The organism is Leyella lascolaii (genome assembly GCF_900079775.1).
GTDB lineage: Bacteria > Bacteroidota > Bacteroidia > Bacteroidales > Bacteroidaceae > Prevotella > Prevotella lascolaii.
Window position 1 is genome coordinate 230687 of sequence record NZ_LT556034.1, and the last position, 57671, is coordinate 288357.

The following is a 57671-nucleotide window of genomic DNA, read 5'->3' on the forward strand; positions in this document are numbered from 1 at the left end:
GCGACGTTTCCGTAACCGGCACTGAAACCTGTCGTATAAGAATAAGGTATGGACATAAGCATGTCTGAGGTAACCTTATCGTAATACTGCAGGTCGAAGTCTACGCGGTCGAACAGACGGCCGGACAGTCCGATGTTGAATGTCTTTACCTTCTCCCATGTGAGATCGGCGTTGGAAGCATTGGCTATGACCGTTCCTGAAGCATCGACATACATAGAGCCAGATGCTCCTACAAGACCGAGTGCGAGATAAGGATCTATACCCGAGTTACCTGTAGAACCGTAGCTCACGCGGAACTGAAGGTCCTTGAGCCAGTCTTTGGTGACATCCATAAAGCTTTCATTTGAAACATTCCACATCAATGCTGCGGCACCGAACGTACCCCAACGGTGGTCTTTTGCGAAAAGTGACGAGCCGTCGCGACGGATACTCAGGTCAAGGAAATACTTGTCTGCGTATGAGTAGTTGAGCATTCCGAACCATGAATTACGCACTTCTTCTGTGATGGAATGCGATGGGACAAGCGGACTATGTTCAGATGTTGAGCTGAGAAGCATAAGACGGTTGTCCACAAGACCCGTACGCATAACACCGAAAGACTCAGTCTTGTTTGTCATCGACTCCTGACCGAGAAGAACTGTGACGTCATGGTCGTCAAGGAAGTTGAACTTATACTCTGCTGTATTTGTAACTGTCCAACGGTAGAAGTTGGAGAACTGCTCCGAAGCCTGACCTGTAGGCATCTTATCGCCAAAACCGTCGTCAACAAGGTTATAGCATTTATAAGATACACGCAGGTCGTTCCAGTCAAGTCCGACAGAAGAACGGAGGTTCAGTCCTTTTATCGGGCTGATATTAACGTACGCATTCTCGTTTATGCGGACCCGACGCTGTATCTCAGGCTGTTTGCTTGCGAGATAGTCAGGATCAAAAGATCCGCGACCGCCAAGATTCAATGAATACCACTTAAGTTTCTCACCGTATCCGTTGAACGCACTGTTGGCATAGTCTATCGTTCCGTCGGGATTATAGGCAAGACCGAGTATCTCATGTGTGGTCTGTGTAGGGAAATAAGCATGGGCTGCCCACGGTTTGTTATAAACACTTGTTGTCTCACCATTGATGACAAGAGTAGTATGTGTCTTGTTATAAGCAAGGTTGGAGTTTGTTCCCACCTTCAGCCACGGAGTGATGTTGAACTCGAGGTTGGCACGCAAGGTCTCGCGGCGCATGTTGGAGTCGTCATACAGACCGTCCGCATCGTAATGTGAGAATGAAACAAGATAAGCTGTGTTCTGAGAACCACCGCGCACGCTTGCGTCAATCTGGGATATCGGAGAAGTATTTCCGAGGAAGCGGTCTACCCAGTCTGTACCGATGTTGTATTTCTGATAATAGTTCTTCATAGCCTGAAAAGACTCGTTTGTCAGGTTTGAAGGATTTATCATCTCCTGGAATTTAAACCACTGGTTGGCATCCATCACCTCAGTTCCGTCGTGAGCAACCTCAGAAACAGAATACTGTGCGGACACAAGCACCGTAGGAGCCTCGCCGAACTTGCCTTTCTTCGATGTGACGATAACGACACCGTTGGCGGCGCGCGAACCGTAGATGGCTGTTGAAGAGGCGTCCTTCAATACCGTTATGTTCTCTATGTCGTTCGGGTTGAGCGAAACGAATGTATTTGCTGAAATCTCACTTCCGTCCAATATGTAAAGCGGTTCTGTAGATGCATTTATTGATGTGACACCGCGGATGGTCATTGAGGAGACTGCGGAAGGCTCACCTGAAGACGTGAACACCTGCAGACCGGCAACCTGTCCCTGCAATGCGTCGCTGACACTGGCGGACGGACGAAGCGAAAGGGCGTCACCTGATACCGATGACACCGAGCCAGCAATGGTTCCAAGCTTACGCGCCGAACCGTAACCTGTCACTACGACACCCTCAAGCGTATGGCTGTCTGATTCGAGCACGATGCGCATGTTGTTGGCTGCCTTTACAGTCTTTGGCACCATGCCCAGATATGTAATCTCGAGTTCTGTGCCCACCGGCACGTTGATTGTAAATTCTCCGTCGACATTTGTCACTGCGCCTGCATTCAGGCCCTTTGCCTTGACGGATGCCCCAACAACAGGCTGTCCATCCTCTGCCGATGTGACCGTACCTGTTAGGCGCGACTGTGCCAGAGCCATTCCTATGCTCAGGAACAGGCAGGCAAAAAACATTGTCAGTCTTTGTTTCATAAAAATCTCTCTCCTGATTTGATTTAAATAATTAAAAAATGTTTATTCTTTTGTTTCGTGATGTACCTGTGTGTAGCGTAGTGTTATCCCTCCGCTTCGTCTTTGTAGGGCGTCCGTTGTTCTTTTTCATCGTCAATCATAGTCAACCACAGTCAACTTTCTCCACGACCTTTCCGACCTAAAATCGGAGAGTAACAAGCGAGTAACAAATACGGTACAAAAATGAGCTGAAAAAGCCCTATAAACGATAACCATCGCTTATAAGGCTAAAAAGAAAGGCGCTCAAAATGAACGCCTTAATAATCATTGATGATATATGCTAATCGCTGGTAATCACTACCTACTTACCGATGCATTATGAATAAGTATGTCTGCTCCCGTGAAGATGTCCACGTTCTTTCTTCTCACGCTTTTTGTGAGCTGCAAGAGCGTTTCCCGCCATGTGCGTGAGCATATTCACATGTGTTCATTTCTCTATGTCTGCCGACGGTGGAGCCGCTTTCTTGTCGGCACCCCATGCTTTGTTAGGATGGCGACCCATGACAAGAACCAGCTTTCCGCCGTTCTTTATGTCGTCGTGGGTGAACCATGGCTGGTCCAAAGGCTTGCCGTTGAGGGTCGCGCTCTGTATGTATTTGTTCTCGTCAGAACAGTTTTCTGCGTCTATCTCGAATATCCTGCCGTTCGGAAGGGTCACTTTCACATTGCTGAACAGCGGACTTCCGATGTTGTATGACGGAAATCCGGGAGTCACGGGATAGAATCCTATGGATGAGAACACCACGAACGAAGTCAGTCCTCCGCCGTCCTCATCGCCCGGAATGCCCATCACATCGTTGCGGAACCATGTCTTCAGCACCTGTCTCACGCGCTTCTGGGTTTTCCAGGGCTGCCCTGCGTAGTTATATAAATAAGGTATGTGCAGTGAAGGCTCGTTCGCCATGGTGAACTGCCCGATGTTTCCGGTCTGGTCGGGCAGCTGTGTGTAGAACTCGCGTTTGCCTCTTCCCATCGGCTCGGCGAACGTCTGGTCGAGGTTTCTCGCAAAGTTCTCGCGTCCTCCCATGAGGTTTATAAGGTCCGCCATGTTGTGTTGCACGTCCCAACGGTATGTCCATCCGTTGTTCTCATCGTATGCGTCGCGTGCTCCTATTCCTCCTGAAAAGCGGTAATCGAATGGTTCTATGAAGTTGCCATCCTTGTCTTTGGGATGGAAGAAAGCCGTCTTGCTGTTGAATATCGTGCGGTAGTTGCGTCCGAGCCGTGCGTAATGGGAAGCCTTGGCGGTGTCGCCCATGAACGCTGCGATGCGCGACAGACACCACATGTCGTATGCCGTGCCGAGCGTAACAGCCACCGGCTGTCTCTTCTCGAATCCCGATACGTTCGGGTCGGTCTCTTTTTCACCTTCGCGCAGTGCGGGTATGTATCCGTTCTTCTTGTAGAAATCGTCTATCCATCCGGCTTTGTTGCCCGACCACGGAGCCAGAGTCTTCTCCTCGATTCCCTTCCGGCAGTATTCGAAGGCGCGCTCCGCGTCCACCTTGACACCTTTATAAAGAGCGTCGGCTACCATTGCCACGCCGTGGTTTGAGTTCATGCGCCTTGAGTCACCGGTTATTTCGGGGAATGTGGGCATCCATTCCGTCCCCATCTGTTCAGCCATACGCAGGTATGACTCGATGATATGGCTCTGCTTCTCGGGCTCGATGAGAGTGCGCAATGGATGAGCCGCGCGGTAAGTGTCCCATATCCAGTCGTCGGTGTAGAACGGTGTGCCACCGTCATCATGCACCTGTCCGTCGTAGGCACTGAAGTATCTGCCGTCCTCGCTAAGGCATACCGGACGCTCGAACGTGCGGTAATAAGATGTGTAGAGCACCGTCTTCTGGTCTTCCGTGCCCCCTGTGACCCTTATTTTAGACAGAGCCTCATTCCACACCTTGCGTCCTCTTGCCGCCACCTTGTCCACATCGTAGCCGTCCTGTTCGCGCATCAGGTTCTTGCGAGCCTGTTCCTCGCTTATGAAAGACACTCCGTAGCGCAGTCTCACCTTCTGTGTGCCGTCCTTGTATCTCAGCACCGCGCATGCGTTGTTGCCCTGTGCCATTGACGTTCTGCCGTCAAAGCCGTCGGCTGCGAGTATTCCCGTTGACGCCGGAGCGGTTTCGGTCTCCACATAAACATACACCCTTGTCCTGTCGTTGAGCTGCTGGTAACCGCTCACATAGTTCTTTCCTATTCTCATCATTCCGTTTGCGGAGTTGATGATGACATACACCGGCTTGTCCTTCCTGTAGAACTGAAGCTCATACACGGCACTCTGTCTGTCCACGGCATAGCGTGCCCTCATGGTGTTGTCGTCGAGTTCGATGTCGAACGAGTATGGGGTTATGCGCTCATGGTCGTAGTTCACCGGAACCACCGGGCTCAGTTCGCTCCTCTGACTCGGGCTTATGCTGAATGCCGAACGTTCGCGGTGGTTGGTCACAATCATAGGAAGCCCGTTCACATATTCCGACGTATAGTCAGCCCTTGCGGGGTAAACTCTAAGCATGCTGTTGGGAAGCTGCACCGTAGCGAAGGTAGGTACGAGCAGGTGACTGATGTTTCCGATGTACGGATTGACATAGTCCACCGGTTCCTTTGTCTGTGCTCCGGCAGTTCCGCACAGCGTAATGCACATGGCGGCAGCCACAAGTGCGATGATTCTTTTCCTCATGTAATAATTACGGTTTTTTAATATAATGGTAAAGTAAAAGGACTGTTTCTGTCTCAGATTTGTATTGTTGAATGAAAATCCCCGCACAGACACGTGTCTGCACAGGGATTTTTATGTCATAAGCCCGTTCAGTCTATGTCGCTGTTGTGGTCAAGACTGTCGTTGAACGGTTTCGGTTCGTGTCTGTCGTTGCCGTCTGCCGGCTTGTGCTCGAAGCGGCGCTGTGCTCTGCGCTCGCCGTTCTCGCGTCCCGGTCTTGGGCGACGCTCTCCGCGCTCCGGTCTCTGTCTGCGCTCATGCTCGGCATAACCTTCCGGTTTCGGAATGAGTACGCGGTGAGAGAGCTTGTATTTTCCGGTCTTCGGGTCAATCTCCATGAGCTTCACCTTAATCTTGTCGCCTTCCTTTATACCGGCGTCCTCGACTGTCTCAAGGCGTTTCCAGTCTATCTCAGATATGTGGAGCAGACCGTCCTTGCCCGGCATTATCTCTACGAAACATCCGTAAGGCATGATTGAGCGTACCGTTCCCTCGTAGGTCTCGCCCACTTCGGGTATTGCCACGATGGCTTTTATCTTGCTCATTGCGGCTTCTATGCAGTCCTTGTTTGCCGCGCTCACCTGCACCTTGCCCACACCGTCGATCTCGTCGATGGTTATTATGGCGCCGGTGTCTTCCTGTATCTGCTGTATGATCTTGCCGCCCGGACCTATCACCGCACCGATGAACTCCTTGGGAATCTCAATCTGTACGATGCGCGGAACCTGCGGTTTGAGTTCAGGTCTCGGCTCGGCTATTGTCTCGGTGAGCTTGCCGAGGATGTACTCCCGTCCGGCTTTTGCCTGCATGAGAGCCTTCTCCAGAATCTCGAAGCTCAGTCCGTCGCACTTGATGTCCATCTGTGTGGCAGTCAGACCGTCCTTTGTTCCTGTTGTCTTGAAGTCCATGTCGCCGAGGTGGTCCTCATCGCCGAGGATGTCGCTCAGCACGGCATACTTGTCCTCTCCGGGGTTCTTGATGAGTCCCATGGCAATTCCGCTCACCGGTTTCTTCATCGGAACGCCTGCGTCCATCAGCGCGAGTGTGCCCGCGCAGACTGTCGCCATGGATGACGAACCGTTGCTCTCGAGAATCTGCGATACGAGACGCACGGTGTAGGGGAAGTCCTCCGGTATCTGCCCTTTGAGCCCGCGCCATGCCAGATGTCCGTGTCCTATCTCGCGGCGACCCACACCCCGCTGTGCCTTAGCCTCTCCTGTGCAGAACGGCGGGAAGTTGTAGTGCAGCAGGAAACGCTGGTATCCGCGGTCGAGCACGTCATCAACGAGTTTCTCGTCGAGCTTCGTTCCCAGTGTACAGGTGGTGAGGCTCTGTGTCTCTCCACGTGTGAAGATGGAGCTTCCGTGCGGCATCGGCAGCGGTGACACCTCACACCAGATGGGGCGTATCTCGTCTGTCTTGCGTCCGTCGAGGCGTTTGCCCTCGTCGAGAATGCAGCGGCGCATAGAGTCGCGCATCACATCGTCGTAGTAGCGGCTTATCATTCCGTGCTTCTCTTCGAGCTCCTCGGGTGTCAGGTCAGCGTGTGCGGCGTCATATTCTGTAGTGAAGTCCTCTATGATCTGTGCGAAAGCCTCCTCGCGTTTCTTCTTGTCGTGGTCGCCAGCCTCGGCAATAGCGTAGCACTTGTCGTATGTCTTGCGGCGCACATCCTCGCGCAGTTCGTCGTCGTTCACCTCATGGCAGTACTCGCGCTTCACGTCGGTGCCGAGTTCTTTCGACAGTTCTGTCTGCAGCTCGCACATCGGTTTGATGGCGTCCATGGCAGCCTTGAGCGCTCCGATCATGTCCTGTTCGGACACTTCTTTCATCTCGCCTTCCACCATCATGATGTTTTCTGCGGAGGCACCCACCATGATGTCCATGTCGGCACTCTTCATCTGCTCGTATGTAGGGTTTATTACATACTGTCCGTCTACGCGAGCCACGCGCACTTCAGAGATGGGGCATTCAAACGGAATATCTGAACAAGCCAGAGCGGCTGATGCTGCAAATCCTGCCAGAGCGTCGGGCTGGTCAACGCCGTCGGCGCTGAGGAGCATGACGTTCACATAAACCTCTGCGTGGTAGTTGGAGGGGAAGAGGGGCCGTAACACACGGTCGACAAGGCGGGACGTGAGTATCTCGTTGTCGCCGGCTTTTCCCTCGCGCTTTGTGAATCCGCCCGGGAATCGTCCGGCAGCGGCATACTGCTCTCTGTAGTCTACCTGGAGAGGCATGAAGTCTGTTCCGGGAACTGCATCCTTTGCGGCACAAACAGTGGCGAGGAGCACTGTGTTGCCCATGCGGAGCACACATGATCCGTCGGCTTGCTTTGCCACTTTCCCGGTCTCAATGCTGATGGTTCTTCCATCAGGCAGTGATACTGTTTTCGTAATTACGTTCATCTAATATTACATCTAATAAAATAAAATCGGACAAAGATAACCAAATAATGTGGAATGTGCTACAAATCAGCCTTTTTATTATTATTTTTTATGAAAAGAAAACCGCGTGTTACGATGGTCTGTATGTCATGTCTGCTTGCCTCGGCATGATGCCGTGGCGGTGTCTCTGTTTTAATGCCGTTTAGTGGAATGCGCGATGTGATGTTTTACTGTTTGTCGGATGGAGTTTTATAAATATTACATTTTGAAATTAATTTCAAACAAATTGTTTCATTATGAATGCTTGTTAACGGTTTTTATATATCTTTGTGACCGTTACGTAGGGCTGATGCGGACAGATTGTATCAGCTGTACGGACGTTGTTTCTTTAAAAAATTAAAGCGTATGAGAAAACTTTTACTTTCGTCGTTTGTGCTTTTCAGTGTCATGCTGAACGCACAGACAAGTTTCAAGAGCGGTCTGCTCACCTATACTGTAACGGGTGAGGGGACAGTTGAAGTGTCGGGTGCCGACAGCAAGGACGCCTCCGGTGAGCCCGTGACCGACTATGTTATACCCGAAAAGGTTGAGAACGGAGGAGTGTCGTACAGTGTCACAGCCATAGGCGAGGAAGCCTTCCATTGGAGCGACCTCAAGTCGGTGACTCTTCCTCAGACCATCGAATCAATCAAGCGTTCGGCTTTCAATACGGCGCGGAACCTCACTTCCATAACGCTTCCTGCCGGACTGAAGCATATAGGAGAATATGCTTTCGACTATGCCGGACTCACATCCATAAAGATTCCCGACTCGGTTGAGGATATAGGGGGCAACGCTTTCTTCGCCTGCGGTTCGCTTGCCACGGTGGAGCTGGGCAGCGGTCTGAAGTCAATAGGTGAGGCGGCGTTCTACAAGTGCGCGTTCTCTGAGATAGAGTTGCCTGAAGGTGTGACGAGCATTCCCACCGCCCTGTTCTACAACTGTGCCAATCTGAAGTCGGTGAAGCTGCCTTCCGGTCTGAATACCATCGGCAAGCGTGCGTTCCGCGAGTGCACCTCCCTCGCCTCGATAGACCTTCCTTCAAGCGTGAGCTACATAGGTGAGGACGCGTTCCTCATGTGCACCGCGCTCACGAGCCTGCAACTTCCGGCGTCGCTCGAGGAAGTGGGAGTGAACTTTATAGCCAACACCGGCATCACCACTCTCACCGTGGAGAGCGGCAACGAGAACTTCGTGGCAGACGGAGGAGTGATATACAGCACCAACAGGAAAGTGCTCTACGCCGCACCGACAAAAGGACTCTACGAGCTTACTCTTCCGAAATCGTGCATCGGCATATACGGCGGCGCGTTCTCCGGCAGTGAGATAAAGAAGGTGACCCTTCCCGAAGGATTCCTCGCGGTGGACAACTACGCTTTCTGCGAGTCGGCTCTCGAGAGCATAAACCTGCCGTCGTCGATGGTGATGATAGGCGAGCAGGCTTTCGCAGCCACGCAGCTCACGGAGGTGACACTGCCCGAACGCACGGAGACACTATACAGCGCGGCTTTCGCGGGATGTGAGAAGCTGACCACAGTAACAATCCCCTCTGGACTCAGATACATCAGCAACCGCGTGTTCTTGGGCTGCACCGCGCTGAAGACAATCAACTGTCTGGGTGCCACCCCGCCCGAACTTGAAGAGATATACGAACCGTATGAGGACCAGTTCTACGGCGTAAGCGGAGCCACACTCTACGTGCCGAAGGGCTGTGCGGCATCCTACCGCGACGCAGGATACGGCACGTCGCTCACAATAGAGGAGACAGACAAGGGCGTGTTCACGCACGTGTCTACCACTCCCGCTGCCGGAGCCAAGGTGGAGCCGGGCTGGATGCCGATGTCGGTTGAGGTGGAGTTTGCCGAGCCTGTCACCGTTGTCAACGTCTCGCCTTACGCAAGTCTGTTCGACGGTCAGCTTGCGGGAGGCAGGGAGATACTGCCCGACGACGGATGGAAAGCCACTGTGAGCGACAAGAGCAAGAACACGCTCGTGGTCTGGGGCTCCGACTACGACGGATTCACAAACGCCTTCAAGGCTGAGAAAGGACACGGCTACACTGCCGTAATACCTGCCGGAGTGGTGAAGAACGCTGCTGGCGAGCTCAACGGACAGATAGTCATCAGGTTTGTCTGCGACGAGTCGACGGGCATAGTAAGCACGGACGCTCCGGCAGACGTGAAGGTCACGGCACGCTACGACCTCAACGGGCGCAAGCTTGACAAGGCAGTCAGGGGCATCAACATCGAGAGACTGTCTGACGGCACTGTGCGCAAGGTTGTCGTGAAATGACATGCCTGACGGCTGGAGGCGTGCCTGCGCGACGGCACGATAAGGCATATGAATGAAAGGAGACAGACGTATGGGAACATATCTTCCTGACGTCTGTCTCTCTTTTTTGTCCGGAGAGTTCATTGCGGACGCGCTTGCAATGAACCGTCATCCGTTCCTTTCTGTCTGGAAAAACGCCACGCGACGCGCCGGCAGTGCGACGTCCGCCGCCGCACACAGCCGTCTTTCCGTGCATTATAAGTCATTTTCTGCAAATAAATACATCCGTGTTGTGCTGCGGACGAAAATAATCGCTAACTTTGTGTGCTATATACAGACTCATAAAAAACACGACTTATGATTATGAAAAACATCCTACGCAGGTCAGCGGCTTATCTCATGGCGACGCTCATACTGCTCGCACAACTCATACCTGTGCCTGCATTTGCCTTGCGCGGTGCCGGTTCTGACGGCGCAAACCTTTCTGACAGCCGGTGGCGTGGACGCCGCGTGGCATTCCTTGGAGACTCCATCACCGACCCGCATCACGTGGGCACCACCCGCTGCTACTGGGAGTTTCTTGCCGACATGCTCGGTATAGTGCCGCTGGTGTATGGCGTCAACGGCCATCAGATGAGCGACCTGTACGGTCAGGCACAACGTCTGCTCGCCGAGCAGGGCGACAGTGTGGACGCCATAGTGGTGTTCGCCGGAACAAACGACTATAACGGCGGCGTGCCACTTGGCGAATGGTATGATACGGGCGAGCGCGAGACCGTTGTGGGCGGAGGCGTGAAGACAGTGCGTAAATACCGCACGCCCGTGATGAGCGGAGCCACGTTCAGAGGCAGGATAAACATGCTGATGGACTTTCTGAAGACCCATTATCCCGACAAACAGATAATGATGCTCACTCCGATACACCGCGCCTACGCATGTTTCGGACCGGACAACGTCCAGCCTGACGAGCGGTTTGCCAACAGCGTCGGCGCTTTCTTCGACGAATATGTGGATGCCGTGAGGGAGGCGGCTGGTGTGTGGGCAGTGCCCGTGATAGACCTCAACAGCCTGAGCGGACTCTATCCGCTCAACGACTCGTTCGTCCACTGTTTCAGCAACGGCAAGACCGACCGCCTGCACCCCAACGCCGAAGGGCACAGACGCATGGCTCTGACCATCGCCTGCCAGATGATGGCGTTGCCTGCGACGTTCGACTGACCGGCGGCGGAGCGGCAGGCATGTCACCGGACGCCTTGTCCTTGCTGCCCGTGCAGCCGTGACAGCATTCCCGTTTTGACGGTTTTTCCGGCGTAAAGACACATCTATGCCAGATATGATTTATAATATCGTTTTATATTTTATATCTGATTATGATTGAATATTCTTAATCATACTACGGCTGAATGTTAAAACAATGCCGTGAATGCGCGTGTTTCTCCGCACCGAATGCTTTTCCGCACGTTATACCGCGTGTTTTTCAGCTTTTCCGCAATGTGCTGACCGCCAGACGGTTGGGCGGAAAGAACGCGTCCTCATGATATTTTTCTTTTTACGGAACGGGCTTTTCCATGATGCGGAAAAGCCCGTTCCGCAGTGTTACAAAGCCTCTTCCGGACGATGGAACGGTCTTTTACGTGAGACGGAACGGGCTTTCCGGCACACCGGATACCTCCGGAAGGCATGACGGCAAAGTGCTTTCGGTGCGTCTGAATGCGTTTTCCTGCCCCGTCATCATGTTTCCGCAGCATCGCGGCATGGCTTTTACTGGCATGTGTTTTAACTTAAAACTGTTAATTGCGGGGACGCTTACACAGTTGAGTGGGAGTGGGGCGGATGGCGCATAAACGCGCCGGGATTTTCTTGCATGGCTCTCTGGGCGGTGTGGGACATGAATCCGTAAAACTGGTATATATGTCCGTCAAAGAGGTATTGTGCCGTATTTGTATCGTAAGTATCTTTGCATCGAACAACAAAACATACTTGCGATATGAACATAAAAACCGTAATGACAGCGGCTGTTATGGCTGCCGCTTTGACAACCGATGCCCAGACGGCATATAAAAACGATACTGATATGGACAGACTTGAATTGACAAAAGAGTGGGACAAGACATTCCCGAAGAGTGAGAAAGTGAGTCATGAGAAAGTGACGTTCCGCAACCGTTACGGCATAACGCTTGCGGCAGACCTCTACAAGCCCGTCGGCGCGGACGGCAAGTTGCCTGCTCTGGCGGTGTGCGGTCCGTTCGGAGCCGTGAAGGAGCAGGCTTCAGGTCTTTATGCTCAGGAACTGGCAAAGCGCGGGTTCCTCACCATAGCCTTCGACCCGTCGTTTACGGGTGAGAGCGGAGGCAGTCCGCGCTATGTGGCGTCGCCCGACATCAATACCGAAGACTTCTGCGCGGCGGTCGACTTGCTGTCCGTCCGCGATGATGTGGATGCCTCGCGCATAGGCATTCTCGGCATATGCGGGTGGGGCGGACTCGCTCTCAACGCGGCTGCTGTGGACACCCGCATAAAGGCGGCGGTGGCTTCGACGATGTATGACATGAGTCGCGTGACGGCAAACGGATATTTTGATGAGACTGACAGTGCCGGAGCGCGCAACGCCATGCGCCGCATGCTCAGCTCGCAGCGCACTGAGGACTACCGCAACGGGACGTACGCGCGCGCCGGAGGAGTGGTGGATCCGCTGCCTGAGGACGCTCCGCAGTTTGTGAAGGACTATCATGCCTACTATAAGACGGAGCGTGGCTATCACAGACGGTCGCTCAACTCCAACGACGGATGGAACACCACGTCGGCTCTCTCTTTCCTCAACATGCCGCTGATGACATACATCGGAGAGATAGAGAATGCGGTGATGATAGTACACGGAGAAAAAGCCCACTCGCGCTATTTCGGTGAGGACGCTTTCAGACGTCTGAAGGGCGACAACAAGAAACTGCTGATTGTGCCGGGAGCGAGCCACACCGACCTGTATGACAACATGGAGAAGATACCTTTCGGCAGCATAATGGAGTTCTACCGCACGTATCTTCGCTGACCCGGATGTGCGCGGTCACGCCCGTGAGGTAATCCTGCGGCACGGGCAGAAGTACAAGACGAAACGTATCAGAGAGGCGGATATACAGAACCGGGACATCATTCGCGCGTCGTGGCTGCGTAATGATGTCCCGGTTTTCAATATGTGTCTTGTCTGTCCCGGCATTGCCGCCGTTATTCCGAACAAGTCATCAGACTTCCATTCTTGTTTCATGCTGTTGTCAGGCGGACTGTATCCTGCTTTATCGAAGATGTGACGGACTGCACCGGGAAAAAACCTGATGCAAGATGACTGCGGCAGTGCGTAAGAAGGACGAAGGGCTGACAATGAACCTTAAACGTATAATCGGTGTTCTGATGACCGATTCAGTGTTATAGCTTATGTGCACTTATTTGCCTTCGTTCTTAGGCTTCAGTATCGCCGCATACTCCTCAGGCGACCTCAGCAGGCGTATAGCCTCCTTCATCTGCTTGTCGTAGCGCAGGGCGTTCTCTATGGCACCTCGCTGGAAGTAGTATGCCGTCACGATGTCGGACGACAGAATCTGTTTTATCATCCTCTTGTTATAGTCGAAGTCGAGATCCTTTGCGATGTTGTGACTCAGTTTTTTCTCCAAAGCCTCAAACTCGGGTTTGGCGTCCTCGTAGTAGCCTTCGAACTTGGCGAGCTTAACGAGTTCCTCGAGACATTTCTCACTCACGCGGTCGTAAGTGAAGCTGCTTGCGATGACGCGCTGCTTGAACTGCTCGTAGTCGGAGTCGCTTATCTCGAACTCCGCCGCCGGGGCTATCGTGGGGTGAGCCTTGATGTAGTCCACCACATAGTTGAACATGAGGTCTGTGGTGTCCACGCGCTGCAGGTAGTAGGCTATGTTCGGCAGCGAGTCAGGCTCTATCTTGATGTCCGGCTCTATGCCTCCGCCGTCGTGCACGATGCGTCCGTTGCGTGTGCGGAACTCACGTGTGAGCGAGTCGGGCACGTGTTCGGTGTATCCGCCCTGCGAGTGCTTGTAGTTGATAGCCTGTATGCAGCGTCCGCTGGGAGTGAAGTATTTGGCTGTGGTGAGCTTTAGGTTGCCGTTGTAAGGCAGCTGCACGTTGGGCACCTGTACGAGTCCCTTGCCGTAGGTGCGTGTTCCCATTATCACTGCCCGGTCGAGGTCTTGCAACGCTCCGCTTGTTATCTCGCTGGCACTTGCCGTTATGCCGTTCACCAGGACTACTATCGGCATCACCGTGTCGATTGGTTCGACGGTGGTCTTATAGTCTCGGTTGGAACGCTGCATCTTGCCTTTCATGGACAGCAGGTCGGTGTTTTTGGGGATGAAGATGTTGAGTATGGACAGAGCCTCCTGCACCGAGCCGCCTCCGTTGTTGCGCAGGTCGAGCACGAGTCCTTTCGCTCCTTGCTTCTTCAGGTCGATGAACGCGCGGCGGAAATCCTTCGCGCAGTTCTCGCCAATGTACGAGTCGAGGTCTATGTAGCCTATGTCGCCGTCCTGCATGCCGTAGTATGGCAGGTCGGGCATCTGTATAGCCTTGCGCTGTATCTTGAAAGTCATGTCCTTGCCTGTGGTCGGACGGTGTATCTTAAGCTCGAGAGTGGTGCCCGCCGTGCCGCGCAGGTGCTCGCTTACATAGGCGTTTGTCTTGTCGGTCATGTCCTCCCCGTCGATGCTCAGTATGATGTCGCCCTTCTTCAGACCCACCTCCGCCGCCGGCATATTCTCATAAGGCTCGTTTATGACAACCCTTTTCAGAGTGAAGTTGTAGCTTATTATCGAGCCGATGCCCGCATATTTTCCTGTCAGCATCTGCTTGAACTCCGCCGATTTGTCCTCGGGGTAATATTCGGTGTAGGGGTCGAGGCTGCGCAGCATCGCCTTTATGCCGTTGCCTATCACCTCGTCGGCGTCGAGCGTATCCACATACATGAGGTCGAGATTCTTGTATATGGCATTGAACACATCGAGGTTTTTCGCCACCTTGAAGTTGTGGTCATCGTTTTTCTGCGCGAGAGCCGTGACGGCGCCAAGCAGCATCACGCAGAACAGTATGTTTTTTCTCATAATCGGCTTATATATAAATATAATGTGGTAATTGTACGTAAAGAGTGTGTGAAGGTAATGCATGCGGGCGGAAAGAGAGCTTGCTTTCAGTTTCCTGGGCGCGGCTTACCTTATGCAAAGGTAATGCAAGGCGAGTGCAACAGCAAGTCGGTAAGACTGGATTTTACCGTACTTGATACTGCCGAGCCGAAGCTTACCTTATGCAAAGGTAATGCCAACGAATGGAAAGAGAGCTTGCTTTCAGTTTCCTGAGTGCAGCTTACCTTATGCAAAGGTAATGCAAGTTATGTGCCGGACAAAATAAAATGTATTTATTTTTCATAATACGGCATGGCGCAACGCCGGTTTTTCAATGCGCGGTGGCGTGTCATGCATGTAAACACGCCCTTGCACGCATCTCCGAAACGCCCCTGTGGAATGTCGGATAAGCCCTTCCGCTGCCGTAAAACACAGTTTAATACATGCCGACACACCCATAATGACGTTTTTTTGAGATAAATTTGAAATTTTTCGCGAAAATGTTTGGCGGAATGAAAAAAACGCTGTACTTTTGCATCGCAATTAAGGCAAATGCTTCAATAGCTCAGTTGGTTAGAGCACCTGACTGTTAATCAGGGGGTCGTTGGTTCAAGCCCATCTTGAAGCGCACTAAAGGAACTGCATCAGGCAGTTCCTTTTTTGTTTCCGGATGTTTTTGTTTTACGGAGGAAAGGTATGAGGAACGCTATGCCGCTGTGGTGTTTTTGCGTCACTGTAGTGTGCCGTGCGCGTTGATACTGGAATGCGATGGCGTGATGGGACAGGCTTGCTCGCATGACAGGAATTGTCTGTTTGGCGTGCGGAATGGTGCGTTTGGCAGAGTGGGCGAAGTGTTGTGTGGAATGAAAAATGCACAGTACGGAAGTAAAAAATATTGACAGCACTTTTTTGTGAAATAGGTTTTTCGGAATGTCCGAGGCAGTGCGGATAGTTGGGGAAACAGGTTCGGATGTGTCATTTTCTTGCTTTCCGTTGGCGGGAAAGGCGGTTTTGTGTTACGGAAAAGACTCTTTTTGGTTGCGGATAAGGCTGTTTTATGGTGTTGAAAAGGCTGTTTTGTGGTGCGAAAAAGGCTCTTTCGGGTTGCGGAAAAGGCTTTTCGGGGCAGACGAAGGGTGGATGGTGTGTGGCTGTGTGGTGTATATGGCTGGCTGTCAGAGGGTTGTCTTAAATGCGGAAAAATCGCGTATTTGTGGAAGAAGTTACTCTGTTCCGGTTTTAAAGCATTCTCGTGGAGTTGTCGTTGGATGTTTTTTCTCATTTTTGCGTAATGATTCCGTTTTCCGTTCCCTACGGAGATGTATTTTTGTTTGGGTGTAGTGGCGGGGCAGTGCGTAGGGAATTAATAAGCAGAGTGTAAGGAATTAAAGAGTGGTGTGTAGGGAATTAAGGGAATGTGTGCAAGGAAATAAGGAGTGGTATATATGGAAATAAGGGATGGTGTGTAAGCGGTCAGGAAAAGATGTACGGGAAGCTGAGGAATGGCTTGTAGGGAGCGATGGAATGGTATGTAAGGAATTAATTTGCAATGCATTTGCAGAAAAGATGCAAAATATTTGTGCGCGTGCGGAATAATTCGTAAATTTGCAGCATTCAGAGGAATGAGGGGCTCCGACACAGGGCTCCTCATTTTATTTAACCAATTATATATGATAGACAAAAACGTCGTAAAAGGTATTGTAGAACAGTGGCTGGAGGACAAGGACTATTTTCTTGTGGATGTCGAAGTCAGCCCGGATGATAAGATCGTGGTGGAGATAGACCACGCCGACGGTGTGTGGATAGAGGACTGTGTGGAGCTGAGCCGCTTCATCGAAGAGCGTCTGAGCCGCGATGAGGAAGACTACGAGCTTGAGGTAGGTTCGGCTGGTCTGGGTCAGCCTTTCAAGGTGCCGCAGCAGTATGAGTGCTTTGTCGGCAAGGAGGTTGAGGTGCTCGACGGAGACGGCCGTAAGGTCAAGGGGCTGCTCAAAAGCGTGGACGGCAATACGTTCGTGGTGAGTGTGGCTGAGAAAATGAAGGTTGAGGGCAAGAAACGCCCGCAGACTGTCGAGGTGGACCACACTTACGAGATGGATAAAGTGAAATATACAAAATACTTAATAAACTTCAAATAAAGCTATGGCAGCAATGAAAAAAGAACCGGTCGTGAGCATGTTCGACTCTTTCAAAGAATTTAAGGAGACGAAAAACATTGACCGTACCACGTTGGTGAGCGTGCTTGAGGAGAGCTTCCGCAACGTTCTTGCCAAGATATTCGGCAGTGACGAGAACTTCGACGTCATTGTCAATCCGGACAAGGGCGACTTCGAGATATACCGCAACCGTGTCGTTGTGGCAGACGATGAGGTGGAGGACGACAACAAACAGATTTCGCTGACAGAGGCAAGAAAGATTGAGCCCGACTATGAAGTGGGAGAAGACGTGTCCGAACGTGTCGATTTCGAGAAGTTCGGACGCCGTGCCATCCTCAATCTGAGGCAGACTCTGGCTTCGAAGATACTTGAGCTGGAACACGACTCATTATATAATAAGTATAAAGACCGCGTCGGACAGATCATTGCCGGTGAGGTGTATCAGGTGTGGAAGCGCGAGGTGCTCGTGGTGGACGACGAGAACAACGAGCTCATCCTGCCGAAGATGGAGCAGATACCGAACGACACCTATCACAAGGGCGAGACCATCAGGGCAGTCATACACCGTGTGGACAACGAGAACAACAACCCGAAGATTATCCTTTCTCGCACAAGCCCGGTGTTCCTCCAGCGTCTGCTCGAGGCTGAGGTGCCCGAGATAGCCGACGGACTCATTTCCATCCGTAAGATAGCCCGCATGCCGGGCGAGAGAGCCAAGGTGGCTGTGGAGAGCTACGACGAGCGCATCGACCCCGTGGGAGCGTGCGTGGGAGTGAAGGGAAGCCGCGTGCACGGCATAGTGCGTGAGCTGTGCAACGAGAACATAGACGTCATCAACTACACCGCGAACACCAAGCTCTTCATACAGCGCGCGCTCAGTCCCGCCAGAATATCGAGCATCAACGTGGACGAGGAGAACCACAAGGCGGAGGTGTTCCTCAAGCCCGAGGAGGTGAGCCTTGCCATCGGACGCGGCGGACTCAACATAAAGCTCGCGTCGATGCTTACCGAATACACCATCGATGTGTTCAGGGAGATTGACGACAATGAGGCTGACGAGGACATATATCTTGAAGAATTCTCCGATGAGATAGACCAGTGGGTTATCGACGCCATACGTTCCATCGGACTGGACACGGCGAAGGCTGTGCTCAACGCGCCCCGCGAGATGCTTGTCGAGAAGGCGGATCTGGAGGAAGAGACCGTCGACAACGTGCTCAGGATTCTCAAGGCGGAATTCGAGGGATAATGACACAGAGCGTAGCCCGCACTTGTTGCCGGCTGCGCCTTACTGTTGTGAATCAGCTTGTTGATTTTAAGTATATTAGAAGAAAGAACACAGAAAAGCGCCGTCCGCACCGGACTGACAGGAAAAGTGCGGCGTGCGCGTCATGAAAATAATAAATATGAGCATCAGGTTAAATAAAGCATTACGTGAATTGAACATAGGACTCCAGACGGCAGTGGAGTTCCTTGAGAAAAGAAGTGAACTGGGCGAAGTGAAACCGGAGCCGAGCTTCAAACTCAACGATGAGCAGTATCAGGCTCTCATGCGTGAGTTCCAGCAGGACAAGGAGGTGAGGACGCAGGCTGAAAAACTTCAGTTGAAGAAACCGAAGGAGAAGAAGCGTGCGCAGGGACCGAAGGATCACCGTGCCGACAAACTTCTTTCCACCGCCTCGCAGCAGCAGTACAAGCCATTGGGCAAGATAGATCTCGACAGCATCAACAAACCAGCTGCCGCGAGAAAAGTTTCTGTGCCTGATGCGGAAAAGGAAAAGGAACACAAGACTGATGCCGGCAGTCAGGTGAAATCCGTTGATAAAAACCTATCTGAACCAACCCAGACAATTAATGCTCCAGCTGAGGCTGCCCCGCAGGCTGCCGCAGACACGCGCGTTGATGACACTGAAAAAAATAATACCGACAACGTGATTGAAGTAAAGAAGACAGAAAAGAACAACGTGAAGAATGAGCCGGGAGTCGGGAAGACTGAGCCGGAGAAGAAGGAGGCTTCCGCAAGACACAACACCGCGGAGGGCACTAAAGCCTCCACAAACATATTCACGACCAAGAGTGAGAAGAAAATCCTGAATGCCACAAAGGTGAATGTGCTCGGGCGTATCGACCTCGACGCGCTCAACCAGAGCACCCGCCCGAAGAAGAAAACAAAGGAGGAGAAACGCAAGGAACGCGAGGAGAAGGTGATGCAGCAGCGTGGCGAGAAGAAGAAACGCGAGCGCATCAACAAGGTGAGAGTCGACATCAACGCCGCATCACAGCAGGAAGCGCAGCGCGCGGCGGACAACAAGTCGGGCTCCGGTAAGAAAAAGAAGAACAAGAACCGTAACCACAAGCCCATCGAGGTGAACGAGGAGGACGTCGCACGTCAGGTTAAGGAGACGCTCGCAAGGCTCACCAACAAGCAGAACCAGAACAAGAAGGGCGCCAAATACCGCAAGGAGAAGCGCGAGGCTGTGCAGGAGAAGCTCAATGAGGAGCGTCTTGAGGAGCGCAAGGAGAGCAAGGTGCTCAAGCTGACGGAATATGTCACCGTGAGCGAACTTGCCAACATGATGAACATCTCCGTCAACCAGGTCATCGGAACCCTTATGAGCGTGGGCATCATGGTGTCCATCAACCAGCGTCTGGACGCCGAGACCATCAACCTCGTAGCCGAGGAATTCGGCTTCAAGACCGAATATGTGAGCGCTGAGGTGCAGGAAGCCATCACCGAGACCGAGGACGACGAGAACGACCTTCTGCCGCGCGCGCCCATCGTTACGGTAATGGGTCATGTGGACCACGGCAAGACCTCGCTGCTCGACTACATACGCAAGACAAACGTCATAGCCGGAGAGGCGGGCGGAATAACGCAGCACATCGGTGCCTACAACGTGAGACTGGAGGACGGCAGACGCATAACGTTCCTCGATACTCCGGGACATGAGGCGTTCACAGCTATGCGTGCGCGCGGTACTCAGGTCACTGATATAGCCATCATCATCATCGCTGCGGACGACAGTGTGATGCCTACCACCAAGGAGGCGATAGCACATGCGCAGGCAGCGAACGTGCCGATGGTGTTCGCCATAAACAAGATTGACAAGCCGGGAGCCAATCCCGACAAGATAAGGGAGGACCTCGCCAACATGAATCTGCTTGTAGAGGAGTGGGGAGGAAAGTACCAGTGTCAGGAGATAAGCGCAAAGAAGGGCATTGGAGTAAAGGAACTGCTCGAGAAAGTGCTGCTTGAGGCGGAGATGCTCGACCTTAAGGCGAACCCCGCGCGCAAGGCTACCGGCTCAATCATCGAGTCGTCTCTCGACAAGGGACGCGGCTACGTGTCTACCGTGCTCGTGTCAAACGGTACGCTGAAGGTGGGCGACAATGTCATCGCGGGAACCAACTACGGACGCATCAGGGCAATGTTCAACGAGCGCAACAGCCGCATAGAGAGTGCCGGACCGGCTGAGCCGGCAATCATCCTCGGTCTTAACGGCGCGCCGACAGCAGGCGACACGTTCCATGTTCTGGACACAGAGCAGGAGGCACGCGACATTGCCAACAAGCGTCTGCAGCTCCAGCGCGAGCAGGGACTGCGCACACAGAAGCGTCTTACGCTCTCCGACATAAGCCACCGCATAGCCCTCGGCTCGTTCAAGGAGCTCAACATCATCGTCAAGGGCGACACCGACGGAAGTATAGAGGCGTTGAGCGACTCGTTCATAAAGCTGTCCACGGAGAAGATAAAGGTGGATGTCATCTACAAGGCTGTGGGTCAGATATCAGAGAGCGACGTCACTCTGGCAGACGCTTCCGACGCCATCATCGTGGGATTCCAGGTGCGTCCGTCGGCTGCGGCGCGCAAGCAGGCTGAGCAGGACGGCGTGGAGATAAACACCTATTCAGTCATCTACGATGCCATAGACGATGTGAAGTCGGCTATGGAAGGCATGCTTGAGAAGGTGAAGAAGGAGATTGTCACCGGACAGGTGGAGGTGCGCGAGGTCTACAAGATATCGAAGGTGGGCACGGTTGCCGGCGCTTATGTCACCGAAGGAAAGGTTCACCGCACCGACCGCGCACGTGTCGTACGCGACGGCATCGTCGTACACACCGCGGACATCAATGCCCTGAAGCGTTATAAGGACGACGTGAAGGAGGTGGCAGCCAACTTCGAGTGCGGTATAAGCCTTGTCAACTTCAACGACATTCAGGTGGGCGACATCCTCGAGACATTCACCGAGATAGAGGTACAGCAGAAACTCTGACGCCACGTTCCGCGTGTCATCGGCTTGAAAAGATAAATAAAGATATCATACTGTGCCGGGAAAACGTTCCGTGAGGATGGTTTTTCCCGGCTTTTTTATTACGGAAAGACGGTTGTCCAGCCGATTTATGACGGAATAAATGATTCTTCCGTTGCTACGGACAGGTATTGCGCGCTTAGTGTTGGCGTGGCGTCGCACCGCCCTTGCGTAATGGGCGTCACCTCCGGGTGTGTCGGATAGCAATGAGAAAAAATACTTTCATTCATCCGCTGGCGTTGTTCCTGAACGTAGCGGACAAAACACAGAAAACATATATGGCATATGAGTAAGTCAGAAATTTCCTTTTCGCTTTTTCCGCACGGTTACGCACAGGTGCGCACATGGCTGATGCCGTTTCTTCTCCTTGTGCTTTCAGCGCGTGCGTATGCCGGCAGTCTGCCGGTGATATACATCGACACGCCCGGCTCTTCGGCGATAACCTCACGCGACAAATGGACGAAAGGATGCCGCATGAGGATAGTGATGCCCGATGGAACCGAGGATTTCTGCTCAAGCGACGTGGATGTGAAGGGTCGGGGACACTCCACCTTTACCAAACCGAAAAAGCCTTACGCCATCCGTCTCGACGGCAGACATCCCCTTCTCGGCATGGCTCCGGGCAAGCGGTGGGCACTGCTCGCCAATTTCATGGACCACAGTCTGATGCGCAACATGCTCGCCCTCGAGCTCGCGCGCCGCACCTCTCTTGCATGGACACCTGACTGTCGGCAGGTGGATGTTGTGGTGAACGGACAGCCGCAGGGCTGCTATCTGCTTTGCGAACAGATAAGGGTGGCGCGCGGTCGCGTTGAAATCGACGAAAAACGCGGATTCCTTTTCGAGCTCGACAGCTACGACGACGGCTCTCCTCGATTCCATACCGCTCACCGGAGGCTGCCCGTCAACATCAAGTCTCCCGACCCGCCGACCTCCGACATGATGGAAAAAGCCCGTCGGATGTTCGATGAAATCGAGCAAAAACTCTATTCCCCACATCCCGACATGAACGGTATATACGACAGATATATTGACTCCACGTCGTTCGCCGACTGGTGGCTGGTGCACGAGATAGCGCAGAACGCCGAGCCTAACGGTCCCCGCAGCTGTTACATGTATTGCGGCGAGGACGGCAGACTCACTGCCGGACCTGTCTGGGACTTCGACCTTGCCTTCATCTCTGTGGGCGTTGACGCGGGAGGCGACCTCCGTCCGTCGCGCCTCAACCGCAAGGATGTGCGGCTGCTTACCACAGACAGCCTCTACAACCGCAACGCCCTGTGGTTCGACCGTCTGCTTTCCGACCCGCAGTTTGTCGCTCTCGTGAGGCGTCGATGGCAGGTGCTGAAGGCTCAAATTCCCGATGTAATCGGCGGTTTTGACCGCTGGCGTGCAGAGATAGAGCCTTCCGCGCTTGCCGATGAACGCATGTGGGCATCGCTCGATCCCGCCCGTTTCGACACCTTTGTGTCGTTCCGCTCCTCGTGCGACAATCTTAGAAAGACTTTTCTCGTACGCGTCAGTCGCATGGACGCTCTGCTCTCCACGCTCTGACATGCCTCCCGCATCCCTCCGCCGTCTTCCTGCCTGGCGTCCTCATCGCTCCGTTTCGTTCCATGGACAGGCTTGACGGCAACTTGTTTTTGTATTAATAAAAGACCGATGAAACCGTAAGAATCTGCATAAATATACGTTTCGGAAAGTAAAAAAACACTACAACAGAAAATCGTGAAATAGAAATGCGATTACCCTTTCGTGTCACTCACAGCCCGCGAAAGAGCCTTTCTCATGGCGTCATGATACTGTCTGATAGCCCGAAATGTGCGGTCTCATCACCTGAAGAGCCTTTCCCGCATTGTGAAATGTGCTCTTCCACTTCACAGAAAAGCCCCTTTCATGACGCAATAAAGGCTCTTCCGTGATGTCATAAAGCCTCTTTCGCGAGCCCGAACGTACTCTTTCGTCACACCGTAAAGCCTCTCTTGTCTGTCAGAATATTCTAAATTATTGTATTACAATGCTTTATAAAAACCGCCCGAAACTCGCGTATTTACAACCGCAAGCACTTTCCTCCGCAAATAAACGGCTCTCGTGGAGTTGACGCTGTATGAATATTCACTCCCCGGAGCATTTTCCGCATATTTATACAATCAAAGTATTGTCTTACATTATGATAGTCCATGCACATTCGTTATTGTCGTGTTGATGAATAAAAGGCGCGTGTTACAGTGTTCATACAGTCCGTTCCGCACAGCCGTATGCAAATGTGGGCACGCTAATGGAGAAGATGTGTGATAGTCATTGCGGTTTTACTCTGGGACAATGCCGTTTTTTCACATTCCCGGTTTTCTTTGAATCGCCATCACATACGTCTTGTTCCAAATACAAATATGCATGGTTATATGCTTCGCTATGAAAGAGGTTGTAATAGAGAAAGATGCCCTGTGCAATTTATTTATAATGAAGTCTGTTCGCAACATTCCAAATCCGGCAGTCCGATATAATTTATCCGACATTTATTCAAGCGTGTGATTGATTTGGATGAAACATCGTTCCGGGTTTTGATTTTTTATGTTCCGTTTTTTGTTTTCATTCTTTTTATTCATTATCTTTGTAAACTTGCAGAGCGTGCATATCGCATGCGTACAAGACAACGAAACACAAATGGAGAAGATAAACAACAATCAGAATGAATATGTGCGCAAGGTGGCGGAGCAGAAGTATGCTTTCGGGTTCACCACAGACGTGCATACGGATATAATAGACAAGGGACTTAACGAGGACGTGGTGCGTCTCATCTCGCAGAAGAAGGGCGAACCGGACTGGATGCTCGACTTCCGCCTCAAGGCGTTCGAGTTCTGGAAGACACAGAAACAGCCGTCGTGGGGACACCTCCACCTGCCGGAGATAGACTATCAGGCAATTTCCTACTACGCCGACCCTATGGCGAAGAAGAAGGACGACGGCAAGAAGGAGATAGACCCGGAGCTGATGAAGACGTTCGACAAGCTCGGCATCCCGCTCGAGGAACGCCTTGCGCTCAGCGGTGTGGCGGTGGATGCCATCATGGACTCGGTGTCGGTGAAGACCACTTTCAAGGAGAAGCTCGCGGAGAAGGGCATCATCTTCTGCTCGATAGGCGACGCCATAAAGAACCATCCCGACCTCGTGCGCGAGTATCTCGGCTCGGTCGTGCCCTACAGGGACAACTTCTTCGCCTCACTCAACAGTGCCGTTTTCAGCGACGGCTCGTTCGTCTACGTTCCCAAGGGCGTGCGCTGTCCGATGGAGCTGAGCTCCTATTTCCGCATCAACGCGCGCAACACGGGTCAGTTCGAGCGCACGCTCATAGTGGCGGACGACGACTCCTACGTGTCTTATCTCGAAGGATGTACAGCCCCTATGCGCGATGAGAACCAGCTGCACGCGGCAATCGTGGAGATAGTGGTGAAGGACAACGCCGAGGTGAAGTACTCTACAGTGCAGAACTGGTACCCTGGCGACGAGAACGGACGGGGCGGAGTGTACAACCTCGTGACCAAGCGCGGCGACCTGCGCGGGGTCAACTCCAAACTGTCGTGGACTCAGGTGGAGACCGGCTCAGCCATAACGTGGAAGTATCCGTCGTGCATCCTGCGCGGCGACAACTCTCAGGCGGAGTTCTACAGCGTTGCCGTGACCAACCATTACCAGCAGGCTGACACCGGCACCAAGATGATACACATGGGCAGAAACACGAGCAGCACCATCATAAGCAAGGGCATCAGCGCCGGACACAGCCAGAACTCATACCGCGGACTGGTCAGGGCGACGTCGGGAGCAGACAACGCCCGCAACTACAGCTCGTGCGACAGCCTCCTCCTCGGAAGCGAGTGCGGGGCGCATACGTTTCCTTATATGGACATACACAACGACACGGCGATAGTGGAACATGAGGCTACGACAAGCAAGATAAGCGAGGACCAGCTGTTCTACTGCAACCAGCGGGGCATCTCCACCGAGCAGGCGATAGGGCTGATAGTGAACGGCTATGCCAAGGAAGTGCTCAACAAGCTGCCCATGGAGTTCGCAGTCGAGGCGCAGAAGCTCCTCAGCGTGTCGCTCGAAGGGTCGGTGGGATGACACATATATAATAATGTAGTAAACGGTTTTGTATATGAGACCAACGCATATCGCTGTCTTTGCCATTGCGCTGAGCATGGCGGCAGCCTCCGGCATGGCTCAGGACGATGCGGTAAGACGCTGGGCACTGAGCGTGGGAATAAGTCCGGTGATGCCTGTTGTGACAGGCAATGATGCTCCCTCGACGCAATACGACCCTGTCAAGACGGGCGGAGGACCTGGCTTCTCGGCGCATCTCGAGTATTTCATACCGCATTCCGGATTCTCTGTCGTCGGTGGTTACGACCATGAGGGGCTTTATTACTTCTCGGGAGACGTGTCCGCCACGATGTCGCAGATAATGCTTGGAGGACGGTGGTACTTCCTGTCGCCAGACAAACCGCTGCAACCTTACCTCGGGGCGGCTTCCTTCTGGAACATGTCGGGACGCCGTGCGGCGGGCACGATGAGCATGTCATCCTCGCATACCGTGTATGAACGCGACTATCGGGTGAGCAGTCCGCTGCTCAGTGTCGCGCCTTCTGTCGGGGTGGACATGTATTTCTTCTCGTGCATCGCCCTTGAGGTGGACTACGGATTCCGCCTCGCCGTCGACGGGAAAACAAAGGTGAATACCAGGTACAACGGCTCGGACAGACTCTATGCCACGCGCTCGCCGATGCACCGCCACGCCATTTCCGTGGCTCTGAAGACAACGTTCCCGTTCGCTTTCACGAGAGATGACTTCAGCGGTCTCGTAGATTTTCTGCTCGGTGTGGAGCATCGCCGCACCGTCAAAAAGACTAAGATAAATTTGGATAATTATTAAATACTCACATCAGAAATACATACAGTTATGTTAGAGATAAAAGACCTGCGCGCCAGAATAGGCGACAAAGAGATACTCAAAGGTATAAACCTTACGATAAAGGACGGCGAGACGCACGCCATAATGGGACCTAACGGTTCGGGAAAATCCACACTCAGCGCGGTGCTTACGGGCAATCCGCTGTATGAGGTGACCGCCGGCACAGCGTTCTTCAACGGAAAGAACCTGCTGGAGATGAAGCCGGAGGACCGCGCCAACGAGGGACTGTTCCTCTCGTTCCAGTATCCTGTGGAGATTCCGGGTGTGTCGATGACCAACTTCCTCAGGACTGCCGTAAACGAGAAACGCAAGTATCAGGGACTGCCGGAACTGAAGACAGCCGACTTCCTCAAGCTCATGAACGAGAAAAGAAAGATAGTGGAGCTTGACAGCAAGTTCACCCGACGCTCGGTGAACGAGGGTTTCAGCGGCGGCGAAAAGAAGCGCAACGAGATCTTCCAGATGGCTATGCTCGAACCGAAGCTTGCCATCCTCGACGAGACAGACTCCGGACTGGACATCGACGCGCTGCGAATCGTGGCGGAAGGTGTGAACAAACTGAAGACACCGGAGTCGAGCACAATCGTCATAACCCACTATGAGCGTCTGCTCGACATCATAAAGCCCGACGTGGTTCACGTTCTCTACAAGGGACGGATAGTCAAGACCGCCGGACCGGAGCTGTCGAAGGAGATTGAGAAAAGAGGCTACGACTGGATTAAGGCAGAAATCGGAGAGGAGTGATTATGGGAAGCGAAAAACAGTATATAGACCTTTACGGGTCGGGACGCGACGCATTGTTCAGCCACAGCGCGGCGGCTCTGAACGCCGTCAGGGACAAGGCGTTCGATGATTTCCGGCGTCTCGGTTTCCCCACACGCAAGGTGGAGAAATACAAATACACGGATATGGACGCGATTTTCAGTCCGGACTATGGTCTCAACCTCAATCGTCTGGACATTCCGGTGAACCCTTACGATGTGTTCCGGTGCGACGTCCCTAATCTGAGCACGTCGCTCTACTTCGTGGTGAACGATGCTTTCTACAGCCGGCTCATGCCCAAGTCCACACTTCCGGAGGGAGTTTATGTGGGCTCGTTGAACGCTTATGCCGCCGAAAACCCCGGTTTCATCGCTGATTATTACGCCCGTATCGCCCGGACGGACACTGACGCCGTGACGGCTCTCAACACCATGCTGGCGCAGGACGGACTGCTTGTGCATGTGCCGCGCAACGTAAAGGTAGAGCGCGCCATACAGGTGATAAACATCCTCCGGGCTGATGTCGACCTGATGGTGAACCGCCGTGTGCTCATCGTTCTTGACGAGGGAGCCGAGGCACGACTGCTTTTCTGCGACCATACTGCCGATGAGCGCCGCTTCCTTGCCACACAGGTGACGGAGGTTTACGTTGGGGCGAATGCCTCGCTCGAGCTTTATTGCATGGAGGAGACCCATCATCTGAACAGCCGTGTGAGCAATGTGTACATAGAACAGCAGGCTGACAGCCGTGTGAGCCATAACGTCATAACCCTGCACAACGGCGTGACACGCAACTCCCTTGAGCTCGCTCTCTGCGGAAAAGGGGCGGAGTGTGACGTCAACGGCTTTGTCATCGCCGACAAGGAGCAGCATGTCGACAACAACACTCTCATAGACCACAGGGTGTCGCACTGCACGAGTCATGAGCTCTACAAGTATGTGCTCGACGGCAGGTCCGTCGGTGCGTTCGCCGGAAAGGTGCTTGTTCGCGAGGGTGCGCAGAAGACTGTGTCGGATGAGGTGAACCGTAACCTTTGCGCCACAAAGGAAGCCCGCATGTACACTCAGCCGATGCTCGAGATCTATGCCGACGATGTGAAGTGCTCGCACGGTTCTACCGTGGGACAGCTCAACGACGCCGCACTGTTCTATATGCGCCAGCGCGGCATCCCGGTGAAGGAGGCGCGCCTGCTGCTCGAGTTCGCGTTCATCAATGAGGTCGTTGACAAGATAACGCTCGAACCGCTCCGCGACCGTCTGCATTACCTTGTGGAGAAGCGTTTCCGGGGCGAGTTGTGCAAATGTCAGGGATGCAGCATGTGCAAATAAAAGGTTTTACAGTCATTAAAACATGGTTATGACATACGATGTAAACGCCATACGCAGGGACTTTCCCATACTCTCCACCACAGTCTACGAAAGACCGCTGGTATATCTCGACAATGCCGCCACGACGCAGAAGCCGCTTTGTGTGCTCGACGCCATGCGGCATGAGTATCTCAACGCCAACGCCAACGTGCACCGTGGTGTGCACTATCTGTCGCAGCAGGCAACCGAACTGCATGAGGCGGCGCGCGAGACGGTGCGCCGTTTCATCAATGCCGGAAAGACCGAAGAGGTGATTTTCACACGTGGAACGACAGAGAGCATCAATCTCGTGGCGTCCTCTTTCTGCGAGGAATTCATGAAAGAGGGCGATGAAATCATCGTTTCCGTGATGGAACACCATTCCAACATCGTGCCGTGGCAGCTTCAGGCTGCCCGTCGCGGAGTGGCTGTCAGGGTGATACCGATGAACGATGAGGGCGAGCTTGACATGGAAGCGTATGCCGGCATGTTCACGGAGCGCACCAAGATAGTGAGTGTCGCCCATGTGAGCAACGTCCTCGGAACGGTCAATCCGGTGAGGGAGATGATACGCATTGCCCACTCTCACGGTGTGCCTGTGCTGATAGACGGGGCGCAGAGCACACCGCATTTCAAGGTGGACGTGCAGGAGCTCGACTGTGACTTCTTCGCTTTCAGCGGACATAAGATATACGGTCCCACCGGCATAGGTGTGCTTTACGGCAAGGAAGAGTGGCTCGACCGCATGCCGCCATACCAGGGCGGCGGTGAGATGATAGAGAGCGTGACGTTCGAGAAGACCGTTTTCCAGAGCCTGCCGTTCAAGTTCGAGGCTGGAACTCCTGACTACATAGCCACCCACGGGCTTGCAGTGGCGCTCGATTATGTTAATGATATAGGGTTGGAAAACATCTCTTCGCACGAGCGTGAGCTTACTTCCTACTGCATGGAACAGATGCGTTCCATCGATGGAATCGCCCTTTTCGGCACATCAGAGCATAAGGACGCCGTTGTGTCATTCCTTGTGGGCGACATCCACCATCTCGATATGGGCACGTTGCTCGACCGCCTCGGCATCGCTGTCCGCACGGGTCACCACTGCGCGCAGCCCGTTATGCAGCGTTACGGCATACAGGGTGCGGTGCGCGCTTCGTTCGCCATGTACAACACAAGGGAAGAGATTGACGCGCTTGTAGAGGGAGTCAGACGAGTGAGCCGTATGTTCTGAGTTTCTGAGAATGAAAATGACCTTTTATGAAATAGCGTTAAATATAAGTTGTTGCGTTTTTTTCAGTGATGCGGAAAAGTGTAGGCAAGGCAGTGTGAGGCATTGTCACGTGCTGTTGTCTGCCGCATTTTCCTTCCTTTTCTTATTCATTCTGTCGGCTCTTCCAGCATATGGCGCAACAGACGAGGCACAGCGCGATTACATAAAAGCCCTTTCCATGACAGAACACGGTGATAATGCAAGAGCACTCTTCCTGCTCAACCGTCTGTCCGACAGCCTTTCCTTGTTGAAAAACAGTATTAAAGACAGACGGCTGCTCATGAATGTCGACCGTCTGAGAGGCAAGAATTATCAGTCGCTCGGAGACCTTGACAGGGCACTGCGTCTGTATCGCAGTGCGATGAACAGAGCCAGAGGGCTGTCCGAAGACCACATTCATGCCCTCCTGTGCAATGACATCTTCGGGATATACTATTCTTCAGGACGTTATTCCGATGCTGGAGATTTGCTTCGGCAGGCACTTGGAATAAACCTGTCTTTGAACGATTCGGTCAATATACGGGACAATTATAATAATCTTGGACTTGTATCCTACGCCCTGAAAAATTACGGTGAGGCACTCTGCTATATGGACAGTGCTTTCAGATACACGTCATCTGCTGACAGACTCGGGCAGTCGTTGATATACACAAACCGCGCCGAAGTGTACTGCGCGCAGAAAGATTATACACGTGCTGAGGCTGAACTGTACAGGGCATCACGCCTTCAGTCATCCCTGAAATTCAATCCCGACATTCTTCAGACCATGCTCAATACGGCTTATGTCAAGGCTTTGCTCGGTAAGGAAGGTGAGGCACGCCGCATGGTGAGGCTCATACACCGTAGGTTGCCTGGCACTCCGTTGGCGGTGCAGACGCGTTCCTATCGTCAGCTTACCGACATATCGTTCGTATTAGGAGATTCCATTGAGGCACTGCACAATATTATAAAGTATGAGGAAACGGGCGATTCTGTCTGGCGGGAAAACAGTGACAGGCAGTTGCGGCAACTTCTTGTAGCCTACGACTCCGAAAGGCTGAAGAACGCAAACAGCAGACTGGAGGCTTCGGTCGGCACATTAGGTACCATTGTATTCCTCCGCACGCTCATGGTGTGTGTTGTTTCAGTATTCCTTTTGATACTTGCCGCATTCACAGTCATACTTCTCTTTCGCATCCGAAGCGACCGTAGAAAGAACAGACTCATAAATATACAGCGTGACAGACTTGTCTACTATGAGCAGCGCGAGCACGAACGTCGCCAGCGGGAGATGAACAACCAGCTCGACAGTAAGAACCGTCAGCTCACCACCTACACCATTGATCTTGCGTCGATAAGTGAGTTCCATCGCAAATTAAGCGACGTACTGACTGATATTTGCGATGGAATGGGGAAAAATAAGAGTCAGGACCGTAAAAGGCTCAATGACATAATACATGCCCTGCAACATTATAACGACAAACCGGTGAGTGAGGATTTCAGGGTGTTCTTCGATGAAGTGCATCCTGATTTCCTCAACCGTCTGTCGCAGCAATATCCCAATCTCAGCAATACAGACGTGCGTCTGTGCGCCTATCTGCACATAGGCATGTCGACAAAGGAAATATCCGCCCTTACATTCCGTGAGGTGCGGAGCGTCGAGTCGTCACGTCATCGTCTGCGGAAGAAGCTCGGTGTGCCTCAGGGTGTGAGCATTCACGATTTTCTTAATGATATTGTAGGCTCAGAATAGAAATGCAGTGGTAATGCAGTAGTGATGATTGTACATTGAAAAATGATTTTAATGTAATTTTGTAACGTTAATTCTTTAAAATCAAAACAAATGTACGTAAATCCACATTATTTCATTAAAAAGCATCTGTTTGCGGCTTTTCTGTCTCTGGCTGCGGGCAGTGCGCGTGCCGGTAACGGCGATGTGGTGTTCGGAGAGACCTTCGACACCGAAGACGACTTTGCCCGATGGACACTTGTTGACAACAATGGCGGACGCACATGGGAATTTCTCAACGGTGCGATGGCATACATGTTGGATTATCAGACAGGTCTTCCGGGAGACGACTGGAGCATTTCTCCGGAGTTCCATCTTTCTGCCGGAAGGGTGTATGAGCTCAGTTTCCATCTCGGAATAAACTCAAAACCGGAAAATCTGAAAGTGTGTCTCGGAACGTCGTCAGACCCTTTAACGTTCACCACGGAACTCGCCGATTATAATAATGTGGTGTCTTCCGATTCCGGGAAAAAGAATGTCAAGCTATATGTAAGTTCTGACGGAGCCTACCGTCTTGGCTTTTACGCATACAGCGAGCCCAACATGCACCGCATAGACATAGACAATGTATATGTGACGGACATCTCTTCGGCGGGTGTGCCCGGTGCTGTCACCGGTCTGTCGGTTGTTCCGGCAGAGCTTGGAGGCATGTCGGCGGAACTGTCGTTTTATGCTCCTGAAGTTACAGCCACCGACGGTATTCTGTCAGGAAATACGGACATCAACATCTACCGTAACGGCAATGACGTCCCGGCAAAGACATATAAAGATGTGAAGCCGGGCGCGGGGCTGACGTGGAAAGACACGGAACCGGTACACGGATTCAACACCTACCGCATTGTTGCGTCAAATGCCGAGGGTGAGGGCGCGGCTTCCGAACGGAAGATATTCGTGGGTCCCGACGCTCCGGTAGCCGTTTCCGATGTTGTGGCGAGACTCAATGCGGACAAGAGCGTCACCGTGACATGGAACGCTCCGGCAGCTTCTGTTAACGGAGGATATGTCGATTTCGACAATATCACATACACCATAGCCCGCGACGGCAAGGTTATAGCGTCGTCATTCAAGGGTGTCGCCTACACAGACAAGGTGCCTGTGGAGCGCGGTCAGGCTCTCGTGTCTTACACCGTCACCCCTGTCGCTGCGGGGCATAGCGGTGAGGCGACTGTGTCTTCGTCTGTCCTGAGCGGTGTGCCGCTCGGACTGCCCTACAAGGAGTCGTTTTCCGGACAGACTCCTGCTGTGCCATGGTTTGTTGACGGCAATGCCGCAGACTTCGAATGGCACACCATCGGTGACGATGAAATGGGCGAATTTGAGGAAGTAATGACGCAAGACAGCGACAACGGAATGATTGTCGCCGAGTCAAAATACGCCGACTACGACACCCGTTCGCGCTATGTCTCTCCGCTCATCGACCTTTCCGGAGCCGTCAACCCTGAACTCCGGTTCTGGTTTTACAAAGCCCGCAGTCCGTGGTATGACCCAGACTGGGACGGAGAAGTGAACGACCGGCTGCAGGTTCAGATATCTTTCGAAGGCGGAGAATGGCAGGATGTGGACAATGCGCTGTTCTATCAGAACGAGAACTCGGACGGATGGGTGGAGTGTGTCGTCAATCTGCCGAAGCAGAAGGCGTCGTTCGCCAACATCGGACTGCTCGCCATCGCCGAGGCTGAAGCCGGAGCATATCGCAACATGTATGTGGACAACATAAGTATAGACGAGTCCGAATATGCCAACGACCTTGCCGTCACGTCGTTTACGGTAGACAACAAGCGAGCCGGCATAGGCGATGACGTCACCTATACGGCTTCAGTGTTCAATCATGGAGGCAATGTAGCCAGCGGCTACAAGGTGGAATTCGTGCGCGACGGAGAGACCGTTGCGACAGTCAACGGAACTGATGTCAACCCCGCCAGCACCGTAAGTGTAATCTGTAAGCTCACAGCCACGCCTGCCGATGCTGTCGCCGACAGCCATGAATGGCATGCCGTAGTGAGGTATGATGCCGATGAATTCGACGGAAATGATGTTTCCGGTACACTCGTCACCTCTGTGCGGCGTTCTGATTTGCCCGTTGTCGTCGGTCTTTCAGCCACAGGTGTCCCCGGCAATGTGTCGCTCACATGGAATGCGGCATCCTCAGTCGCGCCGGTGGAGCATGGAGAAATGCATACAGTGACAGACGGTTTTGAGGACTACGAGCCGTTCATTATAGACAACATCGGTGCTTGGAGCGTTTACGATGCCGACAAGTCGACTACCATTGTGTCGCCCCGCATCCCCGTAAGTTACGACAATCAGGGCGCGCCGATGGCATTTCAGGTGTTCAACCTTGCGCAGGCAGGCGTGTGGACGGACGACAATCAGGACTACGCCTTTGTTCCTGTTAATGACGCAAGCAGGCAGATGCTTGTGTGCCCGTCGGCAGACTGGCCTGCCGAAAACGACGACTGGCTCATCACTCCGCGCCTTGACGGACGGCGGCAGAAGATATCTTTCTATGCCAAGGGTGCAACATTCGACAACGAGTGGATAAATGTATATTACTCCACCACAGACAATCACCACGACAGTTTTGTCAAGCTTAACGAGGACGACCATATCGTTGTGAGCGACGGATGGCACAAGTACACGTTTGAAGTGCCCGAAGGCGCCCGATATTTTGCCGTGCGGTGCGTGCGCCGTGTGGTCATGCTCATGGTCGACGACTTCACATATGCTCCCTATGACGGCAGCCGTGAGGCTGATGAACTGTTGGGTTACAATGTCTATCGCGACAATGTCAGGATAAATGCCGGACTTCTGACCGCCAACAGATTTACCGACATGGAAGCCGGTCATGACGATGCTGTGTACACGGTGACGGCTGTTTACGGCAGCGGTGAGAGTGCTTACTCCAATGAGGCAGTGCTCACAACAACCGGTGTCGTGCGTCCTGACACAGACACTCCGGCTGTCGAGGACGCGCGCTACGGCGTTGACGGACGCCGCCTCAATAAACCTGAAAGGGGAATAAATATAGTGAGAATGTCCGACGGAAGCATACGCAAGGTAGTTGTGAGATGAAGCTGATGTATTAATCGGATTATGGGAGACTCTCCGAAAGGCGGGTCTCCTTTTTGCGTTATGTGTGTGCCTGCGACAGCAATCTTTCTCTTGTGGCGCGGCTTGTGTGCGCGCACGTGACAAATCTTCCCGTTAATATGTTTTTGCAAGTTTATTCGTTTTTTTCGTATAAATATTCTGGCTGCGCTGAAATAAACTCCGCGAGAATCGGCTGTTTGCAGACGGAAGTGCCGCCGCATGCGAATACGCTTGTATTCAGGCGGTGGCGCAATTGTCTCACAGTCAGTGTTATATGTTCACATCGCCGTTTCCGCGCCTCCGGATTCATTCTTCCGCAGTGTCAGAAACCCCCTTTCGCATTGCCAAAGAGCCTCTTCCGTGTGCCGGCAATGCCTTTTCCGGATGACGGAACGGCATGTTTTGAGATGCGGAAGAGCCTTTTCGGCATGTCCGTAGACGGTGGACAGACTTCTCAAATTGTTTTTTCATGAATTTCAAAGTGTTTCCGTGGAATTTCCGTTATGTCCCGGATGCGCCGTATTTCTGTTTCCGATATTTCATCTGTCAAAATATTTTACTTTCCGTTTTGCATTTTTATACGGTTTCATATACGTGCAGTCTTCATGCCGTGTAAGCGCACGGTGCGGACAGAAGCGACTTATGTCATACTGTGAGAAGATAAAAATATACAGGGTCAGATTGTTTTATATGATATAAAATGCTTATATTTGCAACCGGATTTTGTCTGACTAAGGACATACAACCATATTAATCTTATTGTCACCGCAATGTGGAACAGGCATCGTACGGATGCCGTGAACGGTGAAGCACATTATTATATATAAACTGAAAACCTCAAATAAAATGAACAGAACCATTATTTTATCAGCGTGCATGCTGATGTTTGCCTCGCATTATGCAGGTGCACAGAGGACGGTCTCAGGATTTTCCGAGGTCAGGATTACCGAAGGCGACAGCAAACTGATAGACGGTCAGGAGCGCACGGAGCCTGACATATACTACGTTGACAAGGGCGACGGCACATATCAGGCGATACGTCTTACCGTCGCACCGGCGGGAAGGTCTGCCATGACCGTGCCTTACATCTATATGAACACCTCACATTCGATATGCGTCAACTGGAAAAGCATGACCGACGGAGCCGGTTCGGTGGTGAGATACGGTCGCGACGCCGACAATCTCTCGTCCTCCGTGGAGGCTGGCTCCACCCGTATCACGGCAAGACATTTCTGGAACTCGGCTGTGATAGACCATCTTGAGTCGGACGCAGTGTATTATTATCGCGTGGAGAGCAAGGCAGGAAACAGTGATGTTTACCGCTTCCGCACGATGCCGGCTCCCGGTTCTGGGAAGAAGATACGTGTGCTTCTGATAGGCGACCACCAGCGTAACGAACGCTCGGACTATGAGTGGATGCTCAAGGCGACGCAGCGCACGGTAAGCGAGAAGTATGGTGACGCTCCGTTTGAGGACAACATCAATTTCATAATGAACGTGGGCGACCAGGTCGACGGAGGCTGGAGCGAGCTTTATGAGACGGTCCATCTGTTCAAGTCGAGGTCGGTCTCACCGTCGCTTTCCACCATGACCGCCGTGGGCAACCATGAATACCGCGAGGACCCGGAGCTGCGCCTGTATAAGAGCCACTACCGTTACGACGCGCTGTCGTATGCCGGAATAAGCAGCGGAACGGCTACTTATTACGCCTATCAGGCAGGAAGGACGCTCTTTGTGGTGATTGATTCCGACGACCCCTCGGCTGAGCAGAAGATGTGGGTGCGCAAAGTCATTGCGGCGGCTGCGGATGATGAAAACGTCGATTTCATCGTGAGCGTGCAGCACAGACCGCTTTATGCGGAGCAGTATTCGGGCGATGTGTCGCCGTGGATGCTCAATGAGATAATGCCTATACTCTCTTCCACACCCAAACATGTGCTCAACTACTCCGGACATCACCATCTCTACGCCCGCGGACAGATGAGAGACACGCCTGTCTATCACATCATAAGCGGCGGCGGAGTGGGCACTTCGGCGGAGGGATACGAGCAGCTCTGGGGCAAGACTCCAGACAACTACAATCATGAGGAGGTGCAGAAGACCATAGACCACTGGACATATCAGATAGCCGAGTTCGACCCGCAGAGCCTCACCATGACCGTGGAGACCTACTCGGTGGGCAACTCACGGCTGGCTCTCGACAATGTCCTTGTCGACCGTTTCGTGCGCCGTCTGGGCGACAACACCGTTCCTGCGGTGCCTGCCGTGACGCCTGCCGGAGGCGAGGTGACGCTTCCTTACGTGTTCACTCAGGCCGGGAAGGCAGACGGCATAGCCGCCGTGGAGTATCAGATTGCGCGCGACGACGCTTTCAAGGACATCGTCCTCGACCGTCTCACCAACTGTGAGGACTTCTACGGGGTTGACGACAAGTACATGCCTCTCGACATAAACGCAGGCAAGGACATCACCCGCCTGTCGCTCGAAAGCGGCGCGCTCACCGACGGAACATACTACATACGTGTCCGCAACCGCAATGACAACCTGCTGTGGTCAGACTATTCCGCTCCCGAAAAGTTCACTGTCACCGGCTCCACGGCACAGTCCGCGCTCTCGCTTGACGGACATTTCTTCCGTACGGGCAGTGAACTGGAGTTCTCATATGCCGGTGCTCCGGTGGGAACAGACGCATGGGTGGGCATCTACGTATACGGAAAGACGCCCGGAACGGCTGACCTTTCATACAAATACGCATATACCGACGCTGCGTCGGGCACATGGCGATGCACCATAGACGAGCCCGGCGCATATTTCGCGGTGCTTTTCAAGGACAGCGGCTACACTGAGATAACCGACCGCGTGACGTTCATGGTGAGCGACAACTGCGACGACAACACCCTGCCTTCCATCACTACAGACAGGAAAGTGTATGCCGAGGGCGACCCGGTGAGCGTTTCTTACGACAACGCACCGTGCATCGACCGCGACTGGATAGGGCTTTACGAGCGTTCGGTAGTGCCCGTAAGCTCCAAGTGTCCCACCTATGCGTATGTCGGAGACAGTCCTCAGGGCAGTCTCACGCTTAATGTTGAGGGCACATACAACTTCACCTCGCCTTTGAAGGCAGGCGTTTACTTTGCCGGATACTTCAATGCCGACAACTACCACGAGCCTTGCGGACGCGCGGTTTTTGTCATCGGCAAGCCCGTGGTGCTGGAGACCGGACGTCCCGAATATCTTTCCACTGAGAAGGTGGAGGCTTTCTATGAGGGTCTGCCGTGCTTCGGCGACGAGCAGGTGGCTGTGTTCGGCGGAAAGGGTCTGCAGGCATGCTTCCCTGTAAGCGGTTCGGGCGGCAGCGTGGAGATAGGCAGTCTGCCCGAGGGAGAGTATGAGATGTGTGTCGTGACAGAGGGTATGACCGAGATTTCCAGCCGTGTCGCTTTTTCTGTCGTGTCTCCTACAGGCGTCAGCAGCGCGTCTTCCGCACGTGCGGAGGTGACGCTCGCAGGCGGCAGTCTGTGCGTCTCGTCACCCGAGGGAGTGCGTAATGTGGACGTGTATGACTCCTGCGGCACTCTCATAGCGTCTCACGATGCCGACGGTTCAGAGCGCGTCAGCATCCCGTTTCACGGATATGTCGGCGTGTGCATCGTGAATGTGAACGGTGAGACCGCCGGAAAACTTATGTTGAAATGAATCAGGTATTATATAACAAGTCTCTTCCTTTGACGTCACCGGCTCATGCCGGTGACTTTTTTTGTACCGTAGTGTTGCCCAATAGGCTAAAAACACGTATTTTTGTAGTAGTATTGCACAATGTGTAATATATAAAGCCGGACGTCAGCTCCGGACTTGGGAGAATCATATTAAAACATTCATCCGATATTATGAAACCTTTACGACATTACGCCGCCGCCCTGATTGTGATGGCATCGGGTGCGGCTTATGCGCCTGCCGGAGCCGGCAGCCTGATCACTTATGTTGACACAAGCATCGGAACAGGTGCCAACAACGCAGACTTCACACACGGACGCGAGCCTCTGGGACAGTGTATGCCTGCGGTGCTCGTGCCTTACGGCATGAACTTCTGGACACCGCAGACAGAGAGCTCGGAAGGTCACGGCGTGAGTCCTTACTATTACAACAAGACACGTATGCACGGATTCCGCAACTCCCACTACATCAGCGGGGGCAGCACGCAGGACTATGGCTCTGTGTCTATAATGCCTCTGCTCGACACTCTTAGGTGTATGCCGGAGGACAGAGCGTCAGAATTCAGCCATATGGATGAGGTGCTGCGTCCCGACTATTACTCTGTGGAGCTGTTCGGAGGCGACATCAGGGCGGAGATGACAGGCACGTCGCGCACCGGCATATTCCGTTTCACCTACCGGAAGGCAGGTACGGCTTATCTCGTCATAACGCCCAACAGCGACGAAGGACAGGGACAGGTGAGCATAGACGCGCGGCGCGGAGAGGTGACAGGGTGCAATCCGGTGCACCGTATGTACCTGCGCACGGGTCAGCCTGCCGGGTTCAGCGGTCATTTTCTGGTTCAGGTGAAGAACAAGGTGACCGGATGCGGCACCTACGACGGCAGGACGATAAACGCCGGGCGCACGTCTGACGGCGGGAGAAAGAACATAGGGGCTTACCTCAGCTTCAAGGTGGACGCCGGAGACGAGATTATCGTGAAGGTGGCGTCGTCGTTCTGCGACGTGGAGGGAGCCCGCAACAACATGCGGATGGAGAATCCCGGATGGAGTTTCAATAAAGTACGCTCCGCGCTCACACGTGTATGGGAGAAGCATCTCGGCACTCTGAAGGCTGAGGGCGGCACCCGCCAGGAACTCGTGAAGTTCTACACCTCTCTCTATCACGCCTCTTTCTGCCCCAATGCCATGAGCGATGCCGACGGACGCTACCCCTCGTTCGCAGGCGGAAAGACCATTGAGCGCACGCATGCCACCTATTATGACAACTTCAGTCTGTGGGACACGTTCCGCGCCCTCCATCCTCTCATCACGCTGCTCCGCCCGAGCCTGTCGGGCGACATGATGGAGTCGTTCGTCAACAAGTATGAGCAGAGCGGATGGCTGCCCATGTTCTCGGCGTGGAACAGTTTCACACAGGAGATGATAGGCGACCATGCGGCTTCGCTGATAGCCGAGGCTTACTTCAAGGGAGTGCGCAACTTTGACGTAGGGAAAGCCTATGAGGCACTGGTGAAGATGGCGTTCGAGACACCCGAAGACTATTCCGACTACGCCGACGGCAAGGGGCGACGCGCGCTGAAGTCGTACATCAGATACGGATACATACCTCTGGAGGACCCCGTGAAGGAGGCTTATCATGGAAAGGAACAGACATCGCGCACGCTCGAATATGCTTACGACGACTATTGCGTGGCGCGTCTGGCAAAGGCGTTGGGGCACGATGAAATGGCGGAAAAGCTGCTCCAACGCTCCAAAAACTACCGCAACGTGTTCGACCCACGCACGGGCTACGTCAACGGACGGCACGAGGACGGACGCTTCGCGGACGGAAAGAGACCCGACCGCGGACATTCTTTCATCACGCAGGGCACACCGTGCCAGTACAGCTGGTATGTGCCCCACGACGTGTATGGCATGATGGAGTGTATGGGCGGTCGTGAGGAATACATCCTGAAGCTCGACTCCATGTTCTCATGCAACCGCATGTGGCACGGCAACGAGCCCGGACACCAGATAAGTTTCATGTATAACTATGCGGGACAACCGTGGAAGACCCAGCGCGAAGTGCGCAACATAATGAAGACGGAGTACCGTCTCGGAGCCAACGGACTGTCGGGCAACGACGACTCGGGGCAGATGTCGGCATGGTATATATTCGCCGCGATGGGCTTCTATCCCGTATGTCCGGCGGCGGGATACTACAACATATCCGGTCCGACGTTCCCCAAGATGACAATAAAGATGGAGAACGGGCGCAAGTTCACGATAGTGGCGCGCGGTGTTTCAGACACGAACATATACATACAGAGCGTCACCCTCAACGGCAAACCGTATGACAAGAGCTACATCAGTCATGACGACATAGCGGCGGGAGGGCGCATGGAGTTTGTCATGGGCAGCAAGCCGAACAAGGAATGGGCTGCCTCCGCAGACTGCTGTCCGCCGGGGCTGACCCTCTGAAACGCCCTGCCGGTGGGCTGCCGGTGAGGAGCCGCGGAGAGAATGAGGCTCACCGGCGGCAGGCGAGGAGCGAGCAGATGAGCCACACCGCGCAAAACGCTCTCGCAAGGAGCGGCGCGTCGGCTGGGAAAACAGCCGCGACGAATGCCAGCTGGGCGTTTATCAGCCTCCACATGCGGCTGTAGCTCACTTCCTCCTCCAGCACATCAGAGTAGTAGCGGCGCAGTCTTTCAAATGGTCTGAATGCTGTTCCGGCAAGCTCTGATGAGGTCCTGCCGCAGCCTGTCTTGCTTTGCGAAAGGGTGATGTTCTTTTCCATATTGTCTGTTATGTGTTTAGTAGTGGGTCAATATTGTTTTACACTGCAAACCTACTGCATTATATGGAAATAATGTTTCCACTTTTCTGACATGCGGTTAATTAAAGTTATAAATGCATTAAAACACCATTCTGATATAAGAGAAAATGCTTAAACCACACTTATATGAAGGACTTGTAGAGGCGGGATGCGACGAGGCGGGACGCGGATGCCTTGCCGGGAGCGTGTTCGCAGCCGCTGTCATACTGCCCGCAGGATATGACAACGCAGCCCTCAACGACTCAAAGAAGCTCACGGAGCGCAGGCGTTATGAGCTCAGAGAGCAGATAATGGCAGACGCGGAGGCGTGGGCTGTGGGGGAGGTGACACCGGAGGAGATAGACAGGATAAACATACTGAAAGCCAGTTTTCTTGCCATGCACCGCGCGCTCGACCTGCTCAAGGTGCGTCCGGAGGCGGTGATAGTGGACGGCAACAGGTTCGTGCCTTACCGCGACCTGCCTTACACCACGGTGGTGAAGGGCGACGGAAAGTATCAGGCGATAGCCGCGGCGAGCATACTTGCCAAGACTTTCCGCGACGACTACATGAAGTCGCTCCACCGCGAGTATCCCTGCTACGGATGGGACGGCAACAAGGGCTACCCCACGGCGGAGCACCGGCGCGCCATAAGGGAGCACGGCGTGTCGCCATACCACCGCATGAGCTACAATCTTCTGGGCAACGGAGAGCTGACACTCGACTTCAAGGACTGACCGCCACGCTTTTTGTGCGCGGCAGCGGAGCACTCCCCGCGCGGCTGACCTGCCGCCCCTGGCAGAAGGAGCGGGCAGCCACATGCCGCATCGCATCCCTCCCCACAGTCATGCAGCCTCCTCGCCGTATGACGGCGGAAAAAGTTTCAAACTGAATTATTCGTACAATGAGAATGAACAAATACGGCCGTGAGCTTGAACTTATAATACTGCTCACCAGCGAGACACCGCTCACGGCACTGCAGATGTCAGAAAGGCTGGGCATCACACGCCGCAACCTTTATTATTATCTCGACTATCTTAAGAGCTGCGGATTCCGCATCATAAAGAGCGGCACGCACTATCAGCTCGACCGCAACGCGTCGTTCTTCAGACGGCTTCATGAGAACATCGCCGTGACGGAGCGTGAGGCTGAGTATCTGCTCAGGCTTCTCGACGGTGTGCCGGGGCAGGACTCCACGGCTGCGTCGGTGCGAGTGAAACTGTCGAGGGCGTACGGGCTTGCCGACATAACCAATCCTGAAGTGAGGAAGACGGTGAACCGCAACTTGTCCGCGCTTAAAAACGCCATCGCTGCGAAGCGTGTGGTGAGGCTGTGCAGCTACTCCTCGCCGCACAGCTCTACGGTGTCCGACAGATTGGTCGAACCTTTCCTGCTGATGGACAACGGACAGGAGGTGCGCTGCCACGACCTCGGGTCGCATACCAACAAGACGTTCAAGGTGGCGCGGATGAAGGATGTGGAGATGATGGACGTGGAGTGGATGTATGAGAAGGAGCACAAGCAGGTGTACACCGATGTGTTCATGTTCAGCGGGGAGGAGCGCAGGCGCGTGGAGCTGAGGCTCGGGCAGCTGTCGCATAATCTGCTTGTGGAGGAGTATCCGGCATCGGAGAGCTGCATCACAGACGACGGCGGACACTGGATTTTCGCCGCCGATGTGGTGTCGTTTCATGCTGTCGGGCGTTTCGTGCTCGGTCTTTACGACGACATAAGCATCCTCGGCAGCGACGAGTTCAAGGCTTACGTCAATGAGAGAATATCACGCATGCGGAGCCGTTGAACCGTCAACGGTGGCTCATGAGACGATTTTTGTCTTGCACGAAAATGTCATGCGTCTTACTGTATGGACTCGTCAGTTTCATGGGAGAATATGATATTTTTCATGAAAGAGTCTCATCCGTATTACAGAAAACAATCTCTGTCTTATTTGAAAAACATCAACTGTTTCACGGTATTATTGTTATCGTTTTGTGATAAAGGCTCTCTTGGCTTGCGGAAGAGCCTTTCCTGACTTCCCAAAGAGCCTCTTCGGGCTTGCGAAAGAGCCTCTTTCGCAGCCTCAAAGAGGCTCTTCCGCAACCCCGGAAAGCCTCTTCCGCAAAGCAGGCGTTTTCCCCCTGCCTGTCAGGCGTGCCCTTACGGTCGGGCTCACCGTTCCTTTCCGTCCTCTTTCATCCTCTTTATCTCTTCCGCAACGATGCCTGCCATCACCTCCGCGCCTTTTCTTCCGGGGTGTATTCCGTCGTCCTGCATGAGCGACCTGTCGCTTCCGAAGAGCGTGTGAAGGTCTGTTACGCGCAGCTTCTCTTTCTTCGCCACACGCCGCATGAGGGGTATTATCGTCTCTGTTATAACCGAGTCGCTTATCCCCTCGGAGTTGTCCCAAGCCTTCATGGGCAGAGCCAGACATATCTCCGGCTTCGTGTCGAGAGCCTTCAGCGACGCTGTCATCCTCCGCAGGTCGGTCTCCAGCGCGGCGATACGTCCGCGGTTGGCAGGCTTGCTGTCGTTTGTCCCGAGTTCCATAACGACGATATCCGGTCTGAAATCCATCACTTCGCTCCACTCCGGCCCGTTTATGTAAGCCCGGTCGCCCTCCGACAGCATCGTGCTGCCAGCCGCTCCGAAGTTCCTCACGTTGTATCCGTCGCCAAGGATGCGCTTCAGCCGCGCCGTATAGCCGTATGTACCGCTCATGTCCAGTCCCTGTCCGGCGGTGATGCCTGTGCCGATGCACGCCACTCTCACGGCGTCCCTGCGCGGCGTCTTCAGGTTGTCGAGCCATGAGGCGATGTCCTGCAGCAGTTGTTCATGATATATGAAGGATGTCTGCGAGCCGAATCCGTGCTCGCCCTCTGCATAGGCGTACATCGCTGCAGGTATGCCGGCGTCGCGCAGTGCGGAATAGTAAGCCACACCGTTTGTCACAGGCGGCACGAGCGTGTCGTCGGTGGAAAGGAGTATCAGAGCCGGTGGGGTGGCGTTGCGGCGCACCTGCAATTCGTTGGAATACATCTCCACGTACCTCCTGTTGTGCCTTTTCTCTCCGAGAAAGTTTGTCACCGAGCCTGCGTGCGTCCTGTCCGCGTCCATAGATATCACCGGATAGAACAGAATCTGGAAGTCGGGTCGCGACCTGAGAGGAGCGTGCGTGGCGAGCGTGGAGGCGAGATGGCCTCCTGCCGACGACCCCATTATGCCCACATCGTACGGGTTTATGCCCCACACCGCGGCACTGTCGCGCACCATGCTGACAGCTTTCCCGGCGTCGCCCACGGGAATGCTCAGGTCGCCGTGCGGCATACGGTAGGTGAGTATCATGCAGGCTATGCCGCGTTCTGTGAAGAATGGAATCCAGTTAGTGCCCTCGTTCTCCATCGCCAGCCACTCATATCCTCCGCCAGGACATATCACCACAGCCCTCCCTGTGGCTTTGCCGCTCTCGGGCAGACACACAAGGATGTTCGCCTTTCCGTCGGGCGAGATGTTTCTTCTGAACTGTCTGTATGCAGAGGAGTGCGTCTGCAGTGAGCATAGCAGGGCTATGAGGATGAGTAATAAATTCTTTGTCATAATGTTTGTTGTATTGATATGTATATCTGTTTCGCGTTGTATGGCGTCAGGAAAAAACGGTTTTGTTCTACCTTATTACCTGCCCGCTCATATAATGTTCGCAATGTTGGAAATTATTGAGACAAAGGTAGATAAATATAACAGAAAGATTTGCTGATATGTTATATTTTTTCTATCTTCGTTAACTGAAAGTTTAGAAACAAGGTATTCATTAAATTATTCAGTTATTATGTCTAATCAGAAATTCTATGATGTAACTATCCCTATAGTGATAAAAGACTGCGAGGGAATCAGTCTGGGTCAGGAAGTCTTTTTGATGCATGGCTTCAAAAAGATGAAGGAACCGGACAAGGTCTACCGTATGCGTTGCCTGGTCATGGCGGTGTGCCTTGAGGGCGAGTGCGGCTATACTGTCGACACCATAAGCCAGAGCATCCGGCCTAACGACATCTTCGTGCTCAGGAAGGGGCAGGTGGTGACCGACTGCTGGCAGAGTCCCGACTTCAGAGGCTATGTGGCGCTTTTCTCTTACGCGTTCTTTGATGAGGCTATCAAGGGAATGAGCGGTCTGTCCTCTCTCTTCCTCTTTGCCAACGAGCATGCGGTGCGCAACATTGATGACGTGGAGAAGGAAAGGCTCGTTGCATATTATGATATGATAAAGAGCACCATAGATAACGAGATGCTGATGTACCGTCACGAGACGCTTCAGGCACTCGTGTCGGCATTGCTATACGATATAACCAGCGTGATAAGCGGTTCTTACAGGGGGGCTTCGGCAGGCTCACGTGCCGAGCGCATATTCTTGAACTTCATGCATCTTGTGGGCAAGAACTTCAGCAGGGAGAGGCGTGTCAGCTGGTACAGCGAGCAGATAGGACTGTCGCCAAAATATCTTTCCGAGACGGTGAAAAGCGTGAGCAACCGCACTCCGAACGAGTGGATAGACTATTATGTGATGCTTGAGCTGCGCGTGCGGCTGCGCAACACCGAGTCGTCCATAAAGGAGATAACGCAGGGCATGAACTTCTCGAGCCAGTCGTTCCTTGGCAAATACTTCAAGGAACATGCCGGAATGTCGCCCTCGGAATACAGAAACAATTCAAGATATACCTAAATCGGCAATTACATTTCATCCGTATTCCGCGCTGCTGTCGGGCGGACAGGCTCACGGTTTTTCAGAAGATGTGGCGTGATGCACATGTGAAGGTGGTGAGACTGCGGGTCGGCGGCGGTGCGGAATATATATAAGAAAACGCCTGGTTTATTCGTATGTGTCACGGACTGTGTCACGGCAGATGCGGGACAGATGGTGTTATGTCCGGAATTGCGGCTCATACGGCAATGCCTGCCGCCGTAAGTCGTGCTCCCGCCGTGTCGCCGCGTGCATGCCGTCAGGGTATGATGCCCTGCCTGCGCAGCTCCTCCGCCACGGTGCACAGCTCGTCATACCATTCCTGGCCGAATCTTCTTGTAAGCGGCTCGCGCAGGAACCGGTATAGCGGAATGTCTTCCTTCACGCCTTTCCTCACCGCGTCGCGGCACACGTCCCATCTGTTGTAGTTGAGAGCCGTGCCTCCGTTGGCAAGCCGTTTCTCGCGTATGGGATAGAGAGCGCAGCTTATAGGTTTGCAGAAAGCGGTCTTCCCGTTGCGGAAGGCTCGCTCGAGAGCGCACATGCAGCATCCGTTCTCATAGCAGGTGAACACGCAGTCCTTGCCGTCTACGATGCTTGTCACGAGGTCGCCGTCGCGGTCGGTGTATGCCACTCCCTGCCTGTCGACCACAGACTGCGCCCTTGCCGACATGTCGCCCCACACAGTGTCGAGCGCGTCTTCTATGCCCCCGATCTCGTCAATGGTGACCGGCGCGCCCGCGTCGCCCTCCACGCAGCATATGCCCTTGCATGCGTCAAGGTCGCAGCAGAACCGTTCCGTGATGATGTCTGACGACACCAGCACGTCGCCCACTTCTATAATAGGAGGTATGTTCATTTTCTTCGGTTTTGTTTGTGATATGTCTTCCGCGTGTGTCTGCTCTTGTCCGGCTGACGGACAGACAAGAGCAGGTGTTTCTTACCATTTTATCGGTGTCATGCCGTTGGCTTCGAGATACCTGTTGCAGAGCGAGAAATGATGGTTGCCGAACCATCCTCCGCGGTTTGCAGACAGCGGAGAAGGGTGCACCGACTGCAGTATGAGGTGTCGGGAGGCGTCGATGAGCCGTGCCTTGGAGCGCGCGTATCCGCCCCAGAGGATGAACACGAGATGGTTGCGGTCGCGCGACAGTGTCTGTATGGCGGCGTCGGTGAACTCCTCCCATCCCTTGCGCTGGTGGCTCGCAGCCTGATGCGCGCGCACGGTGAGTGTGGCGTTGAGCAGCAGCACGCCCTGTTCAGCCCACCGTGTGAGATTACCGGAGGAGGGCACAGGTGTGCCCGTGTCGTTTTCTATTTCCTTGAATATGTTCACGAGGGATGGCGGAAACGGCACGCCGTCGTTCACCGAGAAGCTCAGTCCGTGAGCCTGTCCGGGCTCGTGGTAAGGATCCTGCCCGATGATGACTGCCTTTACCTTATCAAACGGACACAGGTTGAAGGCGTTGAATATGAGGTTACCTGGCGGATAACACTTCGTGCTGGCGTACTCGGAGCGCACGAATTCGGTGAGTCTTGCGAAGTATGGCTTCTCAAACTCGGCTCCGATGTGTCTGCGCCACGATTCTTCTATCTTTACGTTCATGTGTTCTCGTGTCGTTGTATGATGCGCAAAAATACAATTTTTTCTCCTAAACGCAACAGGATTGCATGTTTTTATCGCTCCATCATCAAACAGTAGAGACGCAAGATTTTGCGTCTCCCGAACAAAGATGTGCCGGTTATCAGTGCGAAGAATGCTTGTTTTTTCGTTGCGTTCCTTGCTTGTGAGACGCAAGATTTTGCGTCTCTACTTGGTTACCGCAATAATATCGCGGTGGTAATGGGTATGTTCTTGTCGCTCCATCATCAAACAGTAGAGACGCAAGATTTTTCGTCTCCCGAGCAATGATATGCCAGTTATCAGTGCGGAAAATGCTTGTTTTTTCGTTGCGTTCCTTGCTTGTGAGACGCAAGATTTTGCGTCTCTACTTGGTTACTTCAATTATATCGCGGTGGTAATGGTATGTTTTTTATCGCTCCATTATAAAACAGTAGAGACGCAAGATTTTGCGTCTCCCGAGCAAAGATGTGCCGATTATCAGTGCGAAGAATGCTTGTTTTTCGTTGCGTTCCTTGCTTGTGAGACGCAAAATTTTGCGTCTCTACTTGGGTGGATTGGAGTTTTGCTTGTTGGATTTTTGCTTGTGAGACGCAAAATCTTGCGTCTCTACTTGGGTGGACGTAGGGGAGTCGTTGTACTGGGAAAATGATGTGTGTATGATATATAAATAATGTCCGTATATTATATAAATGTATGCGCGTGTGCGCGCGTATTATCCGGTAGGGTGGAAAAGCATGCTTGGGTTGGCGGGTGCGTAAATGCGAAATCCCGGACGCACGGTGTCTGTATGCCGTGTCATCCGGGATTGTATCGTTTTCAGTTCTCCGTTGTTGTCGGATTACCTGTTGTCCTCAATCAGGTTCTCGCCTGTCATGTCAGCCGGTTGTTCCAGACCCATGATGTGGAGTATCGACGGTGCGACGTCGGCGAGGCGTCCGTTCTTTACGGTTGCGCTGTTGTTGTCGGTCACGTATATGAAAGGCACGGGGTTAAGCGAGTGAGCCGTGTTGGGCGTTCCGTCCTCGTTGATGGCGTTGTCGGCGTTTCCGTGGTCTGCTATGATTATTGCCTCATAGTCGTTAGCCTTTGCCGCCTCTATCACTTCCCTCACACAGTTGTCCACGGCGTGCACTGCCTTGGCGATGGCGTTGTACACTCCCGTGTGCCCTACCATGTCTCCGTTTGCGAAGTTCACCACGATGAAGTCATACTCCTGTGTGTTTATTGCCCCCACAAGCTTGTCCTTCACCTCGTATGCGCTCATTTCCGGCTTCAGGTCATAGGTCGCAACCTTCGGCGACGGCACCAGAATGCGGTCCTCACCCTCGTATGGAGCCTCGCGTCCTCCGTTGAAGAAGAAAGTCACGTGAGCATATTTCTCGGTCTCTGCGGTATGCAGCTGCTTCTTGCCCTGCTTGCTCAGATATTCTCCAAGAGTGTCCATGACGTTCTCTTTCGGGAAGAGTATGTGCACACCTTTGAACGAAGCGTCGTACGGAGTCATGCAGTAATATTGCAGGTTCTTTATTGTGTGCATGCCCTCTTCCGGCATGTCCTGCTGTGTGAGCACCTGTGTGAGCTCCTTGGCGCGGTCGTTGCGGAAGTTGATGAATATCACCACGTCGCCTTCCTCTATCCTTCCGTCAGCTTTGGCGTTGCTTATCGGCTTGATGAACTCGTCTGTCACGCCTTCGGCATAGCTTTCCTCCATAGCCTTCACCATGTCGTCCGCCTTCTTGCCCTTGCCCTCTACGAGCAGGTCGTAAGCCTCTTTCACGCGGTTCCAGCGTTTGTCGCGGTCCATGGCATAGAACCTTCCCACGATGCTTGCGATGTGTGCGCCGTTGGCGGAGCATACGTCCTGCAGACGGCTTATGAATCCCGCGCCGCTCTTCGGGTCGGTGTCGCGGCCGTCCATGAAGCAGTGCACGAAAGTCTTCTCAAGTCCGTAAGCCTTTGATATTTCGATAAGCTTGAACAGATGGTCGAGTGACGAGTGCACGCCTCCGTCTGAAGTAAGACCCATGAGGTGCAGTTTCTTACCGTTCTCCTTAGCGTAGCTGTAGGCGCTTACAATCTCCGGGTTCTGCATGATTGAGCCGTCCTTGCATGCGCGGTTTATCTTCACGAGGTCCTGATAAACTATTCTGCCCGCTCCGATGTTGAGGTGTCCCACCTCGGAGTTTCCCATCTGTCCGTCGGGCAGACCAACGTCTTCGCCCGAAGCCTGCAGCTGTGAGTGCGCGCTCACTGCGCAGAGATAGTCAAGATAGGGCGTAGGAGTGTTGTAAATCACGTCGCCTGCACCATGTTTTCCGATTCCCCATCCGTCGAGAATCATCAATAGAGCTTTCTTTGCCATAATAATCTGTATTTAATGTGTATTTTGTTTTTATAAGAACAAGACGGTGTCTGAGAGCATGACAGAGTGTCCGCACCATCAGTATGCAACGTCTTCAGTCATTCACATGCAAAGTTAATGCAAATGTGATGCAATCTTGCATCTTTTATCTTTTTTTTATCTTCGTTTAATATTTATTCTGTCAGCGGCTTACTCTCTTGTATCTGCCGTTGTCTTTTATCTCGAACGAGTGTGTGCCCGCCTCAAGCTCCACCGTCTTTCCGCCGTCTCCGGCACCCGGTATGGTGAGTGTGGCTGTGGTGTTGGGCGGCAGTGTGACGGTGTAGGTCACGGTCTTGCCCTTGCGGTTCCATTTTGACACTATTGTGCCATAGGGCGAGTTGTGGCTCGCCTCGAAGTGTCTCAGGTCTCTGACGAAGTTCGGACGCAGGTTTATGTGTCTGAATCCGGGCTGCCGCTCGTCAGGGAATATACCTCCGAGACCCTTGTAGGGCCATGCGCCTATCTCTCCGAACATGATGTGGTTGTCCGATATGTCGCGCGTGGCTTTGAGGTTCCAGTTCTCGAGCAAGGTGGTGGCGCCGTTCACGATCCACCATCCCCACGATGGATAGGTGTCCTGCACGGCTATGCGGTAGGCGTCCTCGGCATATCCGTTCTCGCTAAGGGCGTTGAGGATGGCTTTCGCTCCGTGCACGCCTACGTCAAGATGCCAGTCGTTCGCCCTCACTTTCTCAGCCAGACGGGCAGCCACCCGCCGTGTCATGTCGTCCGGCACGACCTTCCACATCAGCGCAAGACTCATCTCCGTCTGCGATCCTCCGGCGTAGACAGCCGTCTCGCGGTTGAGGAATCTGGCGTTTATGGCGTCGCGGATGTCTGCCGCCAGCCTCGCGTAACGCCTGTGGTCATCGTCGTGTCCGAGCAGAGCCGCCGCCTTTGACAGTATTGTGGCGTCAGCGAAGAAATAGATGGACGATGTGAGCAGTTTGTCCGACTGCGTCTTCACAGGCACCCAGTCGCCCCGTCCCCATGCCGAGAGATGCTCCGGACTGTTGCTGTCCACATAGTCGACATAGCGTTTCATGTTGTCGTAGCATTCGGCGAGCGGACGCATGTCACCGTAGAACAGATAGATGTTCCACGGAATGATGGCTATCGTGCTCGTCCAGTCAAGCCCGTTGTCCGTGCCGTATCCCCATCCGTCGGTGGGTATGATGTCGGGCAGCACACCGTTGGGCTGCTGCTCGTCGCGGTGGTCGGCGAGCCACTTCTCGTACACTGTTATGGCGTCGTAGTTGTAGAAAGCCGTCTCTATGGCGAGATGGCCGTCGCCCGTCCATCCGTTCTTCTCGCGCTGCGGACAGTCTGTAGGGTAGCCCATAAGGTTGGATATGTATGCCATGCGTGCCGCCTGCACGGTCTTGTCGAGCAATGGCTCGGACGAGGATATGCTTCCCGCCGTCTCCACATCGCTGTGTGTGAAGTGCGCCGTGATGTTGCCTGAGCCGAGCGTTACGGGTCGGTCGGCTGTCACCTGCACATATCTGAAACCCTTGTAGCTGAACTCCGCGCGGAACGAGTCGTCCCCTCCGCTCAGCGTGAGTATGTCTGTCTGGAAAGGCTCAGTCTTTTTGTCGCCACGGTAATACACGTCGATGTTCGACTGGTCGAGCGTCCCGTCACCGTGAAGCCGTTCGCCGTGGCTTATGCGCAGGCGTGTTCCTTTCTCTCCTTTCATCCTCACCTCAGTCACGCCAGCCATGTTTCTGCCGAAGTCACAGACATAAGTGGAGTCGTTGATGCGCGTCACCTTCAGCGGGACGATGCTTTCCGTCAGACGTATCGGCTCCATCTGCTGTGACCACACGAGCGGTGCCGGTGCGCTGCGCAGGCGCACTCCCTGCCACTTGGAGCCGTCGAACTGCGGCGTGTCCCATCCCTTCTGCACGAGGTTGAAGTCGTAGTGCTCGCCGGTGTATATGTTGTTGTAGACGAGCGGTCCGTCCGACGTGCGCCAGCTGAGGTCGGTCGCCACTGTCTCCGTGGTGCCGTCGGTGTAGGTTATGCGCACGTCCATGCAGAATGTGGGGCGGTTGCGCCACGGCGCGCGGTCGAAGTCCCACACCGCCAGAGCCTGATGGTTGTACCACCCGTTGCCGAGCACCACCCCCAGCGCGTTGCGTCCGCCGCGCAGCAGAGACGTTATGTCGAACGTGACGTATGAGCACCGTCTGTCGTAGCGTGTATATACAGGGTCGAGGAAATGGTCGCCCGCCCTCTGTCCGTTGACAGTCAGCACGAACAGACCACCTGCCGAGATGTATGCCCTTGCCGACTTTATTGTTTTGGTTACATCGAATGTCTTTCTGAAGTAAGGCGCCGCACGGTGGTCCTTGTCGTGTCCGTCGCTTATCCACGCACCCCTCCATTGTCCCATGAGTCCCGTCTCAAACCGTGCCACACGCGACTTTTCCGTTCCGCCCTTGCCGTCGCCTGTCTCCACTCTCCAATAGTAGACGGTGAACGGCTGCAATGGTTTGCCGGCATAGGTCACGAGCCGCGCGTCCGAACGTACGGTGCCGCTCTCCCATGCGGAGCCTATGCCTTGCGCCACCTGCGCGCTGTCTGTGCCCACTGTCACGGAGTAGGTAGCCTGCGCCTTGCCTTCGCTGCGCCATTCCAGCCTCGGGGCGGTGTCGTCCACGCCGAGCGGATCCGTGAGATGGTTTGTCCTGAGTCCTGTGGGCTGCGCGCATGCCGTGGCGGCAGCCATTGTTGTGATGAGCAAAGAACGGATTCTTTTCATGTCATTAAGTGTTTTTGGTTTTTTATTCGGAGTAATAGCGTAAGATTGTATATTGTATTCCGACGGTACGCAGTATATGATGTACTGCGTGCCGCCTTCATTTCAGCTTTATTTCTTCTTGTTTCCCTTCACGGTAACGACACCCTGTCCGATGCCTGTTCCCGAGCCGGTACCCGCCCCGTTGCCTATTGTCACGCCATTGCCTATGCCGTTGCTTTTCGCCGGTTTCGCACCGTTGCCTATCGTGACACCGCTGCCCACGGATACGCCCTGCCCGATGCCGGTGGTGTGACCGCTGCGCGTGCCGTGTCCTTTGGGTGTGGCATGCGATCCGCTCTTAGGGAACAGTGTCCTGTTGCCGAACGACCTGACGGCTTTGTCAGACTTGAAGTCCTTGCCTTTATACCAGCTTTTGTTGCCGTTGTTTGCCCAGCTGTGGCTTCCGCGGTACACGCTGTAGGAGTAGGGAGTCTTGCGGTACATCTTCGAACGGTCCGGATAGCGCGTGTATACCTTCAGCACCACTCCGGCGTCCCATTTCGCAGGGGTGTAGGAATAGTCCGCCTTATAGAACTTGCTGTACTGCATTGGCGTGAGAACGCAGTTTATGTCATAGTTGCGGCGGTTGAGATGAGTTCCCTTTACATCGCGTGATGACGAGAGGGACATGAGGTAGTCGAGGTTGATTTCACACAAGGCTTCATACTGCGCCTCGTTCACGTTGAGTTCGTATGCCATCTTGTCGGTGAGGAAGAGAGCTTCTCTCCGTGCCTCTTCGAAGGGAATGGCATGTGCCGCAAGCACTCCGAGTGCCATGACGGCGAAAATCAGGAATCGTCTCATGTGTGATATGACAATATGTGTTTACGGTGACAAAGTTAGCGTTTTTTGTCCGTAAAAGCAAGGGTAGGGACGTGTCTGATAGTGGAAAAGTATTGAATATTCGTTTTTATTTCGTTTTTTATTGTATTACAGAGATTTACCCGGCATGGATTGAATTGGTGTTTGTGCAGTGCTGAAAGGCATTGGAGGAATGCGGATTCGCGGTAAGGATGTTGCGAGACAGTTGCGGTAACCAAGTAGAGACGCAAAATTTTGCGTCTCACAAGCAAGGAACGCACTGTAAAAGAAGCATTTGGCACACCTGTTACTTGCATTTCGTTGGACGGGAGACGCAAGATTTTGCGTCTCTACTGTTAGGGATGGATTGAAAATTGATGGATTGTTGTAGGTGGTACATAGGGGATGGCGAGAGGTGGTTGTGGAATGGAAAAAAGGCGGGCATTATCATGTGTCCGCCTTTTTTCAGTTATAATTGTAAATGGGATTGTGTTCTTATTTCACGAACTTCTTTCCGTTCCTGATGTATATGCCCTCTTTCAGAGCATCTGTGTCGGTGCCTACGTAGCGTCCGTCGATGCTGTAGATGCGGTTGTCGGCAGGTTTTCCTGATACGCTTCCGTTGTCACCGGCAGTCACGCCCTCTATGCCTGATGTGGTGACAGACTCAATCTTCACCTCGTCGAGGAAGAATATGTTGCCGGGAGTGAACGTCACGCTCACCTTGCCCGTGCCCTCGACCGCGAGAGTATATTCCGTCATCTTGCCTATGCTCATAGTGTAGTCGGTCTTGCTGAGCGTGGCGTTGCCATTGGCAGAGAGTGTGAGCTGCGACGCGTTGGCACCCGTGGTGAGCGGAGCCGCCTTGAACGTAAGCCTTGCCATTCCGTTCAGCTCAAACTCCGGAGTGGTGGCAGCACCGGTGAACATGGCACACTGGTTGGCTCCTCCTGCCTTGGTGTATATCCATCCGTCGGTGTCGGTGCTCATGGTACCCGTTCCCACGTTCTTGTTCGCGCCTATGTTGTTGAACACGCCGTCGTTTCCGCCCTTGCCGTTGCATCCGTCAAACGACTCGTAGAGCAGTATGCTCGACACTGACGGAGCGAAGTTGAAGGATATTGTTCCGTCGCTGTTGCGTGTTATGCCGGTTATGTCCTTGTTCATAAGATAGGAGCCGTCGGTGTTCTTGTTGTACACCTCAGCAGCCGGTCTCGATGTGTTGGTGAGGCTGTTGTTGGAGTTGTAGGGGAACACATCGCCTGCGATGTTTCTTATTCCGCGCAGTCCGTCGGCTACGACTGGCGTGCAGCGCATGCGGTTGGGGTCGTCGTTCACTTTGTTGCGTGCCCATACGTTCTCGTCGAAGTCAACGTGCACCACCAGCAGACCCGACGCCTCGAGTCCCGCGTCCCATCCTGTCTGGCTGCGGTTTTCCAACAGATAATACTCGTCGCTGTGTCCGTCGTTGCGTATGAGGTAAGCCTTGCCTCCGTCGGAGAGCGGAGCCATGTCGTCCACCGATGTGGCTTCGGTCAGCTCCTCCGGCTCCAGCCATCCCGCAAAGGCACGCTCCCATGCCGTGTATCCGGCGGGGATGTAAGAGTTTCCGTTATAGTTGCCCTGGTCCATGATGTCCCATGTGCTCATGCCGTAGCCTCCGCTGTAGTCGGTGTCGTACATGTCGGCAAGTCCGAGACAGTGGGAGAACTCGTGGCATATAGTGCCGATGCCGTCGATGCGTGTCGCGCTCGCCATCTCACATCCGCACGCATAGGTGTTGATTCTCATTCCGTCGAGCGTCATGTATCTGCCCAGCGCGCCGAGCAGCTGCCACTCGTGAGGCCAGATGGTGCCCTCGTCGCCTCCGGATGCCTCTCCCCGTCCGGCGTAGAGGAAGAACACCTGGTCCACCTCTCCGTCACCGTCCCAGTCGTATTTTGTGAAGTCGATGTCATTGTCTACAGCCAGAAGAGCCGTCTCGAGCATCTCTCCTATGTTGGCGTTGTCGTTCGTTCCGTAGTGGGCATAGCCTTCTGGCATGCGCACCGGACCGGCGATGTCGAAGCTCAGGAGGAACTGTCCGTAGCTCTGGTCGCGGAAGTAGTCACGCACCGACCCTATGAATCCCATGTCGTTACTGAAGTTGTCCTCGTTCAGTATGCGGTTGTACAGAGCCACATCGTGACCGTCGCGGAACGGCATGTCGGCAAACTCCACAAGTATGACAAGACCTTTTTTCTCTCCCACATACGGCGGATGGTCCCCGCCCAGTGTCACGTTTGACGGACCTCCCTGCGCGTATGCCGGTCTTGAGGCTTTGCGTACGGCACGCTTGGCAGCCGCGCTCTTTCTGAGAGCCTCGAAGTCAGCCGTCTCAAATAGCCTTGTCGCGCTGTTCATTGTGAACCGGCGTCCGTCGGCACTCTCCCAGTAGTTCATGAACTCGTCGCCTCTCAGCTCTGCCTTCACTTCTGTTCCGTCGGCAAGACGTATGGTCTTCCATATGCCACGCTTTGCCGGTACGGCAGCCGCCCCGAGTGTGAAGAGCAGCGAGGCGCACACGATGAGTAGTTTTTTCATTTGCGTTCTCCTTGTTTATATTTATGATATTCTGTGTCTGTATTGTCTCCGCCGGCGGCGCGTATGCGCATGTCACGGTTGGCTTGTGCCTGTTATGGCGTGTCAGGACTTCGCGTAAAATCCGTCAGCCGGTACTTGAGAATAAAAAAAGGATGAGACAGCGGTCTGCGGACAGCGGTCTCATCCTATTGTCAGTCTGTTCTGCTTATCTTTTTATCCACGCTGGAATCTGATGTATTTGGTTGCGCTTACTTTCTTTAAGCTGTTGATTTTGCGTATCTTCTTTCCTACGTGTCTGAACTTGCTCTTGTCAGTCTGTCTCATGACCATAGTCTGCTTCTTGGCTCCGGCAGCCTTTGCCTTAGCCTGAGCTGTGACAGCATCGGGAAGCACGAGCACCGTTGTGGGCAGGAACACGGGCTGGGTTGAAGTAACGTCATTCACTCCGAGATAGTAGCCTGTGCCAGCCTCCATCATTGTGCCGCCCATGAAAAGCTCCTTAGGCTCGAATGTCACCACACCGTCTTTGAGCGTTCCCTTGATGAGTCCTGCGCCTTTCACAGCGTCGAACGGATTGCCCGCGTCGATATATGCGCCTCCGAGCGAGAAGAGTGTGATTGTGCCCCAAGGCTTGGTCTGTGCCTGGTCCTGCCAGCCTCCGTCTATACCTATCGGCTGAGCCTGGATGTATACGGCGTCAGGATCGTGCGCGTCTATAATCAGGTTGTAGTCCTGCGACTCGTCATAGCCGTATCCGCCCTGCACCTGATAGTAATAGTTGTCCGGATGATAAGGATTGATTACTCTGTAAACACCGGGAGTGTTCACGTTCTCCTGTATCTGCACCTCATATGTGGGAGCCGGAGCCGGGTTACCGTTCTGGTCGCCGAGGAACATCGGAGCGAACGCATAGTCGGTGTACAGACCCGTGCCGATGCCTTTCCATTCGCCCGGAGTGAGGGCGAAGTCGAATGTGGTGGTGGCATAGTTCTGCAGAGTGCCCTCGTCGTCGTAAGCCACTGCTATCATCGTGCATGTTCCGCTGTAGTTGCACGGTACTCTCACGTCACCGCTTTCCTTCACGCTTACAGTCTCGACTGCTCCTCCGAGCACCTGGTTGAGCGCATTATCGGCGTTGTCGCCCTCAACAACGGCAACCTTTGCTTCTGCCACGTCTGCTCCGAGAGTGACTTTGCCCAGCGCGAAGCTCTCCTCCTCAGCACTGATGAGCGCGCCTGAGTAACTCAGACTGATGCTGTAGTCGGTAATCTCGTAGCCAGGGAACACGATGTCGATGACACCGTCCTGAGAAGCTGTAGAGGGATTTCCATAACCAGAAACCGGATCATAGTAGAACGGTGCGAGTTGTATTTCACCCGGCAAGCCGTTCTCCTGATAAGCCAGTACGCGGCTGTGTGTCCATGCTTCTTCCGTGGCATAGTTGCCTCCGAAGTGTACCGGATGCCAAATCTCAGTTACGTTGCCTTGTCCCATCATGTCGATGCCCACAGGTGTCGGGCTGAAATACACAAGGTCGCTCTGTGTGATGGTGACACCGCTGAGTGAGTTGCCCGGCTGCATGATGGTCACTTCAAGATAGTCATCCGTGGGGTATACCTCGTATCCCTCGTCCTCATACATCTCCGCTATTTCCTTGTAAGGATTCATGATGCGGAACTGGTTGGGGTCTATCTCGTTCTGCAT

The 57671-nt window shown here is 53.6% G+C and carries 32 protein-coding genes and 1 tRNA gene (2 of these 33 running past the window's edge); 20 read left to right on the plus strand and 13 right to left on the minus strand.

The genetic code is table 11. The annotated features are described in order from the left end of the window. The 3 genes from BN4609_RS01005 to pnp form a co-directional block, all read right to left on the minus strand. Positions 1-2246 carry the 5' portion of a SusC/RagA family TonB-linked outer membrane protein gene (locus BN4609_RS01005; protein ID WP_068854945.1) on the minus strand. Its footprint begins 784 nt before the window's first position, so only the first 2246 of its 3030 coding nucleotides appear in the window; the start codon lies at positions 2244-2246; its stop codon lies off the left edge, out of view. 466 nt (positions 2247-2712) lie between these two features. After that, positions 2713-4932, minus strand: coding sequence for a GH92 family glycosyl hydrolase (locus BN4609_RS01010; protein ID WP_241033160.1), 2220 nt, complete (start codon positions 4930-4932; stop codon positions 2713-2715). A gap of 164 nt (positions 4933-5096) precedes the next feature. Next, positions 5097-7415 carry a polyribonucleotide nucleotidyltransferase gene (pnp, locus tag BN4609_RS01015; RefSeq protein WP_021992611.1) on the minus strand — a complete coding sequence of 773 codons (2319 nt, stop codon included), beginning with the start codon at positions 7413-7415 and terminating at the stop codon, positions 5097-5099. Positions 7416-7799: 384 nt separating this feature from the next. Between pnp and BN4609_RS01020 the strand changes: the two genes are divergently transcribed. The 3 genes from BN4609_RS01020 (at position 7800) to BN4609_RS01035 (ending at position 12750) form a co-directional block, all read left to right on the plus strand. Further along, positions 7800-9725 (plus strand): leucine-rich repeat domain-containing protein, encoded by a 1926-nt coding sequence (locus BN4609_RS01020; protein ID WP_068854947.1) that lies wholly within the window; start codon positions 7800-7802, stop codon positions 9723-9725. Positions 9726-10061: 336 nt separating this feature from the next. Next, positions 10062-10922 (plus strand): SGNH/GDSL hydrolase family protein, encoded by an 861-nt coding sequence (locus tag BN4609_RS01030; protein ID WP_306455789.1) that lies wholly within the window; start codon positions 10062-10064, stop codon positions 10920-10922. An 802-nt stretch (positions 10923-11724) separates the two neighbouring features. Further along, complete coding sequence (locus tag BN4609_RS01035; RefSeq protein WP_068854999.1) at positions 11725-12750, plus strand: alpha/beta hydrolase; 1026 nt, start codon at positions 11725-11727, stop codon at positions 12748-12750. Positions 12751-13138: 388 nt separating this feature from the next. Here BN4609_RS01035 and BN4609_RS01040 read toward each other — a convergent pair whose 3' ends face one another. Then, positions 13139-14818 (minus strand): S41 family peptidase, encoded by a 1680-nt coding sequence (locus BN4609_RS01040; RefSeq protein WP_068855000.1) that lies wholly within the window; start codon positions 14816-14818, stop codon positions 13139-13141. Between the two features lie 572 nt (positions 14819-15390). On the opposite strand from BN4609_RS01040, the gene BN4609_RS01050 reads away from it, so the two are divergent. The 14 genes from BN4609_RS01050 (at position 15391) to BN4609_RS01115 (ending at position 40683) form a co-directional block, all read left to right on the plus strand. After that, positions 15391-15464, plus strand: a tRNA-Asn gene (locus BN4609_RS01050). Positions 15465-16506: 1042 nt separating this feature from the next. After that, positions 16507-16974, plus strand: a complete 468-nt coding sequence (rimP, locus tag BN4609_RS01055; protein ID WP_068854951.1) for a ribosome assembly cofactor RimP — start codon at positions 16507-16509, stop codon at positions 16972-16974. A gap of 4 nt (positions 16975-16978) precedes the next feature. Then, positions 16979-18241 carry a transcription termination factor NusA gene (nusA, locus tag BN4609_RS01060; RefSeq protein WP_068854952.1) on the plus strand — a complete coding sequence of 421 codons (1263 nt, stop codon included), beginning with the start codon at positions 16979-16981 and terminating at the stop codon, positions 18239-18241. 157 nt (positions 18242-18398) lie between these two features. Further along, positions 18399-21266, plus strand: coding sequence for a translation initiation factor IF-2 (gene infB, locus BN4609_RS01065; RefSeq protein ID WP_068855001.1), 2868 nt, complete (start codon positions 18399-18401; stop codon positions 21264-21266). 321 nt (positions 21267-21587) lie between these two features. Then, positions 21588-22856 carry a CotH kinase family protein gene (locus tag BN4609_RS01070; protein WP_068854953.1) on the plus strand — a complete coding sequence of 423 codons (1269 nt, stop codon included), beginning with the start codon at positions 21588-21590 and terminating at the stop codon, positions 22854-22856. Positions 22857-23966: 1110 nt separating this feature from the next. Continuing rightward, positions 23967-25424 (plus strand): Fe-S cluster assembly protein SufB, encoded by a 1458-nt coding sequence (sufB, locus tag BN4609_RS01075; protein WP_021992843.1) that lies wholly within the window; start codon positions 23967-23969, stop codon positions 25422-25424. Between the two features lie 34 nt (positions 25425-25458). Then, positions 25459-26232, plus strand: a complete 774-nt coding sequence (locus tag BN4609_RS01080; protein ID WP_068854954.1) for a hypothetical protein — start codon at positions 25459-25461, stop codon at positions 26230-26232. Positions 26233-26259: 27 nt separating this feature from the next. Beyond that, complete coding sequence (gene sufC, locus BN4609_RS01085) at positions 26260-27015, plus strand: Fe-S cluster assembly ATPase SufC (protein ID WP_068854955.1); 756 nt, start codon at positions 26260-26262, stop codon at positions 27013-27015. 2 nt (positions 27016-27017) lie between these two features. Continuing rightward, complete coding sequence (gene sufD / locus BN4609_RS01090) at positions 27018-28361, plus strand: Fe-S cluster assembly protein SufD (protein ID WP_068854956.1); 1344 nt, start codon at positions 27018-27020, stop codon at positions 28359-28361. A gap of 28 nt (positions 28362-28389) precedes the next feature. Then, on the plus strand, positions 28390-29607 hold the full coding sequence (locus BN4609_RS01095) for an aminotransferase class V-fold PLP-dependent enzyme (protein WP_068854957.1): 1218 nt from the start codon (positions 28390-28392) through the stop codon (positions 29605-29607). Positions 29608-29824: 217 nt separating this feature from the next. Next, positions 29825-31378, plus strand: a complete 1554-nt coding sequence (locus BN4609_RS01100) for a tetratricopeptide repeat protein (RefSeq protein WP_164071541.1) — start codon at positions 29825-29827, stop codon at positions 31376-31378. A gap of 90 nt (positions 31379-31468) precedes the next feature. Beyond that, positions 31469-34486: a choice-of-anchor J domain-containing protein gene (locus BN4609_RS01105; protein WP_068854959.1), complete on the plus strand. Its 3018-nt coding sequence runs from the start codon at positions 31469-31471 to the stop codon at positions 34484-34486. Positions 34487-35350: 864 nt separating this feature from the next. Further along, entirely contained in the window at positions 35351-38203 is a 2853-nt protein-coding gene (locus BN4609_RS01110) for a purple acid phosphatase family protein (protein WP_084791309.1), read from the plus strand. Between the two features lie 191 nt (positions 38204-38394). After that, positions 38395-40683, plus strand: coding sequence for a GH92 family glycosyl hydrolase (locus BN4609_RS01115; RefSeq protein WP_084791310.1), 2289 nt, complete (start codon positions 38395-38397; stop codon positions 40681-40683). A gap of 49 nt (positions 40684-40732) precedes the next feature. Here BN4609_RS01115 and BN4609_RS01120 read toward each other — a convergent pair whose 3' ends face one another. Further along, on the minus strand, positions 40733-41002 hold the full coding sequence (locus BN4609_RS01120) for a hypothetical protein (protein WP_068854962.1): 270 nt from the start codon (positions 41000-41002) through the stop codon (positions 40733-40735). Between the two features lie 146 nt (positions 41003-41148). Between BN4609_RS01120 and rnhB the strand changes: the two genes are divergently transcribed. Continuing rightward, positions 41149-41757, plus strand: a complete 609-nt coding sequence (gene rnhB / locus BN4609_RS01125) for a ribonuclease HII (RefSeq protein WP_068854963.1) — start codon at positions 41149-41151, stop codon at positions 41755-41757. Between the two features lie 167 nt (positions 41758-41924). Then, positions 41925-42821: a helix-turn-helix transcriptional regulator gene (locus BN4609_RS01130; RefSeq protein ID WP_068854964.1), complete on the plus strand. Its 897-nt coding sequence runs from the start codon at positions 41925-41927 to the stop codon at positions 42819-42821. 368 nt (positions 42822-43189) lie between these two features. On the opposite strand, the gene BN4609_RS01135 is transcribed toward BN4609_RS01130, so the two are convergent. Continuing rightward, positions 43190-44614: a GDSL-type esterase/lipase family protein gene (locus tag BN4609_RS01135; RefSeq protein WP_068854965.1), complete on the minus strand. Its 1425-nt coding sequence runs from the start codon at positions 44612-44614 to the stop codon at positions 43190-43192. Positions 44615-44843: 229 nt separating this feature from the next. Here BN4609_RS01135 and BN4609_RS01140 point away from each other — a divergent pair, with 229 nt between their 5' ends. Further along, the gene (locus tag BN4609_RS01140) at positions 44844-45731 is read left to right on the plus strand and encodes a helix-turn-helix domain-containing protein (RefSeq protein WP_068854966.1); all 888 of its coding nucleotides are present in this window, start codon (positions 44844-44846) and stop codon (positions 45729-45731) included. A gap of 277 nt (positions 45732-46008) precedes the next feature. Here the strand turns inward: BN4609_RS01140 and BN4609_RS01145 are convergent, their stop codons facing one another. The 7 genes from BN4609_RS01145 to BN4609_RS01180 all read right to left on the minus strand — a co-directional run. Beyond that, a complete protein-coding gene (locus tag BN4609_RS01145; RefSeq protein WP_068854967.1) occupies positions 46009-46608 on the minus strand; it encodes a DUF3109 family protein in 600 nt (199 codons plus the stop codon). A gap of 81 nt (positions 46609-46689) precedes the next feature. Further along, on the minus strand, positions 46690-47355 hold the full coding sequence (gene ung, locus BN4609_RS01150; protein ID WP_068854968.1) for a uracil-DNA glycosylase: 666 nt from the start codon (positions 47353-47355) through the stop codon (positions 46690-46692). A gap of 856 nt (positions 47356-48211) precedes the next feature. Further along, entirely contained in the window at positions 48212-49735 is a 1524-nt protein-coding gene (gene gpmI, locus BN4609_RS01160) for a 2,3-bisphosphoglycerate-independent phosphoglycerate mutase (RefSeq protein WP_068854970.1), read from the minus strand. Between the two features lie 181 nt (positions 49736-49916). Beyond that, complete coding sequence (locus BN4609_RS01165; RefSeq protein WP_068854971.1) at positions 49917-52544, minus strand: glycoside hydrolase family 78 protein; 2628 nt, start codon at positions 52542-52544, stop codon at positions 49917-49919. A gap of 108 nt (positions 52545-52652) precedes the next feature. After that, positions 52653-53387, minus strand: coding sequence for a hypothetical protein (locus BN4609_RS01170; RefSeq protein WP_068854972.1), 735 nt, complete (start codon positions 53385-53387; stop codon positions 52653-52655). 492 nt (positions 53388-53879) lie between these two features. Further along, entirely contained in the window at positions 53880-55967 is a 2088-nt protein-coding gene (locus BN4609_RS01175) for a M6 family metalloprotease domain-containing protein (RefSeq protein ID WP_068854973.1), read from the minus strand. 213 nt (positions 55968-56180) lie between these two features. Beyond that, on the minus strand, positions 56181-57671 hold the 3' portion of the coding sequence (locus tag BN4609_RS01180) for a hypothetical protein (protein ID WP_068854974.1). 519 nt of this gene lie beyond the right edge of the window; the window shows 1491 of its 2010 coding nt (coding positions 520-2010); the start codon falls outside the window, past its right edge — the gene reads right to left on this strand; its stop codon occupies positions 56181-56183.

Coding starts and splice junctions, on each gene's coding strand:
- BN4609_RS01010 (WP_241033160.1), bottom strand. CDS start 4,932: ATGTGCATTACGCTGTGCGGAACTGCCGGAGCACAGACAAAGGAACCG.
- pnp (WP_021992611.1), bottom strand. CDS start 7,415: ATGAACGTAATTACGAAAACAGTATCACTGCCTGATGGAAGAACCATC.
- BN4609_RS01020 (WP_068854947.1), top strand. CDS start 7,800: ATGAGAAAACTTTTACTTTCGTCGTTTGTGCTTTTCAGTGTCATGCTG.
- BN4609_RS01030 (WP_306455789.1), top strand. CDS start 10,062: ATGATTATGAAAAACATCCTACGCAGGTCAGCGGCTTATCTCATGGCG.
- BN4609_RS01035 (WP_068854999.1), top strand. CDS start 11,725: ATGGCTGCCGCTTTGACAACCGATGCCCAGACGGCATATAAAAACGAT.
- BN4609_RS01040 (WP_068855000.1), bottom strand. CDS start 14,818: ATGAGAAAAAACATACTGTTCTGCGTGATGCTGCTTGGCGCCGTCACG.
- rimP (WP_068854951.1), top strand. CDS start 16,507: ATGATAGACAAAAACGTCGTAAAAGGTATTGTAGAACAGTGGCTGGAG.
- nusA (WP_068854952.1), top strand. CDS start 16,979: ATGGCAGCAATGAAAAAAGAACCGGTCGTGAGCATGTTCGACTCTTTC.
- infB (WP_068855001.1), top strand. CDS start 18,399: ATGAGCATCAGGTTAAATAAAGCATTACGTGAATTGAACATAGGACTC.
- BN4609_RS01070 (WP_068854953.1), top strand. CDS start 21,588: ATGAGTAAGTCAGAAATTTCCTTTTCGCTTTTTCCGCACGGTTACGCA.
- sufB (WP_021992843.1), top strand. CDS start 23,967: ATGGAGAAGATAAACAACAATCAGAATGAATATGTGCGCAAGGTGGCG.
- BN4609_RS01080 (WP_068854954.1), top strand. CDS start 25,459: ATGAGACCAACGCATATCGCTGTCTTTGCCATTGCGCTGAGCATGGCG.
- sufC (WP_068854955.1), top strand. CDS start 26,260: ATGTTAGAGATAAAAGACCTGCGCGCCAGAATAGGCGACAAAGAGATA.
- sufD (WP_068854956.1), top strand. CDS start 27,018: ATGGGAAGCGAAAAACAGTATATAGACCTTTACGGGTCGGGACGCGAC.
- BN4609_RS01095 (WP_068854957.1), top strand. CDS start 28,390: ATGACATACGATGTAAACGCCATACGCAGGGACTTTCCCATACTCTCC.
- BN4609_RS01100 (WP_164071541.1), top strand. CDS start 29,825: ATGACAGAACACGGTGATAATGCAAGAGCACTCTTCCTGCTCAACCGT.
- BN4609_RS01105 (WP_068854959.1), top strand. CDS start 31,469: ATGTACGTAAATCCACATTATTTCATTAAAAAGCATCTGTTTGCGGCT.
- BN4609_RS01110 (WP_084791309.1), top strand. CDS start 35,351: ATGAACAGAACCATTATTTTATCAGCGTGCATGCTGATGTTTGCCTCG.
- BN4609_RS01115 (WP_084791310.1), top strand. CDS start 38,395: ATGAAACCTTTACGACATTACGCCGCCGCCCTGATTGTGATGGCATCG.
- BN4609_RS01120 (WP_068854962.1), bottom strand. CDS start 41,002: ATGGAAAAGAACATCACCCTTTCGCAAAGCAAGACAGGCTGCGGCAGG.
- rnhB (WP_068854963.1), top strand. CDS start 41,149: ATGCTTAAACCACACTTATATGAAGGACTTGTAGAGGCGGGATGCGAC.
- BN4609_RS01130 (WP_068854964.1), top strand. CDS start 41,925: ATGAGAATGAACAAATACGGCCGTGAGCTTGAACTTATAATACTGCTC.
- BN4609_RS01135 (WP_068854965.1), bottom strand. CDS start 44,614: ATGACAAAGAATTTATTACTCATCCTCATAGCCCTGCTATGCTCACTG.
- BN4609_RS01140 (WP_068854966.1), top strand. CDS start 44,844: ATGTCTAATCAGAAATTCTATGATGTAACTATCCCTATAGTGATAAAA.
- BN4609_RS01145 (WP_068854967.1), bottom strand. CDS start 46,608: ATGAACATACCTCCTATTATAGAAGTGGGCGACGTGCTGGTGTCGTCA.
- ung (WP_068854968.1), bottom strand. CDS start 47,355: ATGAACGTAAAGATAGAAGAATCGTGGCGCAGACACATCGGAGCCGAG.
- gpmI (WP_068854970.1), bottom strand. CDS start 49,735: ATGGCAAAGAAAGCTCTATTGATGATTCTCGACGGATGGGGAATCGGA.
- BN4609_RS01165 (WP_068854971.1), bottom strand. CDS start 52,544: ATGAAAAGAATCCGTTCTTTGCTCATCACAACAATGGCTGCCGCCACG.
- BN4609_RS01170 (WP_068854972.1), bottom strand. CDS start 53,387: ATGAGACGATTCCTGATTTTCGCCGTCATGGCACTCGGAGTGCTTGCG.
- BN4609_RS01175 (WP_068854973.1), bottom strand. CDS start 55,967: ATGAAAAAACTACTCATCGTGTGCGCCTCGCTGCTCTTCACACTCGGG.